Origin of the sequence: Arthrobacter psychrochitiniphilus, from assembly GCF_003185915.1 — a bacterium.
GTDB lineage: Bacteria > Actinomycetota > Actinomycetes > Actinomycetales > Micrococcaceae > Specibacter > Specibacter psychrochitiniphilus.
Genome location: NZ_QHLZ01000001.1, coordinates 402220 through 459890, shown reverse-complemented (window position 1 = coordinate 459890; position 57671 = coordinate 402220). Strand labels below are relative to the sequence as shown.

The 57671-nt window shown below is 59.2% G+C and carries 42 protein-coding genes and 1 tRNA gene (1 of these 43 running past the window's edge); 33 read left to right on the top strand and 10 right to left on the bottom strand.

The window, feature by feature from the left end:
• Positions 1-12: 12 nt before the first annotated feature.
• Positions 13-810, bottom strand: a complete 798-nt coding sequence (locus tag CVS29_RS01965; RefSeq protein WP_110104639.1) for an RDD family protein — start codon at positions 808-810, stop codon at positions 13-15.
• A 50-nt stretch (positions 811-860) separates the two neighbouring features.
• On the opposite strand from CVS29_RS01965, the gene CVS29_RS01960 reads away from it, so the two are divergent.
• The 3 genes from CVS29_RS01960 to CVS29_RS01950 all read left to right on the top strand — a co-directional run bounded on the left by CVS29_RS01960 (position 861) and on the right by CVS29_RS01950 (position 4119).
• A complete protein-coding gene (locus tag CVS29_RS01960; protein ID WP_179442371.1) occupies positions 861-1853 on the top strand; it encodes a stage II sporulation protein M in 993 nt (330 codons plus the stop codon).
• 71 nt (positions 1854-1924) lie between these two features.
• Complete coding sequence (locus CVS29_RS01955) at positions 1925-2878, top strand: SGNH/GDSL hydrolase family protein (protein WP_110104923.1); 954 nt, start codon at positions 1925-1927, stop codon at positions 2876-2878.
• A 65-nt stretch (positions 2879-2943) separates the two neighbouring features.
• Positions 2944-4119, top strand: coding sequence for a TIGR01906 family membrane protein (locus tag CVS29_RS01950; protein WP_245932004.1), 1176 nt, complete (start codon positions 2944-2946; stop codon positions 4117-4119).
• 506 nt (positions 4120-4625) lie between these two features.
• Here CVS29_RS01950 and CVS29_RS01945 read toward each other — a convergent pair.
• On the bottom strand, positions 4626-6383 hold the full coding sequence (locus CVS29_RS01945; protein WP_110104921.1) for a dolichyl-phosphate-mannose--protein mannosyltransferase: 1758 nt from the start codon (positions 6381-6383) through the stop codon (positions 4626-4628).
• A 69-nt stretch (positions 6384-6452) separates the two neighbouring features.
• Here CVS29_RS01945 and rsmI point away from each other — a divergent pair, with 69 nt between their 5' ends.
• Both rsmI and CVS29_RS01935 read left to right on the top strand, forming a co-directional pair.
• Positions 6453-7388: a 16S rRNA (cytidine(1402)-2'-O)-methyltransferase gene (rsmI, locus tag CVS29_RS01940; RefSeq protein WP_110104920.1), complete on the top strand. Its 936-nt coding sequence runs from the start codon at positions 6453-6455 to the stop codon at positions 7386-7388.
• Between the two features lie 221 nt (positions 7389-7609).
• Positions 7610-9121, top strand: a complete 1512-nt coding sequence (locus CVS29_RS01935) for an NAD-dependent succinate-semialdehyde dehydrogenase (protein WP_110104638.1) — start codon at positions 7610-7612, stop codon at positions 9119-9121.
• A 271-nt stretch (positions 9122-9392) separates the two neighbouring features.
• Here CVS29_RS01935 and CVS29_RS01930 read toward each other — a convergent pair whose 3' ends face one another.
• The 3 genes from CVS29_RS01930 to CVS29_RS01920 are packed head-to-tail and all read right to left on the bottom strand — an operon-like array spanning position 9393 to position 14209.
• Complete coding sequence (locus CVS29_RS01930; protein ID WP_110104637.1) at positions 9393-11765, bottom strand: transglutaminase TgpA family protein; 2373 nt, start codon at positions 11763-11765, stop codon at positions 9393-9395.
• Positions 11762-13195 (bottom strand): DUF58 domain-containing protein, encoded by a 1434-nt coding sequence (locus CVS29_RS01925; RefSeq protein WP_110104636.1) that lies wholly within the window; start codon positions 13193-13195, stop codon positions 11762-11764. The genes CVS29_RS01930 and CVS29_RS01925 overlap by 4 nt, the downstream gene beginning before the upstream one ends.
• A 6-nt stretch (positions 13196-13201) precedes the next feature.
• Positions 13202-14209: an AAA family ATPase gene (locus tag CVS29_RS01920; RefSeq protein ID WP_245932039.1), complete on the bottom strand. Its 1008-nt coding sequence runs from the start codon at positions 14207-14209 to the stop codon at positions 13202-13204.
• A gap of 171 nt (positions 14210-14380) precedes the next feature.
• On the opposite strand from CVS29_RS01920, the gene CVS29_RS01915 reads away from it, so the two are divergent.
• The 25 genes from CVS29_RS01915 to CVS29_RS01795 all read left to right on the top strand — a co-directional run bounded on the left by CVS29_RS01915 (position 14381) and on the right by CVS29_RS01795 (position 46519).
• Complete coding sequence (locus CVS29_RS01915) at positions 14381-15274, top strand: TatD family hydrolase (RefSeq protein ID WP_110104634.1); 894 nt, start codon at positions 14381-14383, stop codon at positions 15272-15274.
• 257 nt (positions 15275-15531) lie between these two features.
• Positions 15532-16728, top strand: a complete 1197-nt coding sequence (locus CVS29_RS01910) for a resuscitation-promoting factor (protein ID WP_110104633.1) — start codon at positions 15532-15534, stop codon at positions 16726-16728.
• Between the two features lie 156 nt (positions 16729-16884).
• Complete coding sequence (gene rsmA, locus CVS29_RS01905; RefSeq protein WP_110104632.1) at positions 16885-17763, top strand: 16S rRNA (adenine(1518)-N(6)/adenine(1519)-N(6))-dimethyltransferase RsmA; 879 nt, start codon at positions 16885-16887, stop codon at positions 17761-17763.
• A gap of 12 nt (positions 17764-17775) precedes the next feature.
• Positions 17776-18825, top strand: coding sequence for a 4-(cytidine 5'-diphospho)-2-C-methyl-D-erythritol kinase (locus CVS29_RS01900; protein WP_110104631.1), 1050 nt, complete (start codon positions 17776-17778; stop codon positions 18823-18825).
• A gap of 41 nt (positions 18826-18866) precedes the next feature.
• A complete protein-coding gene (locus tag CVS29_RS01895) occupies positions 18867-20660 on the top strand; it encodes an ABC-F family ATP-binding cassette domain-containing protein (RefSeq protein ID WP_110104630.1) in 1794 nt (597 codons plus the stop codon).
• 202 nt (positions 20661-20862) lie between these two features.
• Complete coding sequence (locus tag CVS29_RS18170; protein WP_146212966.1) at positions 20863-21699, top strand: type IV toxin-antitoxin system AbiEi family antitoxin domain-containing protein; 837 nt, start codon at positions 20863-20865, stop codon at positions 21697-21699.
• A gap of 185 nt (positions 21700-21884) precedes the next feature.
• Positions 21885-21959: transfer RNA gene (locus CVS29_RS01885), tRNA-Gln, on the top strand.
• A gap of 104 nt (positions 21960-22063) precedes the next feature.
• On the top strand, positions 22064-23545 hold the full coding sequence (gene glmU / locus CVS29_RS01880; RefSeq protein WP_281268031.1) for a bifunctional UDP-N-acetylglucosamine diphosphorylase/glucosamine-1-phosphate N-acetyltransferase GlmU: 1482 nt from the start codon (positions 22064-22066) through the stop codon (positions 23543-23545).
• A gap of 38 nt (positions 23546-23583) precedes the next feature.
• Positions 23584-24564 carry a ribose-phosphate diphosphokinase gene (locus tag CVS29_RS01875; RefSeq protein ID WP_110104628.1) on the top strand — a complete coding sequence of 327 codons (981 nt, stop codon included), beginning with the start codon at positions 23584-23586 and terminating at the stop codon, positions 24562-24564.
• A 264-nt stretch (positions 24565-24828) separates the two neighbouring features.
• Positions 24829-25395 carry a 50S ribosomal protein L25/general stress protein Ctc gene (locus CVS29_RS01870; RefSeq protein ID WP_110104627.1) on the top strand — a complete coding sequence of 189 codons (567 nt, stop codon included), beginning with the start codon at positions 24829-24831 and terminating at the stop codon, positions 25393-25395.
• A 12-nt stretch (positions 25396-25407) separates the two neighbouring features.
• Positions 25408-25980 carry an aminoacyl-tRNA hydrolase gene (gene pth / locus CVS29_RS01865; RefSeq protein ID WP_110104626.1) on the top strand — a complete coding sequence of 191 codons (573 nt, stop codon included), beginning with the start codon at positions 25408-25410 and terminating at the stop codon, positions 25978-25980.
• A gap of 65 nt (positions 25981-26045) precedes the next feature.
• Entirely contained in the window at positions 26046-28841 is a 2796-nt protein-coding gene (locus tag CVS29_RS01860; RefSeq protein WP_170120867.1) for a helix-turn-helix transcriptional regulator, read from the top strand.
• A 3-nt stretch (positions 28842-28844) separates the two neighbouring features.
• Positions 28845-31592 carry a helix-turn-helix transcriptional regulator gene (locus CVS29_RS01855; RefSeq protein WP_110104624.1) on the top strand — a complete coding sequence of 916 codons (2748 nt, stop codon included), beginning with the start codon at positions 28845-28847 and terminating at the stop codon, positions 31590-31592.
• Between the two features lie 552 nt (positions 31593-32144).
• Positions 32145-33713 carry a sugar transferase gene (locus tag CVS29_RS01850; protein ID WP_110104623.1) on the top strand — a complete coding sequence of 523 codons (1569 nt, stop codon included), beginning with the start codon at positions 32145-32147 and terminating at the stop codon, positions 33711-33713.
• Between the two features lie 50 nt (positions 33714-33763).
• The gene (locus CVS29_RS01845; RefSeq protein ID WP_110104622.1) at positions 33764-34873 is read left to right on the top strand and encodes a Gfo/Idh/MocA family protein; all 1110 of its coding nucleotides are present in this window, start codon (positions 33764-33766) and stop codon (positions 34871-34873) included.
• Positions 34870-35871: an NAD-dependent epimerase/dehydratase family protein gene (locus tag CVS29_RS01840; protein WP_110104621.1), complete on the top strand. Its 1002-nt coding sequence runs from the start codon at positions 34870-34872 to the stop codon at positions 35869-35871. Before CVS29_RS01845 ends, CVS29_RS01840 begins: the two co-directional genes overlap by 4 nt.
• Positions 35868-37040, top strand: coding sequence for a DegT/DnrJ/EryC1/StrS family aminotransferase (locus CVS29_RS01835; protein ID WP_110104620.1), 1173 nt, complete (start codon positions 35868-35870; stop codon positions 37038-37040). Before CVS29_RS01840 ends, CVS29_RS01835 begins: the two co-directional genes overlap by 4 nt.
• Position 37041: 1 nt before the next feature.
• Positions 37042-37719, top strand: a complete 678-nt coding sequence (locus tag CVS29_RS01830) for an acetyltransferase (protein WP_110104619.1) — start codon at positions 37042-37044, stop codon at positions 37717-37719.
• Between the two features lies 1 nt (position 37720).
• On the top strand, positions 37721-38833 hold the full coding sequence (locus tag CVS29_RS01825; protein ID WP_110104618.1) for a DegT/DnrJ/EryC1/StrS family aminotransferase: 1113 nt from the start codon (positions 37721-37723) through the stop codon (positions 38831-38833).
• A 7-nt stretch (positions 38834-38840) separates the two neighbouring features.
• A complete protein-coding gene (locus CVS29_RS01820; protein WP_110104617.1) occupies positions 38841-40304 on the top strand; it encodes an oligosaccharide flippase family protein in 1464 nt (487 codons plus the stop codon).
• Positions 40301-41554: a glycosyltransferase gene (locus CVS29_RS01815; protein ID WP_110104616.1), complete on the top strand. Its 1254-nt coding sequence runs from the start codon at positions 40301-40303 to the stop codon at positions 41552-41554. The genes CVS29_RS01820 and CVS29_RS01815 overlap by 4 nt, the downstream gene beginning before the upstream one ends.
• The gene (locus tag CVS29_RS01810) at positions 41551-42702 is read left to right on the top strand and encodes a glycosyltransferase (protein ID WP_110104615.1); all 1152 of its coding nucleotides are present in this window, start codon (positions 41551-41553) and stop codon (positions 42700-42702) included. The genes CVS29_RS01815 and CVS29_RS01810 overlap by 4 nt, the downstream gene beginning before the upstream one ends.
• A gap of 76 nt (positions 42703-42778) precedes the next feature.
• Complete coding sequence (locus CVS29_RS01805; protein WP_110104614.1) at positions 42779-43648, top strand: glycosyltransferase; 870 nt, start codon at positions 42779-42781, stop codon at positions 43646-43648.
• Between the two features lie 122 nt (positions 43649-43770).
• On the top strand, positions 43771-44505 hold the full coding sequence (locus CVS29_RS01800) for a hypothetical protein (RefSeq protein WP_146212965.1): 735 nt from the start codon (positions 43771-43773) through the stop codon (positions 44503-44505).
• A complete protein-coding gene (locus CVS29_RS01795) occupies positions 44492-46519 on the top strand; it encodes an O-antigen ligase family protein (RefSeq protein WP_110104612.1) in 2028 nt (675 codons plus the stop codon). Before CVS29_RS01800 ends, CVS29_RS01795 begins: the two co-directional genes overlap by 14 nt.
• Positions 46520-46594: 75 nt before the next feature.
• On the opposite strand, the gene CVS29_RS01790 is transcribed toward CVS29_RS01795, so the two are convergent.
• The 5 genes from CVS29_RS01790 to rfbB all read right to left on the bottom strand — a co-directional run bounded on the left by CVS29_RS01790 (position 46595) and on the right by rfbB (position 55408).
• Positions 46595-48475 (bottom strand): DUF4082 domain-containing protein, encoded by a 1881-nt coding sequence (locus CVS29_RS01790; RefSeq protein WP_170120866.1) that lies wholly within the window; start codon positions 48473-48475, stop codon positions 46595-46597.
• Between the two features lie 204 nt (positions 48476-48679).
• Positions 48680-51298, bottom strand: a complete 2619-nt coding sequence (locus CVS29_RS01785) for a WecB/TagA/CpsF family glycosyltransferase (RefSeq protein WP_110104610.1) — start codon at positions 51296-51298, stop codon at positions 48680-48682.
• Positions 51299-51738: 440 nt separating this feature from the next.
• Positions 51739-52923 carry an L-2-hydroxyglutarate oxidase gene (gene lhgO, locus CVS29_RS01780; RefSeq protein WP_308467724.1) on the bottom strand — a complete coding sequence of 395 codons (1185 nt, stop codon included), beginning with the start codon at positions 52921-52923 and terminating at the stop codon, positions 51739-51741.
• Between the two features lie 5 nt (positions 52924-52928).
• Complete coding sequence (locus CVS29_RS01775; protein ID WP_110104608.1) at positions 52929-54374, bottom strand: sugar nucleotide-binding protein; 1446 nt, start codon at positions 54372-54374, stop codon at positions 52929-52931.
• Positions 54371-55408 (bottom strand): dTDP-glucose 4,6-dehydratase, encoded by a 1038-nt coding sequence (gene rfbB / locus CVS29_RS01770; RefSeq protein ID WP_110104918.1) that lies wholly within the window; start codon positions 55406-55408, stop codon positions 54371-54373. The genes CVS29_RS01775 and rfbB overlap by 4 nt, the downstream gene beginning before the upstream one ends.
• A 51-nt stretch (positions 55409-55459) precedes the next feature.
• Between rfbB and rfbA the strand changes: the two genes are divergently transcribed.
• The 3 genes from rfbA to CVS29_RS01755 form a co-directional block, all read left to right on the top strand.
• Entirely contained in the window at positions 55460-56332 is an 873-nt protein-coding gene (rfbA, locus tag CVS29_RS01765; protein ID WP_110104607.1) for a glucose-1-phosphate thymidylyltransferase RfbA, read from the top strand.
• Between the two features lie 460 nt (positions 56333-56792).
• Positions 56793-57254 carry an FAD synthase family protein gene (locus CVS29_RS01760; RefSeq protein WP_110104606.1) on the top strand — a complete coding sequence of 154 codons (462 nt, stop codon included), beginning with the start codon at positions 56793-56795 and terminating at the stop codon, positions 57252-57254.
• 101 nt (positions 57255-57355) lie between these two features.
• Positions 57356-57671: the 5' end (the start) of a DUF1972 domain-containing protein gene (locus CVS29_RS01755; protein WP_170120865.1), read on the top strand. 869 nt of this gene lie beyond the right edge of the window; 316 of the gene's 1185 nt are visible here — the first part of the coding sequence; its start codon is at positions 57356-57358; the stop codon falls past the right edge of the window.

Sequence of the window (57671 nt, the reverse complement as noted above, 5' to 3'; positions counted from 1 at the left end):
CAACCCCGTGATCTAGCCCACCCCGTGGCGCCCTAGCGCACTACTGATAGCCGCTGCCCGCGCTGCTGCCGCATCCATGCGGCGGTATTCGCGGTCTCGACGCTCTGCGATGAGTGAGGCGAGGAATACTGTGGGATCGGTTCCGGGAGCCGGAAGAGGCGCCACGTGGGCACTGGCTTCACTGGCCAATTCCATGGCCAGGGCAAAGCGGGAGTTCCCGGCCATGGCGCTTCCTTGACGCAGGAACAAGGAGATGCGCCGCGCCAGAGGATCGGGAAGCCGGCCAATATCGGCCAACGCGGCCCATTGTGCCAGTGCGGGGGCCACTGAAACCTGCAGGGGCACGCTCTTGGGAGCGCGGTCTCGGATGGCGTAAGTGCCGGCAAGCATGTCACCGAGCCGCTTGGACTTGTCATTGAACAATGAAACCAGGCAGGCCACCGAACCCAGCGTGAGGTAAATTTCCAGCACCGCCAGCAGTGCCCTAACCAAGGCGTGCCGGAAGCGGATGGAACCGCCGTCGTCGCGCACCACACGCAGCCCCATAACAAGCTTTCCCAGCGACTTACCCCGGCTCAGCGTCTCCACCGTGATCGGGACAACCACAAGCAAGCCCACCACAATAGCCAAAATGATGGCACGCGCTGCGGCCGGATCCAGCATGAATGCCACCTGGCCCAGTAAAACGAACAAGCCAAACGCCACAGCCAGCGTGACTGTCAGGTCAATGGCCGTGGCCACGGAGCGGGCAGCGAAGGAAGCGGGGCGAAGTTCCAGGACAACGGCTTCACCGGTGATAATTGCGGACATGAAAACAGTCTATCCACGCCCTGGGACCTCGGCCCTATATGCTGGTGCGGATGGACATGGATGCCTTTACCTCGGTACACCGCCCGCAATGGGAGCGGCTAAATACGCTTGCCCGGAAACGGCGATTGAGCGGTGCCGAGGCGGATGAACTGCTGCATTTGTATCAAAGCGTTTCAGGACATTTGTCCCTCATCCGCTCCCTCACGGCTGAAAGTGCTCTCTCCGCCTCATTGTCAGCAACGTTGGCCAACGCCCGGACTCGGTTTACGGGCGCGCGAAGCAATATTTTTCTTGATATTGCAACGTTCTTCGTTGTAGCCCTGCCGGCAGCCTTCTACCGGCTGCGCTGGCTGACGGTTATTATTGGCGGCGTTTTTATTCTCATCGCCTCCCTCTTTGCGCTGTGGGTGGCAGGGGATCCGGCCGTACAGGCGGCTCTGGGATCTGACGCGGAACTGCAGCAGCTGGTCAATCACGACTTTGTGAACTATTACTCGGAAAATCCGGCAGCCTCCTTTGCCGGCGCCGTCTGGACCAATAACGCCTGGATTGCTGCCCAGTGCGTGGCCTTCGGGATCACCGGGGCCTTTGTGCCGTATCAAATTTTCATGAATGCCCAGAACGTTGGTGTCACCGCCGGAGCCATGTTCGCCTATGGCAAGGGTGATGTTTTCTTCAGCTATATTCTTCCGCACGGTCTCATGGAACTGACAGCCATCTTCATTGCCTCCGCCGCAGGACTGCGGATATTTTGGGCTTGGGTGAGCCCTGGGCCCCGCACACGGCTGGATTCGCTGGCCCGTGAAGGACGTTCGCTCATGACGGTGGCCGTGGGATTGGTCTTCGTCTTGTTTATCTCCGGCCTCGTGGAAGCTTATGTCACACCAAGCCCGCTTCCTGTGTGGGCCAAAATCACCATTGGCGCACTGGTTCTTGGGGCGTACTGGGCCTACACCCTGATATTGGGCCGCAAGGCGTTCCTTGCAGGGGAGTTGGGTGACCTTAACCCGGACGACGCCGGAGCCACCATCCGCTCGTCCTAGTAGTTGCGTCAGGCTAATAGATGCTTGCCGCAGGCCTCCCCAAAATCACCCCGTGGGTGCAAGATGGGGATATGGGTGATGACACTGCAGGCCAGGACAACGGACTGTTGCAGAACACGGGGTTGTTCCAGACCACGGTGCAACAGGGGAGCGCGGATCAACTCATTCCACCGCACCCGTGGCGGCGTTTTGTGGCATTGGGAGATTCCTTTACGGAAGGCCTGGATGATCCGGAACCGGGCAGTCCCGGCGGATATCGAGGATGGGCGGACCGTGCAGCGGAGGAGTTGAGTGTGGGAGTGCCAGATTTCGCCTACGCAAACCTGGCCGTCAGGGGGCAACTACTGCACGAGGTAATTGACACCCAAGTGGGTCCCGCCCTGGCGCTGACACCAGATCTGGTCTCATTTCAAGCAGGAGGCAACGATCTCTTTCACACCGGTGCGGACCCTGACAAGCTGGCCGCTCTTTTAGAGGGAGCCGTGAGCCGCCTGCGCCTGCAGGGAGTGAGCGTCCTGATCTTTGTTGGGCCGGACTCCGGGCGCTCCACCGTCATGGGCCAATTCCGTACGAAGATTGCCATCTTCAATGAAAATATGCGCAGCATCGCCGAACACCACGAGTGCCTTGTGGCCGATTTGTGGGCCATGAAGGAACTACATGATCCGCGCATGTGGAGTCAGGATCGGCTCCACCCGTCAGCCCTGGGTCACCACGCAGTGGCGGCTATGGTCCTAGAAACGCTGGGTGTGCCGAACTCCCTGAAGCCACTGACGCCCAAACCGCTTCCTGTGACAAGTTGGCGGAAAGCGAGAGTCGGTGACATCGCGTGGGCCCGGAACTATTTGATGCCCTACGTACTCCGAGGAATCCGGCACGAGTCCCCGACAGGAGGATTCGGTGCCAAACGGCCTGTGCCGGCACCCCTGCAGAGTGTCCCGCTTTCCAGCCGGGGCCGCCTCTTTGGTGAGGCTGGTCCACCAGATGCGGGAGCGGCACCCAAGCCTGAAAAAGAACCAGAGTGACAGTTTGGCATCGTCACGGGGTGGCAGTCACCGGGTGGGACCGCCTGCCGGTATCGTTTGGACTTGTGAGCGAGAATTCAAAGCCCCAGGACTCAGTGACACCCGAAGATGCTGTGACACGCCAAGATGCTGTGGCACGCCAAGAAGTTGGGGCGCAGGCCCAACAAGGCAGTCCCGCCGCCGGCAGCGCTGATACCAAGGCCGCTGATACCAAGGTTGCTGCCAGTGAGGCCGCTGCTCTTGCGGAAAAGGCCCGTGCTCGGCGCGTGGCGGCACCTGTTGGCGAGAGCTCGGTCTCACGGATCAAAATAGAGCAAGTTGCTCACCAGGAACCCATGCGGGCGGCATCGCGGATGCCGCAGTTGCCCAGTGACGAGGAAATCGCCGCAGCACTGGCTAAGAGCGCGGCCGTGGCCGAAGCCGTGGCTGGTGGCACGGGGACACCAGATGTACAGGGCGAGGACAGTGCCGTTGTGCGCCCCTCGGCTGAGGAACAGGCAAAGCGCAAGGCTGCCAGAGACAAGGCCGTCAATACAAAGCCAGTACTGACACGGGTATTTCAGGTCATCATCGCAGTTTTCTATCCCATCGTGCTGCTGGTACTAGCCATCAGGCTGGTCACCACCTCCACGTTTTTGTGGATCGAGTACCACCGCCCCGGGTTCCCGATCGACTCTTTTGGGTTCAGCACCGAGGACAGGCTCACCTACGGCTCCTACACCGTGGACTACCTGCTCAACTTTGCCCCGCCCCGGTACTTGGGTGACCTGGTCAACTCCATTGGCAACCCCTTGTTCCTGACCCGGGAAGTGGGGCATATGGCAGATGTGAAGACCGTTATTGTTATGGCCTTCCTCAGCGCCCTGCTCCTGGCGGTCATCATGGCTATTGGCGTGATATATCTTTCGCGGCGTAGCTTCGGCGGCAATCGCCGGGCTTTTTTCGCAGGCTCGATCGCCACTTTGGTCTTGATCATTGCTTTGGGTGTTTTTGCCGCAACCGGCTGGGAAGGGTTCTTTACTGACTTTCATAAGATTTTCTTCGCCCAAGGAACGTGGACGTTCTACACCGACGACACCCTCATCAGGTTGTTCCCTAGCCAATTTTGGTTGGATTCCGGCATCTTCATCGGTGCCTTTGTCCTAGTGGTCTCGTCGCTGACGTTAGCCTTCACCTGGCCAACAAGAGAGCGCCGCGTGGCCGTCATTGCGGCGCAACGTCCCGGCCGCCGCGCGGCATAGCTGTGCAGCAAGCCCGCTACGGCAGCCAATAGCGCCAAAAGTAGATACTGCCAGCGTGGCGAACGGTAGCGATAGTACCTCTTTTCATAGGAAAGCCGTCGAGGCCGTTTTGCCATCAATTGACAGCCTCCTTAGCCAGGCTCTGGCGCTGTGCCGGGCACAATGTCATTCAGTAATCATGGCCACCCACGGTTCGGGCGCTAGTAAGCCTCATGCCAGTAAGTCATATATCAGTACTGGGTTTGAAAGCGGGCAGGCCTGGGAGGGCATCAGAGAAGCCAGGCTGTGACAAAAAGCGTTTCATGGGGCCCAACATTATTTCTGAGGTAGTTCTGTGGTCCAAAAGGTTAGGGGTCTCACAATTGGTGAAGAAGTGTGATAGTCGGATCCGGAGGTATTTGGGAGACAGCCGTTAGCAGGCCACAACCCCACCCCGCTAACCTTCGCTGCTTCCCAGTCCACCCGCCGGCTGGCTCGGCCGGTGAACGTCATGAAAAAGGCGGTGGTTAGATCCAGCTGGGCAGCCACATGTGTTGACGCCATTGTTCTTGCGGGATAATCTCCGCCGCCCAAATGGGGTAAAAGAAGGCGCTCAGGGCTACTACGAGGACCAGGAAGATCCCTACGATGATGGCGCCTTGTTGACGACGCCAGGGAGGGTCGGAAACCTTGCCCAGGACCATGCCCAAAACCAGCACCAGAGCCAAGATCATGAAGGGTTCGTAGGCAATGGCGTAGAAGAAGAAGATGGTGCGCAGCGGGTAGAAGATCCACGGCAGGAAGCCGGCAGCGAATCCGGCCAGGATGGCCCCGGCACGCCAGTCGCGTTTGATGGCCCACACGCCCACCAGGAACAGGATGGCTAAGGTCCCGCCCCACCAGATCAGCGGGTTGCCCACGCTGGTGACTGCTGCAGTGCATTTTGCCACTACGCAGCCGCCGTCACCATTCTCATAGTTCTTCACATAGAAAGAGGTGGGGCGGCCCATGACCAGCCAGGACCAAGCGTTGGCCTTGTAGGGGTGATCAGAACCCAAACCGGTGTGGAAGTTATAGGCGGTGGAGTGGTAGTGCCACAAGGAACGCAGCGAATCCGGGATCCAACCCCACACCGTGGAGGGATTCTCGCCAGCCCAATTCCTGTCATACGCATCCTTGGACATGAACCAGCCGGTCCAGCTAGCCAAATACGTTGCAGCCGCCACGGGAACCATGCTGACAAAGGCAACAATGCCGTCCTTCCAGATAGCACCCATCACCCAATACTTAATGCCGGCGATGCGGCGGGCATTCATATCCCAAATAACGCTCATCAAGCCAAAAGCAGCCAGGAAAAACAAACCTGACCATTTGGTGCCAATGCACAGGCCCAGAGCTACGCCGGCGGCCAGCCGCCACCAGCGGATGCCCAGCCACGGCCCATAGAGGAGCTCCTTGGCCGGGACCAAGCCGCCGGGGCCGGCGAGGATGGAAAGCTTCGCAGCCAGCCGCCGTCGTCCATCATCACGGTCCATGATGATGGCGCCAAAGGCGGCGAGGGCAAAGAACATCACAAAGATGTCCAGCAATGATGTTCGGGACTGGACAATGGCATGCCCGTCAACCGCGAACAGTAGCCCGGCCGTGGCGCCCAGAATGGTGGAACGGAACATCTTCTGAGCAATCAATGCCAGCAGGAAGATGGATACGGTACCCACCAAGGCTGCAGAGAACCGCCAACCGAACGTGCTTTCCGGGCCGAAGAGCCACATACCAAAGGCAATCATCCACTTGCCCACGGGAGGGTGCACCACATATTCGGGGGTGGTCTCTAGGCTGGTAAAAATGCCTTGGTTGAAGAGGTCGTTGGCCTTCTCCGCCCAATTTCGCTCGTAGCCGCTTTGTAAGTAGCTGTAGGCGTCCTTGACGTAGTAGGTCTCGTCAAAAACTAACGACGGAGGCTGGCCCAGACGTAGGAAGCGCAGCAGTCCACCTACCAAGGCGGTCAAGGCAGGCGCCAGCCAAAACCAAAGCCGCAGGCTCGCCGGGGTAGTGGAAAAAGAATAGCGTGCACCAAGCAGCCGTGCGCCAAGAGCCGAGCGGGTAAAAGCTTGCGCAGGGTCTCGCAGCCACCGCAGCGAAGAAACTCCCGTGCCCGCCGCGGGCACCGGAGCCTCCACTGCCGGATCAGCCGTGACCGAGTCAGCGCTTACCGGGAGAGCAGAGCTGTCCGCCTGGGGATCAAAGGTGGTGGGGTTCTCCGGGGCCGCCGGGGCGGTATCCATAGCTTGGGGTTGCACGGAGTCAATGCTACCCAAGTGGGCCCAGAAGCTGGGGCGCACTACGCTGGTGTCATGGAAGATGACTTTGGCACAAATCCGGCACCCGCACATGACGACTCGGAAACAACCGAAGAAACCCTCGATTCAAGCCTTGCGCCTCCTGCGCTCCCCGGGGAGGGGTACATTATTCTGGCCGCAACACCCATTGGAAACATGGGTGACGCCTCAGCTCGGCTGATTGCCTGGTTGGGTGCTGCAGATATTGTTGCCGCCGAGGACACCCGCCGGCTGCACCGGCTGGTGACCAGCCTGGGCGTCAAGGTGGGCGGGCAGATCATCAGTTACCACGAACACAATGAGGCCGTGAAGACCGCCGAGCTGCTGGCTCAGGTACAAAGCGGCAAGACACTTCTCATGGTCACCGATGCAGGGATGCCGTCAGTGTCCGATCCTGGCTTCCGGCTAGTGAGCGCGGCAGTTGCCGCAGGTGTAAAGGTGACAGCTGCTCCGGGACCGTCAGCTGTTTTGACGGCACTGGCCCTCTCAGGTCTACCCACGGATAGGTTCTGTTTTGAAGGATTCCTGCCGCGTAAGTCAGGGGAGCGGGCGGCGCGCCTGCACGAACTTGCGCTGGAAAAGCGCACCATGGTGTTTTTTGAGGCCCCGCACAGGCTCGAAGCCATGTTGCGTGCCCTGCACACAGCTTTTGGGCCTTCCCGCCCCGGCGCCGTATGCCGGGAACTGACCAAGACCTATGAAGAAGTAATACGCAAACCCCTCTCGGGACTGCTGGAATGGGCTGAAGAAAACCAGATTCGCGGCGAGATCGCCATTGTTGTTGGCGGTGCTTTGGAAGGTGACCTGGGTACCACTGAAGACCATGTGGCTGCTGTCAACGAGCTCATGTCACAGGGGATGCGCATGAAGGAAGCCGTTGCGGTGATTGCCCATGACGTGCATGTCAGCAAGCGTGAACTCTACAGCGCCGTGCTGGCAGCCCGCGGGTAGCCACAGCTGCCAGTCTGGTACCCACCGCAGATGTTGTTGTGCAGATGTTGTTGTGCAGATGCACAGCGATTCCTGCATGGGCAGTGCGTCCATGCGTAGACACTGTTGTTCGCCCGGAACTACCGTGAACTACAGCACTATTTTCCATGCACTGCCCCGGTAAACTCTGGCGCCCTCCCTGGCCCCGCCTGAGGTGCGGGCACCAGATAAAAGGAGTCACCATGACAGTGAGCCCAACCGCCGAACTCTCCGGCGCCAAACTGACCGAACGCGAACGCGCCTTGCTGGCAAGTGTTCCCACCGGCTTGTTGATCAACGGCGAATGGCGGCCTGCGGCTTCCGGGAAAACCTTTGTTGTGGAGGACCCCTCAACAGGTCAGGCCTTGGTAGAGGTGGCTGACGCTGGCGCCGAGGATGGTGCTGCAGCCTTGGATGCGGCTGTGGCTGTCCAAGAAGAATGGGCAGCAACCCCGGCACGCGTCCGTGCTGAAATTCTGCGCCGCGCCTTTGATATGGTCACCGCCCGGGCTGATGACCTGGCTCTGCTGATGACCCTTGAAATGGGTAAGCCGCTTGCTGAAGCCCGCGGCGAAGTCAGCTACGGTTCCGAGTTCCTGCGCTGGTTCTCAGAGGAAGCAACCCGTTCCTTTGGCCGCTACTCCTCCAACCCCGAGGGCACGCAGCAAATCATGGTGCAAAAGAAGCCGGTTGGTCCCTGCCTGCTGATCACTCCCTGGAACTTCCCCCTGGCCATGGCAACCCGCAAGATTGCCCCGGCCATTGCTGCCGGTTGCACCATGGTGCTCAAGCCGGCCAACCTGACACCACTGACCAGCCACCTCTTCGCCCAAATCATGATGGAGGCGGGCCTGCCGGCCGGCGTCCTGAACGTGGTCTCCACCAGCGATGCCGGCGGAGTGACGGCTCCGCTCATCCAGGACTCGCGGCTGCGCAAGCTCTCCTTCACCGGATCCACCCCCGTAGGCAAGCGCCTGTTGGCTGACGCGTCCGCGAATGTGCTGCGCACGTCCATGGAACTGGGCGGCAACGCACCATTTTTGGTCTTTGACGATGCAGACCTGGACGCAGCCGTGGAAGGCGCCATGGCCGCGAAGCTGCGGAACATGGGCGAAGCCTGCACGGCAGCTAACCGATTCCTCGTGCACGAATCCGTGGCCGAAGAATTTGCCACCCGCTTTGCTGCCCGCATGAGCGCCATGACCACCGGCCGCGGAACTGACCCGGCCACCAAGGTGGGGCCGCTGATCGACGCCAAGAGCCGTGACAAGGTGCACTCACTCGTGAGCGAGGCCGTAGCCGGCGGCGCCACCGCAATCACAGGTGGCAGTGCCGTGGAGGGTGCCGGATACTTCTACCAGCCCACCGTACTCACGGGTGTGGAACCGGGAGCCCGCATCCTCACGGAAGAGATCTTCGGCCCAGTCGCCCCCATTGTCACGTTCAAGAATGAGGACGAGGCCGTAGCGCTGGCCAACAATACCGAGTACGGCCTGGTGGCCTACGTCTTCACCAAGGACCACAACCGCGGCCTGCGTATGGCCAACCGGATTGAAACCGGCATGATGGGCCTAAACGCGGGTGTCATCTCCAACGCCGCAGCCCCCTTCGGCGGCGTCAAGCAGTCCGGTTTGGGCCGTGAAGGCAGCATCGAAGGTATCGAGGAATACCTGTACACCCAGTACATCGGCTTCCCCAACCCGAACAACGCCTAGTCCCCACCTGCCGGCCCGGTATATCGCTGCGCGATCTGCCGGGAACCTGGCATGTGTGGCCCCACCCACCTGCCGGCCCGGTATATCGCTGCGCGATCTGCCGGGAACCTGGCATGTGTGGCCCCACCCACCTGCCGGCCCGCCCACCTGCCGGCCCGGTATATCGCTGCGCGATCTGCCGGGAACCTGGCATGTGTGGCCCCACCCACCTGCCGGCCCGGTATATCGCTGCGCGATCTGCCGGGAACCTGGCATGTGTGTCGCCGGCTCTCTAGCTTGCGTTGGTGTCGGTACGGCGGATGAGCGAGGCCGGCATCAACAAGGCGCGCATCCGTCCCATTAGTGTGGATTGTGTCCGTAACCGCGCGGTCACGCTCTGTACAGCATCCGCCAAATCATCCCGGCGTGTCTTGGAAAGTCCCGCACCGTAGATGGCTTCTTCATAGGCATGGAGCAGCAAGGTCAAACCGGACGGTGTTGTTGGCCCCAGCATTGCCGCGAACTGTTGTGCCGCCAACGCAGGGGTGTGGGCAGGATCTTGGCGATAACCAAAATCTGTGGCCGAATCCTGAAGTTCTCGCCAAGCCCGCACCTCTGGGGAAACAGTGTCGCGAGGATCGTGGATCTTAGCCAGGCGCCGGCGTCGAATAGCACTGCGTAGCAGAGCCGGAGACGCCAGAGCAGCCAGAATTAGCAGCACCCACCCCATCCCTGCCAGCCACCGGCCACTGTTATCAACCGCTGTCCCAGTACCGGATAGAGCGGTGGCACTGACGCTAGTAGTGGCAGTGGAAGCAGCGGTTGAAGGCTGTTCCGTGGTAGCAGCTTGGCTTTGGGGCGCTGGCGTTGGGACGGAGTCTTCCTGGGCGTACGCCGGCACGTCACCGCGGGATGGAGTGGGTTCAAAAGGTACCCAACCCAGGCCCTCAAAGTAAAGTTCGGGCCATGCGTGAGCATCGCGGCCGGCAACTTCAAAGCCGCGCATCTGAAGATTCTCTTCTTGCTTGTCCAAGCCCGGCGTCCGGGTTCCAGCCGTATAACCTACGGCGATGCGGGAGGGGATCCCCACCTCACGCGCCATGACTGCCATAGCCGCGGAGAAGTGGACACAATAGCCTTTTTTGTTCACCAGAAAATCTGCCAGCACGCCCATTCCGGAGCCGTCATACCCGTCCGCCACAGGTGCGCTCAAGCTGTAGCTGAATTCATCCGACTGGAAATAGTTCTGTATGGCTATTGCCTTGGCATAGGGGCTGACTGCCGTACTGGTGAGATCCGTGACGGTCCTGTTCACAATTGAGGGAACATCGGAGGGTAGCGCCAAAAAGACCGGGTCAAGTTCTTTCCTCGGCGCTGCCGTTGCCTGATTCAACAGATCCGGCGTCAGGACCGGCATTTCACTGCGCACTACATAAGACTGCCCAGCCGTGGTCGAGGTCTGAGAGACGATGGTGGCTGTGGAGGGGTTCCATAGCCACACTCCAGGCAACTGCTGGACATCCGTGACCGTGAGCGGAGCGGGCAACCACTCATCACCCACACCCGGGACAGTAATACGAGTAACTGTTTTTGCCTTGGGTAGTCCTGAAGACGGCCCGATAGCGGGAGAAAGACGTGAGAGCTTCGCTTGCAGGTTTGAAGGCAGTGCCGAGGGACCCCAGACCTTGCCCTTGAAGTTCTCCAACGTGGTCAGCCGCAAATACTCCGGCTCCTCTGCACTGGTGGTGTACCGCAGCACCACGCGCTCTGACTGGGAGCGCAAGTCATCACCGAGGGTCACCATAGCGTCCAGTGAACCGCCTTCGCCTGTTGCGTTCAAAGCAGAACCTTGCGGATACCGGCCCTCTGTAAACCCGGGGAGGGCAGCTGTGACAAACTGCATCAGCAGGACCACAGAGGCGCCCATGACCAGTGCCTTCGTGAGGGTGCCGCTGGGCGCCTTGGGCATGTCTGTTCGAAATTTTCCATCCGGTACATACCACCGGCAACATGCCAGAATCAGCAGAAACCCGGACGCCGTCCCCACCAGTCCGGGAGTGCTGATCCCTGTCCTGGTGGTCAGCGCAGCTGGTAGCAGGATGAGTAAGAGACCCATGAAACTTGCGGCAGGGAGAGCTACCGTGATGGCGAGTGCGTCTATCAGTAAGGCGGCAAAACCCAGCCCGGCGCAGAACAGAAAGTGCATGGGGGAGGCTGAAGGGACGGGTGCCAAATTTGTCATGATGAGATTTGATGCATCAGAGGCAAGATCCAAGGCGGAGCTCAGAGTTCCAGGAGTCGGGATCACCCCTAGCACAGCGGTGCCAGGGAAGAACATCAGCGTCAGAACCATGAACCAGCCAACAAGAGCACCCAACGGAGCCGCTGGGCTCAGTGCCGAGTAGCGGCGCATCAAGGCTGGGAACAGCAACGTTCCGGCAACCACTACGGCAGCTTGGGGCAGCCACGCCATGTCCTGGAGCACTCCTGCCAAACCAAGCGAGGCGCCCATAACGGCGGAAAAGATGACCAAAGCCAGCACCCAGCGTGCCGGGCCCGTTGCTTGGGTACCCAAATAGCTGTGCAACGAACGGGACTCGGGCCTCCCGCCGTCGCCGTTTTTCTGGTGGGAGGGGTTCGGGCTCGCCAGAACATTATTCGTCATGAACGCCCCTTCCCGCCCCCGTGGTGGGCGTCCAGGTTAGCCCAGGCCTGCCACAGGGTAGTGGCTGGAGTTACCGGTGCAGCATGCCAGCCGGCGCGGCGCAGGATTTGTGCCGCGGGTTCGGCGTCAGTGGCGGTGGCGCACACGAGGAGGGCGTAGGAGCTTTGTGTGCCTTCGGCGTTACCGGCCAGCAAGGTGGCCTCGGCCTCACTGAGGGCTCCCATGACAGCAATCACCGGGCCGCGGCGCTCGCGGTCATGAAGCCGGTGGGCCAGGATAGCGGCCAGCGTTGTTTCACCAGGTCCGGCGAGTTCCACAGCTGCCAGGCCAGCAGCCACGGCGTAGCTTCCTTCGCCGCCGCTGTATTCAGCACGGGACGGCTCCGCCGCGGAGGCTGATGTCAACAGTGCCGGGGCGCCCAGATGGTCCAGCAGTGTCAGCGTGAACGCGCGTTCCAGCAGATGCGCGGCAATGGAGGCGGTGGCAACAATGGCCTCTTCAAAGGCCGCCGTGGTGGTCAGTTCTGGCAGATCCTGGGCGGCTCGTGTGGCGGTGCGCAAGGACTTGTTGGTTGGCGGGGCAGGCGCTGTTGGCGCGGCAGGCGGGGCAGGCGCTGTTGGCGCGGCAGGCGGGGCAGGCGCTGTTGGCGCGGCAGGCGGGGCAGGCGCTGATGGTACAGATGGCCCGAACGCCAGGGCGCGCCGGTCCAGAATAAGGATAGCTTCGGGAGTTGTTACGGGTTCCTCCCCCCTGACCATGAGCCGGCCTTGCCGAGCAGTGAGCGCCCAATGAACCCGTCGCAGCGGATCCCCGTAGCGGTAATCACGAGTCATGAGGTCATCCTGATGTGAACGGGCCAGCTCCGAGGTGCTCTGTGAGCCGTCTTGGCCGTGGCCTTCGCTCACGGAAATTGCCGGCAGTTCGAGAGCTGCAGGGGCAATGGTGAGGCGGTCGCCGTGGTCTATTCCGCGCCGTAGAGATGCCACACCAAAAGGATCGGTGAACGTGCACAGCAAGGGGCCAATGGTAAACACGCCGCGATGGCGCGGAAGTAAGGAGTAATGATAGTTACTGCTGGAAGCGCGTGGTATTCCGGCTTGGGGATGGCTGAAGGTGGGTACCTGAGCGAAAGTTGTGGGGAGAGCCTCCACCAGCTGGCTTTGTGAACCCCCAGGATTGTGCCCACGGACCTCAAGGCTCACTTCAACGGGTTCGCCAACACGGCCCAGAAGGGGAGAGATGTGTCGGTGCAGGCTGAAGCCGGATTTGAAGAAATGCAGGGACGCATAGGCTGTGGCTGGCAGCATAAAGCAAAATACGGCAAGGGTCAGAACATCACGCCTACCCAAAATTGAGGCCAAGATGAGGGAAAGAACCGCGCAGGCAAACAATAACCAGCCCCGTGGACGAAGAAGCTGAAAAAGGGACATGGGCGGCTACCTGCTGCGAGCGTCCTGTCCGGCACGCCCGTCCTGCTCGCCAGGAACAGCAACCTCCGCCAGGATCTTTGTAATGACGCTAGCAGGCGTGGATCCTTGGCTGGCGGCGCTTCGCTCCACCAGCAAACGGTGTGCCAGTACCGGTTCGGCCAGGGCACGGATGTCATCGGGCAGAACAAAGCCGCGGCTGGCAAGGGCAGCTGCAGACTTTCCCGCCCGCAGCAATTGCAGCAACGCCCGGGGACTGGCGCCCAGACGCAGCTCCGGACTGGAACGGGTGGCTTGTCCCAGAGCAACAATGTAGGCGCGCACGGCAGGGGACACGTAAATCGCTGCCACCGTGGCCGTCATGGCGCCAACTTGGGCAGCCGTAGCCACGGGGCGCACAGCATCAAGCGGGTTGAACGATTGATGGGTCTCAAGCATTGCCATTTCTGCGCCGGGATGCGGATAGCCCAAGGAGATGCGTGCCATGAAACGGTCACGCTGGGCTTCTGGCAGCGGATAAGTGCCGGCCATTTCAATGGGGTTTTGTGTGGCGACAACCATGAATGGGCCGCTCAAAGGGTAGGTGGTTCCATCCACGCTCACCTGGCGTTCGGCCATGGATTCCAACAGTGCCGACTGTGTTTTTGCGGAGGCGCGGTTGATTTCATCCCCAATGACAATGTTGGCAAAAATGGGGCCCGGACGGAATTCAAAGGCCTGTGAGGACTGGTTGAAGATCGACACCCCGGTGATATCGCTAGGGAGCAGATCCGGGGTGAACTGAATCCTGTTAACCGAACAGTCAAGGGTGCGGGCCAGCGTCTTGGCCAGCAGCGTTTTGCCCACGCCGGGTACATCCTCCAAGAGGAGGTGCCCACCCGCCAGTAACACTGTCAGGGCAAGCCGGACGGCGTCTTCCTTACCATCCACAACAGTGTTCATGACGGCCATAATGTTTTGGCTTAGCTCAGAAAAATGTTCCGGAGCCATGGCCAGTTCGGATGCCTGCGGGTTCATAGCCCCTGCAACGTCTGCTGCCAGTAAAGTTTCCTGGAGGTGCATGCCTCACCTTTCGAAAAAAACCCAACAACACACCATGAGCTGCCTCGTGTGATCCACGCTACTAGTGTGGCGTGATTTTGTGGTCATTGGGACAAAGAAATTAAGCAAACGGTAAAGTTGGCAACCATGTGCACCCATGACGTTCCGCGCCCTTATCGCCCTGAAGAATTGACGGACATTGGCGGAGCCCGCCCGGGTGCCTTTGCCGGTGCCCCCGCACCGCTCCCCGTCCCCGTGTATGACAATCACACGCACTTTGACTTTGGTGACTCTCCAGTTGAGCTGCGTGCGGCCTTGGATGCGGCAGAGGCTGTGGGTGTTGCCGGTGCCGTTCAGGTTGGCTGTGACCTGGCGTCCTCCCGGTTTACAGTTGCCGCGGTCGATGCGGACCCACGTCTGCTGGGCGCGGTTGCCATCCATCCCAACGACGCCCCCGAACTGGCTCTGGCGGGCACTCTGGATGATGCTCTGGCTGAAATTGATGCCATGGCCGCCCATCCCCGCATTAGGGCCATCGGTGAAACAGGCCTGGACTATTTCAGGACGGGCGAAGCGGGCTTGGCGGCGCAGCACCATTCTTTCCGTGCGCACCTGGACATGGCCAAGCAGCGTGAGCTCGCGCTGCAAATTCACTGCCGTGACGCGCACACCGATGTCCTCGCAACGCTGGATGAGGTGGGGGCACCCTCAAGGTTAGTTTTTCACTGCTTCTCAGGGGACGCCGAATTGGCAAAAATTTGTAACGAAAAGGGATGGTTCATGTCCTTTTCTGGGACCTTGACTTTTAAAAATGCCCATAATTTGCGTGCGGCCCTTGCGGTGGCTGACCCGGCGCTGATTCTGGTAGAGACTGACGCGCCATTTCTGACACCTCATCCATTCAGAGGGCGCCCTAATGCCAGCTATATGCTGCCTTACACGGTGCAATGCATGGCACAATTGATGGGCTTGGACTTGAGTGAAATGGGCCACCTGCTGCGCACAAATACTGGCTCTGTTTACGGCTCCTGGTCCGATTGATCCTGTACTTTCGATCACTTTTCCGTGACCAAACCTTGTCCGTTTGGTCACGATTGGGTTACGCTGGGGAACTATTAGCCGTGGTCGGGGAAGGCCAACGGATGAAATGCCATAGGACATAGCGTAAAAAAATGATCCGTGGCAACCGTTCGCAAGAACAATTCTGGCAGGACCGTCCGCAGTATCTTGCGGCCACTATCCACCAGTGTTGCTCCGTACTTTCCCGTGCCCGGGTGCTCTAGTAGTAACGAGAACTCGTGTCTTCTTTCCTTACCGTCAATGGCAAATTGAGTTATTTGAAGCTTGCCTGCCAAGGCGCAGTGCTCATAGCACTCGTCGCGGCGCTCATGGCATTCATCACGGCCACTAAAACCGTCACTCTCGTGGTGGATGGCCAAGCCAGCTCAATTCAGGCTTATGGTTCCTCCGTCAGTGACGTGCTCAAGCATGCAGACGTGAGTGTGAACTCTGGTGACCACATCACACCGGCTCTGGATACCAGCGTCGAGAGTGGTTCAACCATCACCGTCAATACGGCCAAGGACATCAAGGTGAGCTTGGATGGGGCGGAACACACTGTTACCACCACCTCCACAAAGATCAGCGGATTGATGAGCCAACTAGGCATCGCCGCCAACGCCAGGCTCTCACTGCCGGCAGATACTCTGCTCGCCAATTCGGCTGACCTGAGCATCATTACCCCTAAACAAATCACGCTCGTGGCTGACGGCAAGAAGCAGGTCAAGACCACCACGGCCCAGAATGTTGGCGATTTCCTGGCTGAGACTGGAGTGACGCTGGCTAAGAGCGATCTCGTCTCCACTCCCGGCGTGGCAACAGTTGTTGAGAACATGGTGGTCAAGGTGACCCGGGTCAACACCTCTGGAACAGCCAAAGAAACAGCAGATGTGCCGTTTGAGACCGAACAAAGCGTGGATCCTGCTCTCTTCAAGGATCAGAAGAAGATCATCAGCGAAGGTGCCGCCGGCACGCTGCAAAAGACCTTCCGTACGGTAACTGTTGACGGTGTGGTTGTCAGCCGCACCGAAACCGGGTCCACGGTTGTCAAGGAACCCGTTGCCGCGAAAATCAGCTTCGGTGGCAAAGAACGCCCCGCCCCGAAGGATGAAACCAGCAGTAAGGCTGCCAACACCGAAGCCAAAGCTGGAGCCAACACCGAAGCTAACACCGGGGCCAAGGCGCCGACCATGTCCAACGAAGCCATGTGGGATGCCATTGCGCAGTGTGAAGCTACCGGAAACTGGTCCATCAATACCGGCAACGGCTACTACGGCGGCTTGCAGTTTGACATTGGTACCTGGCTGAGCAACGGCGGCGGAGCCTACGCCCCCAACGCCAGCCTGGCCACTAAAGCCCAGCAGATTGACATTGCCAACCGTGTTTACGCCCAGCGCGGCCTGCAGCCGTGGGGCTGTGGACATGTGGTGCAGTAGCAGCCACCCTGATCTAGCTCTCTCCCTGAGTGAGTGGCCGCACTGAGCGGCGGAGCCTGTGTGACGTTGCACAAGTGATAGTCAGTAGATACTCCCCGGAGCGGTTTCAACACCGATGCGGGGAGTATCTTCGTTAATAGCGGCTACCATTATTGCGTGACCTCCCCGCATCCCACCCCAGCCACCCAGCCACTGCTGGGCGCCACCGAAATTCGCCGCTTGGCAGAAGAAATAGGTGTGCGCCCCACCAAGACACTGGGACAAAACTTTGTCATTGACGGCAACACCATCCGCCGCATTGTGGCCGCAGCCGGTGTGGACCCCAGCGAAACCGTGCTCGAAGTGGGCCCCGGACTTGGCTCTTTGACACTGGGGCTACTCGATGTCGCCGCCCGCGTGGTCGCCGTGGAAATAGACCCCGTGCTGGCGGCGAAGCTCCCAGATACCATCGCGGCGTTCCGTCCGTTACTCACGGGAAATATTGATGTGGTGCTCTCGGACGCCATGCGCATCACCGAGCTTCCCGCTGAACCCACAGCCCTGGTGGCTAATCTGCCCTACAACGTGGCAGTCCCCGTGGTACTGCATCTACTGGAGCATTTTCCTTCGCTGCGCCACGGCCTGGTCATGGTCCAGGATGAGGTGGCAGACAGGATGGTTGCCGGCCCCGGTTCCAAGACGTACGGGGTGCCTTCCGTCAAGGGCGCCTGGTACTCGCAGATGCGCAAGGCCGGCGTCATTGGTACGAATGTTTTTTGGCCAGCCCCGAAGATCAATTCCGGGCTGGTGGCCTTCACCCGGCGCGAACCTCCCGTCACCCAGGCTTCGAGGGAGCAAGTGTTTGCTGTCATCGACGCTGCTTTTGCTCAACGCCGCAAGACCCTCCGGGCAGCCTTGGCAGGCTGGGCCGGCGGTGCTGCCGAGGCTGAAGTCTTCTTGCGTCAAGCTGGAATAGACCCCACCGCCCGTGGCGAAGTTATTGATGTGGCCGCTTACGCCCGTATCGCCGAAGCAAAGCTCATGGCAACGGCCTAGCCCATGGACCCTATGAACAAGCGCGGAAGAGGCGGGGCCGCCACACCAGGCGGGGCCGCCACACCAAGCAGTGGAGCCCCAGGTTCCGCTGATCAGTTCGTCACAGATCCCACGTGGGCCCCCGCCGCCCGCCGGGTCAAAGTGCGTGCCCCGGGGAAAATCAACGCCTATTTTCAGGTGGGTCCGCTACGTGCGGACGGCTACCACGCCGTTGCCAGCAGTTATGTTGCGGTCTCGCTGTACGAGGAAGTGGCTGCCACATCCCGCCCCGGTACGCCCGCCACGGAGATCACAGTCTCACTCAGCCCGGAAAGCTCCCTTGAGCCGGAACTGCTGGCAACCATACCGCTGGATGCCAGCAACTTGGTGGTCAGAGCTGCACTTCTGGTAGCTGGGATTGCTGAGGACCCCAGCGGGGTTCATCTTGAAATTACCAAACATGTGCCCATTGCTGGTGGCATGGGCGGCGGCTCGGCGGACGCCGCAGCGACCCTCGTGGCCTGCGACGCGCTCTGGCATACCGGCCTCTCCCGTGAAGAGCTGGCCCAACTGGGGTCCGAACTTGGCTCAGACGTGCCGTTCGCACTCATGGGGGGTGCCGCCGTCGGGCTGGGCATTGGGGATGAGCTCAGCCCTGCTCTGGCACCCACGCCACTGCATTGGGTGCTGGTTCCGGCAGACTTTGGGCTGTCCACCCCGGTGGTCTATGACAGGCTTGATGCGCTGCGCCTGGCTGCCGGGATCACCGCTTCGGAACCCAGCCAGATCAAGGCTGGTGTCTTGGCGGCGTTGCGGGCCGGGGATGCGCAGGCACTGGCCCCCTGGTTACACAACGATTTGCAGGCCTCGGCAGTGTCGCTGGCACCGTCGCTGACCCAGACCCTGGCCGAGGGGAAGTCGCTGGGTGCGCTGGCAGCGTTGGTGTCCGGATCTGGGCCCACCATCGCGTTTCTGGCCGAGGACGCAGACCATGCGCAGTCGTTGTCGGCGGCTCTGGCCGGTCTGGGCCATGAGGCCTGGGCTGTGCAGGGACCTGTTCACGGCGCCCACATAGTCGCCTAGAAAAATTTTTATATCCAAAATCTGAAGGAAAGTGGTACCACGTGGCTCATTTGCTGGGCGGAGAAAATCTAAGCATTGCCTTCGCCACCCGAACCGTGCTCGACGGCGTCAGTGTCGGGCTTGAAGAAGGGGACCGCATTGGCATTGTGGGACGTAATGGCGACGGCAAGTCCACGCTGATGCGCCTGCTGGCCGGGCGCCAAACTGCGGACTCCGGCCGTGTCACCGTGCGCGGCGGGGTCCAGGTCAGTTACCTGGACCAGACGGACGTGCTGGACGGCGAACATACGGTGGGCTTCGCGATTGTGGGGGAGGCGGCGGACCATGAATGGGCGTCCAACCCCAAGATCCGTGAAATCATGGGTGCGCTGGTGGGAGAGGTGGACTGGCATGCCAACATCCATTCGCTCTCCGGTGGACAGAAACGCCGCGTTGCCCTGGCCAAACTGCTGATCGGTGATGACGATGTCATCATGCTCGATGAGCCCACCAACCACCTGGATGTGGAGGGCGTGGCCTGGTTGGCCAAGCACCTGAACCAGCGCTGGCGGGCCAACGAGGGCGCCTTTGTAGTGGTCACCCACGATCGCTGGTTCCTGGATGAAGTGTGCACCCGCACCTGGGAAGTCCATGACGGGATCATTGACCCGTTCGACGGCGGTTACGCCGCCTACGTGCTGGCCCGGGCCGAGCGGGACCGGATGAACTCAGTGGTTGAGTCCAAGCGCGTCCAGCTGGTCAAGAAGGAACTTGCCTGGCTGCGTCGCGGCGCCCCGGCGCGTACGGCCAAGCCCAAGTTCCGTATTGAGGCTGCCAACGAGCTCATCGCGGACGTACCAGAACCCCGTGACTCGGTGGCGCTGTCGAAGATGGCAACCGCCCGCCTGGGCAAGGACGTCATTGACCTTGAGAACATCTCCCTGAGCTATGGGGAGGGTGAGAACGCCAAGGAGATCTTCAAGAACATCACGCTGCGTCTTGCCCCGGGCGAGCGGCTCGGCCTGGTCGGTGTCAACGGTGCCGGAAAGACCACCCTGTTGCAGTTGCTCAACGGTGAGGTTGAACCGACCTCCGGCAAGGTCAAATGCGGCAGCACCGTCAAGACCGCCGTGCTCACACAGGAAGTCAAAGAGCTCGATGACGTGCTGAACATGCGCGTCATTGAGGTTATTGAGCGTGAAAAGCGTTCCTTTGACGTGGGCGGCAAGGAAATGAGCGCCGGGACGCTCGTGGAGCAGCTCGGGTTCACCAAGGACAAGCAGTGGACCATGGTCAAGGATCTCTCCGGTGGTGAGCGCAGGCGTTTGCAGTTGCTGCGCCTGCTGGTGGGGGAGCCGAACGTGCTCATGCTCGATGAGCCTACGAATGACTTGGATACGGACACCCTTGCGGCAGTGGAAGATGTGCTCGATGGCTGGCCCGGCACGCTCGTGGTGGTCTCGCATGATAGGTACTTGCTGGAGCGCGTCACCGATCACCAGATGGCGCTGCTGGGCGACGGAAAGCTGCGAGGGTTGGTGCGGGGCGTGGACGAGTACTTGGAGCTGCGCGCCAATGCTGGCGTGGGGCCCTCAGCGTCCAGCCCGGCCGCTGCCACTGCGGCCCCGTCCGGCCCCACGGAGGGGCAGAAGCGCGACGCCCGGAAGGTGCTGAACCGGCTGGAGCGTCAGCTGGGCAAGAACTCCGCTGCCGATGCCAAGGTCCATGCTCAGATGGCAACCAGTGTGGGAGACTATGACGCCCTGGCTGATCTGCAAGCGAAGCTGGCCAAGCTCGCCTCCGAGCGCGAGGGCCTGGAGCTTGAATGGCTTGAGGCCTCGGGCGTGCTCGAGTAACACGTTTGGGGCTGCGCACCGTTGTTCCTGCAATGGTGTGCAGCCCCAAGAGTTGCGCACCATTGTTCCTGCAACGGTGCGCAGCTTCAGAGGGCTCTATACGCAGCCGCGTTCCTCCACAGCCCTAGCTGGGCGCCGGCTTGTTCACATTCACGACGCCGGGGCTGTCGCCGGCTGAGGCGCTTGGCTCACTATGGGTGCTATGGACGTACAAGGCAGCAGTACTCGCAGACCCATTGAAAGCGTCATTGCCGCAAGCGGTGGCGCGGTTCGCCGTGTAGCGCTCCTGGACAAAGGCTTCTCCGACTGGCATATTAGGCGGGCTCTTGGATCAGGGGCCATCCGGCGTATTTCTCGCGGCGTTTATGCCACTTCGGGCTCGCTGCCCTTGGCCGAACACCTGGCTAAGAACCAGGCACAGCTGACGTGTTTTGGCCGCGCACAGCAGGAGGGCCTCTGGGTCCTTCATGATCAGGACATACCTCACGTTGGGATAGCCCACGGGCGGCCCGTATCAGGCTGTGTGAGCCACAGATTCAAGGGCACGTTAACGCTTAGGGACATCCTTCGCCATTGCGCGCAATGCGGCACTGAGCTGGAGATCCTGTGTGTGTTGGAATCGGCCGTAGTCAAGCACAAGGTGACCTTGGCGCAGCTTCGAACGTTATTCAATCGCCGCAATGACGGCCGTGTTCGCACAATCATTGATTCCATTGACCCCCAATCAATGTCCATTGCAGAAACCTGTGCCAGGTACCACTTGAAAAAGGCTGGATACAACGTCCAGGGCCAGGCGCATATCCGGGGTATGGGTCACCTGGACGCACTGGTGGATGGCCAACTAGGGCTTGAAATTGACGGCCGGGAATACCATAACAATGAAAAGGCTTGGGAAGAGGATCTTCGTCGCGGCAACGTTCTGGTGATTGAAGACGTGCCTGTTCTGCACTTTAGGGCAGCCGTGGCCATGTACTACCCGGAAGAGATGCTGCGGTGGGTGCGCCAGGCACTGGAGAGCATTGCAGCCACGCGCCATTAGCCCCGAACCGTGCTCAGCTCCATAAGTTGCGCACCATTTGGCGCCAAACGGTGCGCAGAATTTGTGAGCTTCGCCACCCTGGGGCAAAAAAAGCTCCGCCACGGGAGGGCTCAAGTCGCGCAACAGCCACTCGTCATGGCACACTATATTCTCGTGAGCTTCCAGCGGAAGCAAGATGCTCATGGTCCGCCCTGGTGTAACGGCAGCACCCCAGCCTTTGGAGCTGTGGAGTACAGGTTCGAATCCTGTGGGCGGAACCACTTTTAGGAAGAGATCAGGCCGCTCGGCCAAGCAGGTACCATGGAATTGTTTCCCATTGCGTACGTTTGAAATCGGACCGAGGTCCGGGCAGGAGCGCCACTTAGTGAGCCGCCAAGAGATCATCAGTAACAACCCGGCAGCTGTCATTGTCCTCGCTGCGGGCGCAGGCACCCGGATGAAGTCACGCACACCCAAGATCTTGCACACCATTGGCGGGATCTCCATGGTGGGCCACGCCATGGCAGCCGCACAAGGCTTGAACCCTGACACACTGGCAGTGGTTGTCCGCCACGAGCGCGATCTTGTTGCAGCGCACATTGCGGCTCTCGATGAACGCGCCCGCATTGTTGATCAGGATGAGATTCCCGGAACCGGCCGCGCTGTTCAGCAGGCACTCGAAGCCCTAGACGCCCAGGCCGGCGCCCAGACCGCCGTGGAGGGCACCGTTGTTGTCACTTACGGTGACGTGCCGCTGCTGACCACAACATTGCTGGCCGAGTTGGTGGACACGCACAACAAGGACGCCAACGCCGTCACCGTACTGACTGCGGTTCTGGATGACGCCACCGGCTACGGACGCATCCTGCGCGATGGCACTGACGGCACGGTCTTGGGTATCCGTGAGCATAAGGACGCTACTGAATCTGAGCGTGAAATCCGCGAAATCAACTCCGGCATCTACGCCTTCAACGCTGCCGTCCTGCGGGAAGCGCTCAAGAGTGTCACCACAGATAACAATCAGGGCGAGATGTACCTGACGGATGTGCTGTCCCTGGCCAGGAACAGCGGTGGCCGGGTGGCCGCAGTCTCCACCACTGACCGCTGGCAGGTGGAAGGCGCCAATGACCGCGTTCAGCTAGCGGCGCTTGGTACCGAGCACAACCACCGCATTGTTGCGAGCTGGATGCGCGCGGGTGTGAGTGTCATTGACCCCGCCACCACCTGGATAGATTCCACTGTGCAGCTGGCCGAAGATGTCACCATCTTGCCCGGCACCCAACTCCACGGTAAAACCACTGTGGCGAGGGACGCCGTCGTGGGTCCAGATTCAACGCTGACCGATGTCCAGATTGGCGAAGGTGCCGAAGTCACGCGCACCCACGGCTCCGGTGCCATCATTGGCGAGGGCGCCCATGTGGGTCCGTTCACCTACCTGCGTCCGGGGACCGTTCTGGGTGCCGACGGCAAGATCGGCGCGTTCTATGAAACGAAGAACGTCACCATTGGCCGCGGCTCCAAGCTCAGCCACCTAGGCTACGCCGGAGACACCGAAATTGGTGAGGACACCAACATTGGCTGCGGCAACATCACGGCCAACTTCGACGGCGTGAACAAGCACCGCACGGTCATCGGCTCCGGTGTGCGAACCGGATCCAACACAGTCTTCGTAGCTCCTGTCACGGTGGGAGACGGCGCCTTCACGGGAGCCGGAGCCATTGTCCGCAAGGACGTTCCGGCAGGTGCACTGACTCTGACCGTGGCCCCACAGCGCAACCTCGAAGGCTGGACCGCGGCGAACCGTCCGGGGAGCATCTCTGCCCAGGCTGCCGAAAATGCCCGCGCCTCAGATGATTCAGCCAACTAAAACTTCTCACCGACCCCACCACTGCGAGAAAGAAAATCATGAGCGAACTAGTCCATAACGTCGACAAAAAGCTGGTGCTGGCCTCCGGCCGCGCCCACCCTGAACTGGCCGAGGAAGTGGCCAAGTGTCTGGGGACCGAGCTGCTGCCGATGTCTGCCTACGACTTCGCCAATGGTGAGATTTACGTCCGCTCCGGCGAAAGCGTGCGCGGCAAGGAAGTCTTCATCATCCAGGCTCACCCCGCCCCGATGAATAACTGGCTGATGGAGCAGCTGATCATGGTTGACTCCATGAAGCGCGCTTCTGCCCGCCGCATCACCGTGGTGGCCCCGTTCTACCCGTATTCACGTCAGGACAAGAAGGGCCGCGGCCGCGAACCCATCTCGGCTCGCTTGGTGGCAGATCTGTACAAGACCGCTGGCGCAGACCGCATCATGAGCGTTGATTTGCACACCGCACAGATCCAGGGCTTCTTCGACGGCCCCGTGGACCACCTCTTCGGCATCCCGCTGCTGGCGGACCACATCCGCAAGGTCATCGGGGACGACGCCGTCACCGTAGTTTCCCCGGACACCGGCCGTGTGCGCGTGGCTGAGCAGTGGGCCGAGCGCTTGGGCGGTGCCCCCTTGGCGTTCGTGCACAAGTCACGAGATCTGACAGTGCCGAACCAGGCTGTCTCCAAGACCGTGGTGGGTCAGGTTGAAGGACGCACCTGCGTTCTGATCGATGACATGATCGACACCGGTGGAACCATTGCTGGTGCGGTACGTGTCCTCAAGGATGCTGGCGCAAAGGATGTCATCATCGCCGCCACGCACGCCATCCTTTCTGACCCAGCGTCCGAACGCCTGGCCAACTGTGGTGCCCGTGAAGTGGTCGTTACCAACACGCTGCCCATCCCGGAGGAGAAGCGCTTCCCCACGCTGACAGTGCTCTCTATCGCACCCCTGCTGGCACGGGCCATCAAGGAAGTCTTCGAGGACGGCTCAGTCACCAGCTTGTTCGACGGCGATGCCTAGTCCCACGCCCTCCCACTGTCCAGCCGCTGACGCGTCTGAACACTGAGGGCCCAGCACCACTGACGGCCGCTTCCCCTCTCCGGGAAGCGGCCGTTGGCGTTTGCTACCCTCGCGTTCTGCTAAACTTGTGCAGTAAACCTTGGCGAGGGACACCCATAGTGTGGGTGTCCGTGATCGACTGGGTCTCGCAGCTCCTGACGAATGTGTTGTGGATTGTGTTGACCTGTTTAGTCCACGCCCACCCATCAAGAAGGAGCATTTTTTATGTCTGATCTGACTCTCAACGGCGAACTGCGCAACGAATTCGGCAAGGGCGCGGCACGCCGCATCCGCCGTGCCAAGCAGATCCCTGCTGTTATCTACGGCCACGGCGCAGCCCCCCTGCACTTGGTCCTGCCGGAGCGCGAGACGGTTCGCGCCATCCGCGCCTCCAACGCTCTGCTGACCATCACCATCGACGGCGAAGCTCACCTGGCCTTGGTCAAGGACATCCAGCGCGATCCCGTTCTGCAGATCGTAGAGCACATTGACCTGCTGACCGTTAAGAAGGGTGAGAAGGTCATTGTTGACGTTCCCGTCCACCTCGTTGGCGAGCCTGCCCCGGCCACCGTTGTTAACCAGGAAGAAGTTGTTGTCAGCCTGTCAGCCGACGCAACCGACCTGCCTGCCTTCATTGAGGTCAGCATTGAGGGCTTGGCCGCCGGCCAGCACGTCCTCGCCGGCGATCTGGTACTGCCTGCCGGCGTCGTGCTGGTCAACGAGCCTGACCTGCTGATCGTTCACTTCGCTGAGCCGGTTGTTGTCGCTGAAGCTGAAGAAGCAGCAGAGTAATACCTCATACTTATGAGTGATACTTGGCTTGTAGTCGGGCTCGGGAACCCCGGGCCCGGCTACAGCCGTAACAGACACAACATTGGCTACATGGTGGTTGAGGAACTAGCCTCCCGCCTAGGAGCCACTTTTAAGACCCACAAAGCCAAGGCCCTGGTTGCTACCGGGCGCCTAGCTGTGGGCGGGCACAAGTTGATCCTTGCCAAGCCCACCGTCTTCATGAATCTTAATGGAGGCCCCACGGCGGCACTGGCCAAGTTCTATAACCTCCCCGCCGCCAATGTCATCGCCGTGCATGACGAAATTGAGATCCCCTTTGACACCGTGAAGCTCAAACTTGGTGGTGGCGAAGGCGGGCACAACGGTCTTCGGGATATTTCCCGAACCCTTGGCACCAAGGATTATTACCGTGTGCGTGCGGGTGTAGGCCGGCCTCCGGGCCGCGCTGACGCTGCCAGCCATGTGCTGCGTGATTTCTCCACTGCCGAAAACAAGGCGCTGCCGTTTCTGATAGATAACAGTGCCGATGCTGTTGAACTCCTTGTTGCAGAGGGATTGCTGGCCGCCCAAGCCAAGTTTAACTAATAAGCCACCCCGCACGCTGTGCTACACGTCACGGTATGCTGTTCTGTTTGTCGGACCACCCTGTTATGATCGCAAATATGCGGCACGGCGGCTCTGAGGGACGCTGGCTGTTGGACAAACGGGGTCTCGACATGGCAATTTTCAATGATGTCGCTGCTCCCAAATGGTCGAGGCCCTTAAAATCGGGGACTTTTGAAGCCATGGGGGCGGCTGATAGGAAGTTCTGGTCTTCTTTCGTCAGGCAGACGGAAATCGACAGGACTGTCCTTGCACTAAATGACCCTAAAACTTATGGGGTCGCTGTTTTGGGGCCATGGGGAGTTGGTAAAACCACCTTGGCCCGTGCCGTCGAAGAAGCTTTGGCCCCCACTACACACATTGAACGGCTCTTCGGCTCGTCCGCTGAAACGCTCGTCCCCTACGGCCCTCTGTCCATGCTCATGGCCCGGCTGCCTGCCACCGCCTTGGAAACACCTACCGGGGTGATCCGTGGGATCGATGAACTCATTCGCTCCGATGCGGGCGGGCGCAAGGTGCTTTTGGTAGTTGATGACCTGCCGGGGCTGGACTTTATGAGCGTCGGTGTGCTGATGCACCTGCTCATGGGTGGAACTGCGAAAGTTCTGGTCATGGCGCGCGATTCCACCGACATGCCCGAGGACCTGGTATGGCTTGCCAAGGACGGACAACTGGGTGAAATCAGGCTGGAGCACTTCAGCCGGGCCGAGGTCGGGGAATTGATTGGGAAGGCCACTGGAACCTTCGTTTCCGAAACTGCGGTAACTGCGCTCCACCAGGCGAGCAACGGCATCCCACTGGTATTACAGGCACTGTTTCGCGAGCAAGTGGCCAAGGGTGGCATCAGGAAACACTTGGGCGGCTGGGTAGTCAAGGATTCCATCAATATTGACGCCGATAGTGCGCTGGCGGAAATTGTTCGGGCCAGGCTCTCCCGTGAGGATCCAGCCGTGCGTCTGGGGGTGGAGAGAATGGCTCTTCTGGGCAATGCGCCGCTTCAGCTTGCCATGTCCGCCTTGGGGCAGGAGGTGCTCTGGCAACTTGAAGAGCGCGGATTTGTTGAGATTTCCGTGGAAGGACGGCACCGCGCATCCCTTGCCGAACGCTACATCGGTGACATTGTGCGTAGCGGCCTCAGTTCCACAAGAATGTCTGAAATTTTTGCGGACATTGCGCTGAGCCTCAACCAGGAGCTGGAATCGCTTGACGAGCGGGAGATCATGTCCCTGGCGGCCTGGACCCTGGACGCCGGCATGGTCCTGGAACCGCCACTTGCATTGGCTGCCGCGTCCAGTGCACTGCGGCACTTTGACCCGGAGTTGGCGCTGCGCTGCACTGCCCAAATTCCCTCCGCCAACCCGCTTCGGGCCAAGGCGGTTCAAGCACGCAGCGCCGCTTTCCGGCTGCTGGCAGATTATGGCACCGCGGTAGCTGAACTTGATGCCTTGCCAGAAGAGGTCATTTCCCGGCTGTCTCTTGAAGAGTACGGTTCCTGGGTCCTGGCCATGGCCGGGGCACTATTATGGGTGCCCGGTGGCGAACGCCGAATCGTGGCGTTGTTGGCACAGGCAGAGCAGCGTCTGGCCTCGGCAGAGGGCCCTGCAACCATGGAAGCTAGCCGCGCGGCCGGAACGCTGATCAATCTGGCCAGGTTCGAGTTCCAAGTTCATCTGGGTGAATTCGCCGCTGTCATTCCGGCGTTGGAAGCTGCGCTCCATGGTGAGGACACGGAATACAGCCTCAATTGTGCCTGCTTGCTGGTGACTGCGCTGGCTGTGGTTGGCCGCGAGCTTGAGGCCATCACCTTGGCCCGGAGTATTGAAAATGATACTACTGCGCTGGGAATGACACCCCTTTTCAGCGACCACTACCGCAACGGCCTGGCGGTTGCCCAAATCTGGAGCGGCCAGTGGACGGACTGTGTTGAGCTGCTTCGTGAGGAAATCGAGGATGGCCAACGGCCAGTTCCTTACCGCGGCGGCTTGATTGAGCTCAACCTCGGCCTGGCCCACGCCTATGCCGGACGCGGTGCCGAGGCGGTGCAAGTGCTGATGTCGGCAGCCGCCCAACTTGAAGCCCGCAACAGCGACAACGCCTTGAGCTTGGCTTATGCGGCGCTGGCCTTTTGCCATGCCCAGGTCAATAACGAACAAGAGGCTATGGCATGCCTGGCACTTGCTGATTCAGTTCAAGGACCCACACTGTGGACCAATCAAGCCATGTTTGAATTCTTCAGGCTGCTGGCCATGCGCTGGCTCGATGATCCCCGGGCTGCGGATAGCTTGCGGGGCTCTGCCTTGATCGACATTGAAAAGAGCCGCGTTACTACTGCGTCTATTTCACTTTTCGCCGCAAGCGTCCAAGCGAGCGAGAAGGATCATGCCCTGTTGGAGGAAGTTTCGCTGCTCCGCCAAGGTCCCATGGCAACTGTCAGCGTATTGCTGGCCCGCAGCTACCTGACCCGGAGTGCCGAGCTGGCACTTGAGGCCGCACATATTGCCCAGTCTTTAAAGCTCGACGCCGTGGAGTCCCGCTGCGCTGTCATCGCCTTGGACTTCGCGCGAGATGCAGGACGAAATACGCTCGTTAAACTGGCCACACAGCGTTTGGAGCGGCTCAACAAGAACTTGCCCAAATTGCCCCACATGCCGGTGCGGGCCGGAGTGAAACTCACCCAACGGGAAATCCAAGTGGCCAAATTAGCTAAACGAGGGCTCGGCAACCGGGCTATCGCAGATCGCATCGGTGTTTCGGTGCGGACAGTCGAAGGCCACCTGTACCAGCTGTACAGCAAGCTGGGCATCACAACGCGGCATGAACTTGCACAAGAGCAGGAATTTTAGGATATGCCGGGGACTCAAAATCAAGCCCGCACCGCTGGCACCGTGCCGCTGTCCACGTATTTCTGCCGGCAGGTGGAACTCGATGAACTCTACGCCCAATTGCAGCGTCCGGACTGTAGCGCCATTTTCCTTAGCAGTGAAACGGGAATGGGTGCAACGTCTCTGCTGCGTGAGCTGGCCACCATTGCGTCCAAGCGCGTGGCCGTCATATCACTGCAGGGCACCCCGTCGCTGGCAGCTATACCCTTTGGAATTCTCGCACCTTTTTTACGACGCACCTCCTGTGCCTTTGTTGAATCGCATGTGGATGCAATCCGGAAGACGTTGGCACTCTTGGATGACAAGGAAGCCCATCTGCGGGCCACACTGGGGGAGGGCTTAGATCTTGGGCGTCCGCTGATCATCATTGACGAAGCGGACTACATTGACACGGCAACTGCCACGGTGGTTGTCAGCCTTGCACAGGCAGAGAAAATCAAGGTTGTGGTTGCGCACCGCGCAGCTAATGACCCTGTCAGCCCGCTGCCCCAACTCTGGCAAGCGGGAGTTGCTGAAAGATTCCACCTGCGCCCCCTGAACCGAGAGGACGGGCACGAATTTTGTGTGGGCCTTCTGGGCGGGCCAACCACCGCCAACAGCAGCTGGTACTTTTGGAACACTGCCGGCGGGAACCCACTGCTTATGCGGCTGGTCATGGAGGACGCGCTGGCCAGCGGCAGGCTGCGGCTCAGAGGCGATCTGTGGATCATGGATGTCCAGTCCGTTTCAGTGGGGCACCAATTGCAGTCCGTGGTTCGGGAACAATTGCGTGGTCTGTCCTCAGATGCACGTAAAACCCTGGATTTGGTGGCCCTTTCTGAACCGGTTTCTGCCGAAATAGTCAGCCAACAGCTAGGCGCAGAGGCGTTGAAAGAACTGTTCGAACGGGACTTAGTGCAGGAAAGTTTTGATTCCATCAGGCTGTTAAGGCTGATAAACCCCATCTATGGTGAAGTCATTCGGGAGATGGTGCCCCGATCCCAGAGCCGGATGCTGCACAGCCGGCTCATCAACGTGCTCAAATTGGAATCCAGCACTCCGGAGTCGGCGTTGAGAATGGTTATTTGGACCTTGGAAAGCGGGCTGCCAGTCCCGGACTCTGAAGTGTTATCTGCAGCCATTTTTGCCGGCAAACTCTATGAATCTGGTGTGGCGTTGCGGCTTGCCGAAGAGATTAGAGACCCCCACAACCAAGGCAGGGCGCGTGCTGTCAAAGCCCGTGCACACTTCAACATGGGGGAGTACGCGCAGGCTGCTGCACTGCTGGAACATCACGATGAGAACGCCGCGAGCATCAGCGAACTTTTATTTGGTGGATTGCTGAGGGCCGCTTTGCAGTCCGCACTGGCCCTGCCACCGCAGGCCATTCATGATGCGGCCACCGCGTTGCGCCAGCATGGTGAGAGGCTGGCCCGCAAGGATCCGGAGAACGCTGCGGATATTTTGCTGCGATCTGGGGAGCGGGCCCACATTATTGACTTGATGGCCCACTCTAGGGCAGGAAACTACAACCAGATGAGCGGGCACATCCAGGAAGTGCTCAATCGAAGTGACGGGCATAACGATCCCGATCACGTGTGCAACCGATCCCTTGCGTTGGCGTTCGAGGCGGAAAAACTTAGTGCCTTAGGTTTTCCGCTGGCCGGTATGGCACAAGCAGCGGCAGCCTTTGCCATTGTCCAGGCGGAGGACCACGACGTATTCTTCGTGCCGGAGTGGATCATTAGCCGCGCGCAAGTAGCAATTCTGACGGCAGGCCAGTGGGAAGAAGCTGAACAAAGTCTAAATGTTCTCGCAGTCGATGTTGGAAAAGGCACCATTTCATTCGGTGGCAGTGTGGGCGTAGCCCGCGGAATGATGAGGCTGCAGCAGGGGCATCCGGCCGCAGCACTTGAGGTGCTCTTGGAGGGACTGGACGTGTTGCGGCACAGCGATCCGCAGCAGCTCATGGGCTACTGCATCTCGATGGCCGCCTATGCCGCAGCCAAGCTGGGACGCCATGACACCGCTCGGGAACTCATTGAACAGTACGGCGAAGACACCAGTATGTATATTGTGCTCGCTCACGAGAGGGCTTTCATCGCGGCAGCACGCGAGTACCTGAACGGCGACGGAGCAGGCGTTGGTGAACTCCTTGGTGTGATCGAAGACTCTGCTGAGCGAGGCCTGCTCTCGGCAGAGCTGAACGCGCTCTCGCTACTGATGGATTTTGCGCCCGGCAACGCCAGAGCACGGATTCTTTCCGTCGCCGGCAAGGTGGAGGGAAGATGGGCTGCGGGGCTGTACGCGTACGCTAGTGCACTAGAACAACGGCAAGCTTCCATCATGGTGGATGCTGCCGAACAACTCTTAGAAGCACAGATGTACCAACATGCTGGCAGGTTGTTGCGGCTGGCAGATTCAACAGCGGCTAAAGAACGTGACAGCCTGATCAACCGGCGGATCCGTCACGGCCTGGAACAGATTGAGCAGACATTGGGGGCGCAGGGTGAACCCGGAGGAAAAAAATCCGGTGGCCATCAACGGATGAGGGAACGGCTGACAGCCAGAGAACTAGAAATTGCGCTCATGGCCGCGCAGGGGCTCACTGATAAGGTCATTGGTGCGCAACTGCACGTCTCAGTACGGACCGTTGAAGGTCACCTCTACCGGGCGTATGCCAAGCTTGAAATAACCGATCGAAACGACCTTGCGTTAATCCTTTCAGACTAAGAAATACGGTATTCAAAGCTACTCGCTAGCGTCGAAAAAAACCAAAAAAACCACTGTCTTGTACCGTCCTTTAGGGCGTATTAGACGGTGGTTTTTTATGTATAGACCTGGCAAACCAAGTAGTGAACTCAGCTATGCAAGTACCGCTCTAGGTAATTCCAGAGAAGCTACTTGGGCAAGCTGTGACTAATCACGTAGTGCCCACTCGGGTAACTCGCGCCGAAAAGCCGTTAGCTGGAGTTATTCCACCGAACGTTAGTGCAGGAAGGTCTCAATGTCTCAGCCAATGCACGCGGTGGTGCACCTTGCCGGGGGAGTTACAGCCTGTCACGAAGCGCACCTACGCTATCCAGTTGCCCCTGCTTCGAACTCACCCGTCAAAAAACAGCCCTGTGCCTGCCACAGGGCTCCAAGATCGGAGTCGACGGCGGATAAGCCTTCTGAGACCAAGGCTTTCCCCCAGCCGTCGTCGGCTCCCCCTTACTTTTGGCCTCAGGATCGGGCTTTTACAGGGCTCCCCCCGCTCACAGCAACCCTCGGAAAGAGGTTGTCATGAGCATCTTGAAAAACCATTCCTTGTTCTCATCAGCTGGCACAGCACCTGCACCGGGTCGCCGTCAGCGGTTGAAGTCGGCACGGAGCAGGCATTCCGTTTGGGATGCAGTGGTTCGGCCCGCGGCCACGGACAACCCCGTGATGGGCGTCAACTGGTCCACCACTTACGCTCGAAATATCCGCCTGACCGATTTCCTAGTCACCTGCTTGGTTGTGACCGTGGCATTTCTGGGCCGGTTTACGTTGGACCAGCCCACCCAGTTGCACGGGGAGCCCAAACAGTACATTCTGTTGAGTCTTCTTCTGCTGGTGTTGTGGAATGCGGACCTTGAAATGTTCCGCACCCGTGAGCGGCAAATTTTTGGCTCCGGTGCCACCGAATACAAACGCATCATTCACTCAACTTTGCGCGCCTTTGGTTTTCTGGCCATCCTCTTGGTTGTTGTCAAACTCGAAGTGGTCCGCGGCTTCTTCGCCACTGCGCTGCCGTTGGGGATTTTCCTGCTGCTGATGAGCCGCTTGCTGTGGCGCCGGTGGTTGGCTCGGCAGCGGGCCGGAGGGAGTTACTTCTCCAACGCCGTGATCATGGGCGGTACCGAGGACGCCGGCTATGTGATCTCCCAACTGCGTGCCAACCCCGGCACGGGGTACAAGGTGGCAGGGGTGGCCTTGACCTCTTTGGCCGTGGGCAGGGAGCTGAACCGGCCGTGGTATCGGGTCCCGGTTTTTTCCAGTGAGGCCAAGATTGAGAAGATTCTTGCGGTAACAGGTGCTGACACCGTAATTGTTGCCGGAAATCTGCCTGGCGGTCCCGGTGCCATCCAGCAGCTGGGCTGGGACTTGGGTGAGTTGAAAACCGAGTTGGTGCTCGCTTCAAGCCTCACTAACGTGGCCGGACCCCGGGTGCATTTTCGCCCTGTGGAGGGGCTGCCGTTGATGCACGTGGAGCTGCCACAGTATTCAGGTGGAAAACACGTTTACAAGCGAGCTATGGATGTTGGACTCTCAGCCATGGCACTGCTGGTCCTTTCTCCGCTGTTGCTGATTTTGGCACTCATTGTCCGGTTGGACAGTTCCGGGCCGGCACTGTTCCACCAAGAACGTGTGGGCCGGGATGGGCGCACTTTCAAAATGCTCAAGTTCAGGTCCATGGTCATGGATGCGGAGAAGTTACTTGCCGATCTTGCCAACAAAAATGAGGGGGCAGGGCTGCTGTTCAAGATGGCCTGTGACCCGCGCATTACCCGTTGTGGGCGTTGGATGCGCAAGTACTCCCTCGATGAACTGCCACAGTTCTGGAATGTCTTGGTAGGGAACATGAGCTTGGTGGGGCCCCGCCCTCCGCTTCCCACGGAAGTAGCCAAGTATCAGGCACCTGTAGGACGCCGGCTGCTGATCAAGCCTGGCATCACCGGTCTGTGGCAGGTCAGCGGACGCTCGGAATTGCCGTGGGATGAAGCCGTGCGGCTGGATCTTTACTACGTGGAGAACTGGTCACTAACAGGGGACTTCATCATTTTGTGGAGAACAGCTAAAGCTGTCTATTCTCCGGCGGGCGCCTCCTGAGCATCCGCTGGCGGAAAACACCACAACTTCAAACAGAAATGGAATGTATCATGGTCTCAAATTCAGGTCCTCTCCATCAGGAAACACCGGCTGACGCCGGTGCGCCTTTGAGAGTTGCAGTGATAGGTGCGGGTTACTGGGGGCCCAACCTGGCTCGGAATTTCAAGGCAAGCCCGGATTGTGAGCTGTCCGCGATAGTGGACCAAGACACTGCCAGAGCTCTGAAGGTTGCTGGGCCTTTGGGGGACGTGCCGGTCTTTGAATCACTAGAGCGTCTCTTCGCAGAGATCGAAGTTGACGCCGTCGCCATCGCCACACCCGCCCGCACCCACCATCTGCTTGCTTTGCAAGCACTTGAAGCCGGCAAACACGTCCTGGTTGAGAAGCCGCTGGCTGCCAGCCGGGAACTCGGTATGCAAATGGTAGAAGCGGCCGCCAGCCGCGGGCTGATCCTGATGGCTGACCACACCTATTGCTACACACCTGCGGCACTGAAAATTCGCGAACTCATCCAAGAGGGTGAGCTGGGCGAGATCTTGTTTATCGATTCGGTGCGGATCAACTTGGGCCTGGTCCAGCCGGACGTGGACGTGTTTTGGGACCTGGCACCTCATGACCTGTCAGTCATTGACTTCATCCTCCCTGGCGGACTGCGGCCCGAATCTGTGGCAGCCCATGGCGCCGACCCGTTGGGGACCGGCAAAGCCTGTGTAGGTCACCTGAGCTTTGACTTGCCCAACAATGCCATGGCCCACATTAACGTCAACTGGCTCAGTCCCACCAAGATCCGCCAGATGATCATTGGTGGTACCAAGCGCACTCTGGTCTGGGATGACCTGGTACCGCAGCAGCGGATCAGTGTTTATGACAGGGGCATCAATTTCCAGAAGGCCTCCACTTCTGCGGCTCAACGCAAAGCCCAAGCCATTTCCTACCGCATGGGAGACACCTGGTCCCCGGCATTGCCCGAGACGGAAGCCCTGGGACTCATGGTGACCGAATTCGCGGCCAGCATTTTGCAAGGACGCCCCTCACGTACCAGTGGCATGGCGGGGATACGGGTACTCAATGTTTTAGAGGCGGCCAGCCGGAGCCTGGAACTGGGCGGGGAAAGAAGCTTCGTGGCAAGCAATGACGTTCAACTGGAGGGAACACGATGAGCAATCTTCACGGTGCAAATGTTCTGGTAACCGGCGGTGCTGGAACCATTGGCTCCACCATTGTGGACCAGCTATTGGACGCGGGGGTTGCCCACATTGATGTGTTGGACAATTTGGTGCGTGGACGCAGATCAAATCTGGCCGGCGCGCTTGCCACCGGAAAAGTAGAGCTGATTGAAGCGGATCTGCGGGACCGAGACAGTGTCCACGATCTGACCCTGGGCAAAGACCTCGTCTTCCACCAGGCAGCCATCCGCATCACCCAATGCGCTGAGGAACCCCGGCTGGCTTTGGAGGTACTGGTTGATGGAACCTTCAACGTCATAGAAGCTGCTGCCGAACATAAGGTGGGTAAGCTGATCGCCGCCTCGAGCGCCTCCGTCTATGGCATGGCGGAGGAGTTCCCCACCACAGAACGGCACCACCACCACAACAATGACACCTTCTACGGGGCGGCCAAGTCCTTCAATGAGGGCATGGTTCGCAGCTTTAGGGCCATGACCGGCCTGGACTATGTGCTGCTGCGCTACTTCAACGTCTACGGACCCCGCATGGATGTTCACGGCTTGTACACGGAAGTGCTGGTGCGTTGGATGGAACGGATCGTTGACGGTCAGCCCCCGCTGATCTTCGGTGACGGACGTCAGACCATGGATTTTGCCTATACGGTGGACATTGCCCGCTCCAATATTTTGGCCGCCGAAAGCAAAGTCAACGAAGGCGTCTATAACATTGCCAGTGGGCAGGAGACCTCCCTGCTGGAGCTGGCGCAGGCGCTGCTGCGGGCCATGGGTTCCAGCCTGCACGTAGAACATGGTCCCGAGCGTGCCGTCAACGGTGTGGTTCGGCGCTTGGCTGATATTTCTGCGGCGCAGCGTGATCTGGGATTCGCAGCTTCAACACAGCTTGAGGACGGACTGCGCGAACTCGTTGAGTGGTGGCGTCCGCTGCGTGAGGAAATCGCTGCCGGGCGCACCGTGGGGGCGGGTACCCGATGACCATCTCAACGTCATCGGATGTGACGGCCCTGCCGCGCATCAACGTCATGAAGCCGTGGCTGGGCACCGAGGAAGCCGAGGCGCTGGCGGGCGTCATCGCCTCAGGCTGGGTGGCGCAGGGTCCCAAAGTGGCAGAGTTCGAGGCGGCCTTCGCGGCCGTGCAACAGGCCGGATTCGCCGTGGCCACCTCAAATTGCACCACGGCACTGCACCTGGCTTTGGTGGTGGCCGGGATCAAAGCTGGGGATGACGTGGTTGTGCCCTCCTTCTCCTTTATCGCCACCGCCAACGCGCCCACCTACGTGGGTGCCCGGCCGGTCTTTTGCGATGTTGAGCCGGCCACCGGCAACGTGAGCGCAACCACCATCGCCGCGGCCCTGACAGATAAAACACGGGCTGTCATTGTGGCGGACCAAGGCGGCATGCCCGTAGACCTGGATGCGATCCGGGAACTGTGCGATCCGCTGGGCATCACAGTGATTGAGGACGCCGCCTGCGGCGCCGGGTCCACCTACAAGGGCCGCCCTGTTGGGGCCGGGGCCGAGCTGGCGGCGTGGTCCTTCCACCCGCGCAAGATCCTGACCACGGGGGAGGGCGGCATGCTCACCAGTTCCCGAGCTGATTGGGCGCAGCGAGCCGCCAAACTACGCGAACATGCCATGAGTGCCTCTGCCGCGAGCCGGCACGCCTCCGTACTTGCACCGCCTGAGGAGTATACGGAAATTGGCTACAACTTCCGTATGACTGACATGCAAGCGGCCGTGGGAATTGTCCAATTGGGGCGCCTTGCACAGGCTGTAGAGCAGCGCCGCCGGATTGTGGCACGCTACACGGAAGCCCTCACGGGGGTACATGGGCTTCGGCTCTGCGGTGACCCCGAGCATGGGAGCAGCAACTTTCAATCCTTTTGGATTGAGGTACTGCCGGGCTTCGGGACAAGCCGCGAAAGGTTGCTGGAACACCTTGCGGTGCAGGGTATTTCGGCACGGCGGGGCATCATGGCCTCCCACCGTCAACCGGCTTATGCCGGGCGGGATACAGGCGACGCCGAGCTGGCAGTGACCAACAGGCTCACCGACAACACTCTCATTCTGCCCGTCTACCACCAGCTCACAGACGGCGAGCAGGACCGCGTGATTGACGCCGTGAGAAACACGGGGCGGCACTGACATGGGGCAACTGATCCTCGTAGCGGCCAGTGGCCTGGCACGCGAAGTCCTCGCCTCACTCCGGGCTGCTGGGAAGGACCAAGTGGTTGGTTTCCTCGATGACGATCCTGCGCTCGCAGGCACCCTGCAAGGTGGTGTGCCCGTGCTTGGGCCCCTATCCGAGGCAGGAAAGTATCCGGATGTGCGCTTTGTGATTTGTGCCGGGAAGGGTGCCATCAGGGAACGGATTGCCTACCAACTGGCGGATCTCGGGGTGGGCGCCGGTCGCTTTGCCACCGTCATTGCCGCCACCGCAACCGTTCCCGATGGCACCGCAGTGGGCGAGGGGAGCATCCTGCTGGCCAACGTGGTCCTCACGGCAGATGTCCGGGTTGGGCGGCACGTTGTGATCATGCCGCAAGTGACTTTGACGCACGACTGCGAGCTTGAGGACTTTGCCACACTGACGGCAGGCGTGTCCCTCGGTGGGGGAGTGCGGATTGGCCGCGGCGCCTACCTGGGCATGAATTCCAGCGTGCGGGAACGGCGCACCATTGGTGCCGGTGCCACGGTGGGGATGGGGGCCGCCGTCGTCCATGACGTACCTAGCGGGGAAACCTGGGTTGGGGTACCTGCCCGGCCGCTGGCAACTATGGGCAGGGAAGCAGATAGAAGAGTTGAATTGGGGAGGCTTGGCTGAGATGAAACACATTCCTTTGGTTGACCTGCAGGTGCAGCAGGCGGAAATTTATGACGATATTTCTGAGGAAATAGAGGACGTGTTGCGGTCGGCAGCGTTCATTGGCGGCCCAGCCGTGCGCCGATTTGAAAACGCTTATGCGGACTTCGCCGGGACATCGCATTGTGTTGGCGTGGCCAATGGGACCGATGCCCTGGAGCTGGCGCTGAGAGCCTGCGGGGTGATGGCCGGTGCCGAGGTGATCCTGCCAGCGAACTCCTTTATTGCAACGGCGGAGGCTGTGGCGGGCATGGGAGCAACGCCGGTGTTGGTAGACGTGGATCCGGTGCACTTGCTGATTGATCCGCAGTTGGCCGCGGAGGCTGTCACGGCCAAGACACGGGCAATTCTGCCCGTCCATCTCTTTGGACAGCTGGCGCCCATGGCGGAAATCCTTGATGTTGCCGCGTCCTGCGGTGCCGTAGTGATTGAGGATGCGGCTCAGTCTCAGGGTGCCAGTTACAACGGCAAATTCTCAGGGTCCTTCGGCCTCGCTGGTGCAACAAGTTTTTATCCCGGGAAAAACCTGGGGGCCGCCGGAGATGCCGGTGCCGTCACCACTGATGATGCCAAGGTTGCCGAGTATGTTCGAATGCTCGGTGCACACGGCAGCCCCAGTAAGTATGTGCACGAGGTTGTGGGCATGAACTCCCGGCTGGACACCATCCAGGCGGTGGTATTGGATGCCAAACTTAAGCGGCTACCACGTTGGAATGGTATGCGGGGTAAGGCTGCCGCGTTGTATAGCGAACTGTTGAATGATGTGCCTGGGGTCAGCCTTCCTGTGGGCCGGCCCGGTTACGAGGACGCGTGGCACTTGTATGTGGTGCAGGTGCACAATCGCGATGCTATCCTGGCCCAGCTCAACGCTGCTGGTATTGGGGCAGGCATTCACTATCCAACCCCGATCCACATGACCAAGGCCTTCTCCTATTTGGGGCAGGGCGCAGGCGACTTCCCTGTCACCGAAGCTGCGGCTGGCCGGATTCTCTCACTGCCCCTGTTCCCACACATCTCCGCGGAACAGCAGGAACGGGTGGTTGGCACTCTTCGCCAGGCGCTGCGGACAGGGTGAATTATTAATGGCCACTCCACTTCAGGAATCTGAGCAGGCAAAACCCACTGCTGCACGGGCCTTTGCTCTGAGCCTGCTCAATACCGTTATATCCAGATTCGGCACCATTGGGATTGGCATAGCTCTGGCACGCCTGTTGGGGCCGGAACAATTTGGCACGTACGCCATTGCCTTTGTGGCGCTCATTGCCATTTTGAGTTTCAATGAACTGGGCGTCAGCCTGGCCATAGTGCGGTGGCCTGGTGATCCAAAGGAAATTGCCGGAACCGTCACCACTATTTCTATTATCAGCAGTACCCTCATTTTTGCGGGTGCTTTTCTGGGCGCTCCCTATTTTGCTGCTGCCATGGGGGATCCAGAAGCTACTGCCGTTGTCCGAGTTATTGCCAGCTGTGTCATTATCAACGGAGCCGTTGCCACCCCGGCGGCGCTGATGCAGCGGGACTTCTTGCAGGGCCGGCGCATGATCATTGATCAGGTCAATGTATGGCTTGGAGCAATTGTCTCCGTGGTTTTGGTTGTTGTGGGGCTGGGCGCAATGTCCCTGGCCATTGGGCGGGTAGCGGCCAGTCTTGTGGCAGCAATAATGTTCATAAAATATTCGCCGTTACCGGTGAGGTTCGGTTTCAATAAGCTCAAGCTGCGAGCATTGCTTGTGTTTGGCCTGCCACTGGCAGGTTCCAGCATTGTTGTTTTTGCTGTTGGGTACGCGGACCAGATCATTGCTGGCAAAGTCCTTGGTGCTGTTGCGTTGGGCTTCTATGTACTGGCCTTTAACCTTTCAAGCTGGCCCACAAGTATCTTTTCCCAGCCATTGCGGGGCGTGGCACCACCCGTTTTTGCAAAGTTACAACACGATCCCCCTGCCATGCGCTCGGCAATGTTGTCCCTCACCGGGGTTGTTACGGCGGCGGTCCTTCCTGTGGTTGCCGTCATGGCCGGTGTGGCCGTCCCGCTGGTGACGTTTGTTTACGGGACACAATGGGCACCTGCGGCTGTGCCGCTGGTGTGGCTGGCCGCATTTGCTGTTTTCCGGATCCTCTTTGAACTGGTCTATGACTATCTGGTTGTTTTGGGAAGTTCCGGACCAATATTCAAAGTACAGATCCTTTGGCTGGTGGTTCTTATACCCGCCTTGTTTGCTGGCGCGCACTGGGCAGGCCTGGCAGGTTTAGCTGCGGCACCCGTTGGCGTTGCCGCGTTGGTGGTGCTGCCGATCTACCTGCGAATGCTAACGGCGCGAGGATTTCGCCTGGTCGAATTTCTTGGCAAGATGTGGCCGGCCATTGTAGTGGCGATCCCCGTAGCAGTAGGTAGCCACGTCCTCTCCCTCACTATTGCCACTGACTGGCTGGCAGTTATTGCTGCCACCGGGTTGGGCACAGCTGCCATGGCCGCATTGTTGTTCATCCGCAGAAAGGACCTGGCAGCCATCCGCAGCTGGGGCCGGGAACAGGAGCTTGTGACATGAAAATACTTGTCTATCCTCATGATCTGGCCATTGGCGGCAGCCAGCTCAATGCCATCGAACTGGCTTCGGCAGTCAAAGCACTGGGCCATGATGTGGCAGTTTACGGGCAACCGGGCCCCTTGGTGGACCGGGTGCATGAACTGGGGTTGGAGTTCATCCCGTCCCCGGCGGTGCATCGGCGTCCAACTCCGGGTGTTGTCAGGCACTTGCGCCGGACAGTGAAGCAACGCGGAGTTGACGTTGTTCACGCTTATGAATGGCCGCCGGCGCTCGAATCTGCCCTTGCCTGTGCTGGACGTGGAGGGGCAGCGGCAACGGCAACGGTCATGTCCATGTCGGTTGCCCCTTTTATCCCGAACAATATGCCTTTACTGGTAGGCACGGAACAGATTCTTGCCGCAGAAAAGGCCAGGGGCCGTGGACGGGCAGCACTGTTGGAGCCGCCCGTGGACACAGTTCTCAACGCGGTCTCAGATGATTCCCGCCCTGATGCCTTCTTGGCAGGGCTCGGTACCAGCAAGGACGTCTTCACTGTCTCGATAGTTTCGAGATTGGCCCACCAGATGAAGCTGGAAGGCATCCTGTGCGCCATCACGGCTGTAGAAAGGCTCAATGCAACGCTTCCCGTTCAGCTCATCATTGCCGGCGATGGGCCAGCCCGTGCGGAGGTTGAGCAGGCGGCACGTGCCGCCAACCACGCGTTGGGAACCACTCGGATCATTCTTGCGGGCGAGCTGGATGACCCCCGGCCGGCCTACGCCTGTGCCGATGTCAGTATTGGCATGGGTGGCTCGGCCCTGCGAGCCATGGCTTTTGAACTTCCACTCATTGTCCAGGGAGAGAGTGGCTACTGGCAGCTTTTGGATAAGTCATCGGTGCAGACATTCCTGTGGCAGGGCTGGTACGGGGTGGGCTCCGGGAGCGAAGGCGCCGTGGACAGGCTCATGATCATTCTTGAACGGTTGGCTACGTCCCCCCGCCTGTGCGCCCAGTTGGGGCAGTTTTCTCGGACTCTTGTGTGCGAACGTTTTTCTCTAGAGGTTGCTGCGCATAAGCAACTCGAGTTCTACAAGGAAGCCCTCGAATTCGCCCCGGCTGGGCCACTTGATGAACTGCGCCATGCAACGCTGGCGGCAGGAAGGTTCCTTAACTACAAGGCCACCCAATTCAAGGCCAAACTGGTGGGACGGTATTCGCTTGATGATTTCAATGCAACGCCTGTTGCTGTGGCTGAGCAGGTGAAACGATGAGCGCAGACGCCCCCAGGCTGGTGGTCATGATCGCTGGGAGTCGATGGGAAAATACTAGGGGCACCGATCACCGCTTAGCTGAGGCCCTGGCCAAACGGGCTTCCGTATTGTGGGTGGATCCGCCCACACCAATTTTTGGGCCCGCAGCCTCGGGAAGGCCACCGTTACGGCCCGGCTATGCGCTGGATGGGATCAAGCCAGGCATGCTGCGCCTGCGTGTTGCGGCTCCGCCCGGGTTTACCAAGCCGGTACTGCGTGATGTTGTCAAGGCTCTTGTGGGCCGGGCCATTAGGGCCACACTCCGAGAGCTGCCTTTTGAGCACTGTGCAACTATTCTCCTGTCACCGCGGGAGGTGTTCCCTGTGGGGATTGGCGGGCGGAAGATTCTTCATGTCACGGATGACTGGGTGGCAGGTTCGGCCATGATGGGGCTCTCGCAGCAAGCGGTCTCCAGCACTTTGCATAGCAACATTGATGAGGCGGACACTGTGTGCATTGTGTCTCCTTCACTTGGTGCGCTGATCACTGACCGGAATCCTGGCTGTGTCCCTGTCATCCTCCCTAACGGCTGCCTCAGTAGTAGCGGCAGTGGCCAACGCAGCAACAGCGGCGCCGCGCCTGAACGCCGTGCCGTGGCCGCACTTGTGGGCCAGCTCAATGAACGTCTTGACTTGGACCTGCTTGATCAGCTGGTGGCTAGCGGTGTGGAAATAGAAGTCATTGGCCCGCGGAGGGAACGGGATCCGCAGGTCCGCCGCCGTCTTGATACTTTTCTGGCTTCAGAGGGTGTCTCGTGGCTGGGGGAAATTGATGAAGGTGATGCTTTTGCGCGGATGCAAACCGCGGCCGTCGGCATCACGCCCTACGCGGATACTGTTTTCAACCGCGCCAGCTTCCCCATTAAGACCCTGGATTATCTTGCAGCTGGGATGCAAGTGGTCAGTACCGACCTGCCCTCAGCGAGGTGGCTCAACAGTGAATGGGTGAACATTGCGGACTCGGCAACGAACTTTGTCCACATGGTCCGGCAGGCGTTGGCAGCCCAGGAACCAGATCAGTTCGTTGCTGCCCGGCGCTCTTTTGCCAGCCAACATACCTGGGACGCGCGGGCCAGGCAGCTGATGGCAATGATTGATAAGGGGGATTGATCTTGGATACTTACGGCCCAGACAGGCGTTCCGAGTCACAAGCACGCCGGAATCTTGACTACAGAGGAGCTGCCAGATGCGTATTGACCATGTTCTCCTGACCAGATTCAACCTCCCATCCGTCGGTGTGGAGAGTCTGGTCCGGGCCCAGGAAGGGTGGCTTGTGGACCGTATTGCCCTCTTTGAGCGCTACTGTCTCCCCGCTGTCGCGCAGCAATCTGAACAGGGATTTCATTGGATCATTTACCTGGACACGCAAAGTCCGCAGTGGTTACGGGAGCGGATAGGCGAGCTCGGCAACTGCGGCCTCTTCACAGCCATCTACCGTGACGAGGTGCCCCACGATGTCCTCGTTGCAGACATTCGCGGGGTAACTGGCGCAGGCGGGGACGTCCTCCTGACTACCAACTTGGACAACGACGACGGCCTGGCGGTGGACTTTGTTTCTCGCCTGCAATCAGCGGTCAAGTCTCAGAGCCGGGTGGCGGTGTATGTGGTCAATGGGCTGATTCAGCAAAGCGGGAGGCTCTATTTGCGTAGGGACCGCGTGAATGCTTTTTGTTCAGTCTCAGAAAGCTGGGAGGCTCCACTGACGTGCTGGACCGATTGGCACACCAAGCTGGGGGAGTTGATGCCAGTCATTGAAATCCTCGGGCATCCGGGCTGGCTGCAAATGATCCACACCGGAAATGTCAGCAACCGCGTCAGGGGCACCCGAGTGGCTCCGGGCAAGTATCGGGAAATTTTTAAGGTGGGACTGGATGAGGCGGGAGATCCTGCCGCTTTTGAACTGATCCTCGATAGTTGTGTGTTTTCACCGCTGCGGGCGGGAAAAGACGCGCTGCGCGGTACAGCCAAGGCGCTGATCTTGGGCGTCGCTGGAAAAAAAGGGTTGAACGCCTTCAAATCCTTCCTCGCTGGGGGTGCGCCTACACGTGCAAATTGAAACAAATGTTGATACAGACAACAGGTATATGGTTGGCGTCACACGTCAAATCGAGCTAGGGGGCGCTTTCATTGTTGGTTAGGGACATACTGATTAGTTGTCTAAGACGCTGGTATTTTGTGGTGGCTGGTTTGCTCATTACCGGTGTCTTAACGTATTTCGCGTTCACCATGGTCCCGCCCAGTTACGAGGCGAAAGCCAGCATTGTTCTCCTTCCCCCAGCTGTGGCCGTGACCGTTGGGGATAACCCATACCTTTACTTGGGCGGTCTGGACCAGGCACTTGGCGTGTTGCAGGTCAAAGCGGCATCTCCGGAAGTGTCCGGACCGCTGCTAGAGAAGTTCCCTGGCTCCTCCATTGCCATGTCCAAGGATGGCACCACCTCGGGCCCCATCATGGCGGTAACGGTTGCAGGGGAGAACGCGGATGAAACCATGGAGCTGCTGCGGGCTTCGCTGGATCTCATACCGGCCACTTTGGCATCATTACAGCAGGACATGTTGGTGCCAGCACCGTCAGTCATTACGGCCTTGGCGTTGTCAGTGGACACAAAACCAACCAAGATTGCCAAGAAACAAATCCAGATGACTGCCATGGCGGCCCTAGGCGGGCTAGCAGTGACTCTGATAGCCACCGGATTTATTGATCGGATCATGTCCAGGGAAAAGGGGGCACGGAGAAAGAAAAGCCTGGATACTGCCCCTGACCAGCCGATGGGCCCACGAGCTATTGTCACTGGCAAGCAGGCGGACCCAGCCATGCCCGGCGCAGATACCGGCCTTCGTCGGCAAAAGTACCGGGACGGGGTAGAGAAGGGCCGCGCTGAGAGCAGCGAATCAGCAGATGTTGGCACCTGAGACCCGCGCGGCAGAACCCCTGCCAGCAAGGCAAGCAAAGAGCAGGAAGCTGCCGCCGCCACGGAAACTGCAATCACCAGATGCGGTGACGGTGCTCTCTATCTATTTGTTTCTTCTGGTGGCAGTCCCCTCCGACCGCGGTATTGCGCCATTGGGAGGAGCCGGCTCGCTCTCAACCATTTTTGGACTTGGCATTCTGCTCTGGTGGATTTGGCATCAGGTTCGTCATCAGCGGCCCGATGAATTTCGTCGGGTGCAACCGGTGCGAATCGCGTTCGTGATCTTTGCCCTGGCTGTTTTGGCCAGCTACACGGTAGCGGCGCTTTCCTCGTTGCCGTTCATTGACCAGAACGCCTCCAACCTGGTCTTGGTGAACGTGGCCTCCTATGCAGGAGTGGTCCTGCTTGCTAATGACGGAATCGAGAGCCGCGAACGGTTCTTGGTGTTGTTGCGGCGCATCGCACTGGCTGGGGGACTCTATGCGGCGTTGGGTCTCATGCAGTTCTTTACGGGACTGAACTTTGTGGATTCTCTCCAGATCCCGGGCTTGGCCTCGGGCGGGACCGGAGGCGTGGATACTCGAGGTGACTTCGTTAGGCCGGAATCAACGGCCAGGCATGCCCTGGAATACGCCGCTGTGCTTTCGATGATCCTGCCGATTGCTTTGACAATGGCCATCGGTGAATCCCGGAAGCGAATGTTCATTCGTTGGTTTCCTACAGCCGCGATCCTGATGGCGGCGTTCCTGTCAGTCACCCGGTCTGCACTGCTGGGGATTATTGCCGTGCTCCTGGTGCTCATTCCAACGTGGGAACCAGCAGTGAAGAAGATGGCAATCTGGGCTGCTTGCGGCGGGGCGGTGGTCATGTACGCTCTGGTGCCAGGGCTGAGCGGGACTATTTTAGGCATGTTTTCCGGTAATGACCCCAGCGTGGATTCACGTACCGAGAGCTACTCGGTTGTTGGAGACTACCTTAGTATTTCACCCTTGTTTGGCCGTGGATTAGGCACCATGGGACCTCAGTACCGCATCTTTGACAACCAGTACATTGGCTTCATCATTGAGACGGGTGTGATTGGTACGGTGGCGTTTTCCCTGCTTGTGCTGACCGCCATGGTGACAACTTTTCTGCGGCGGCGCGCACCCGATCCGCTCATTGGTGCCCTTGGCCCTGCACTTAGCGCAGCTGTAATGGCCGGTGCCCTGCTGAGCGCTTTTTTTGACTCGTTCCATTTTCCGCAGGCAGTCGGCATGCTCTTTCTCATGATTGGCCTCAGCGGAGGGCATTGGAACATCAGGCAGACTGTACCTGCTGAGTTGGACGCGCCCGGCGCGCATGGTGGTGATCCCCAAGAGAACACCGGAGCCAGACGTTTGAGTGGATCCTTGCGTCGACGCTGGTATGTGGGTCTGGCAGTACTGCTGATTTTTATCCCCATGGCCATGGTGGCGCGTAGTGCGCCGGGGGTCTATTATGCGAAGTTCAATATAGAGCTCCAGGCGCCGGCGGGGGCAACAAAGGGTAATGCCTTGCGCACGGAAGCGTCATCGGTGGTGCACTTTGCGGCCGTGGTGCAGAGGCTGTATGCGGATGGACATGTAAATGCTCCAGTGGTGCCAACCTCGGCCCCGCTCTATGGCTCGGGCCTGAGGAATGCTGTGGCTGTCTACCTTCCCAGTGCCGGAGGGCAATGGCAGACCAACTTCAACAGTCCCGCGATAGCGGTGGAGATCGTGAAATCCAACCCGCAAGATGTGATCTTGACAGCCGAGAAAATCACTGCCGATATTGAGAAACTTGTGGTGCTGCCACAGGCGCAAATGGGCATCTGGGAAAAGTCCCGGATCACCAGCGAGAGGCAACCGGCACAAGTCACTGTGGAGTACATACCCGTCCGCTCAAAATATGCTCTGCTGGCCATTGCTGCGCTGGGCGTTGCCACCGCTATGAGTTCGGCCATTGTGGTGGACCGGGGAATCCGCCAGCTTCGAAGGATCAGGAAAAGAAACTAGCTCGCGGCAAATGCCAACGGGGTGCCGCCCGAACGAATGGTCCGGACCGCACCCCGTCGAAAAGGCTGGTGAAGGCTAGCCGATCTTGTAAATGTGGTAACTGTATTCATTGGCAAAATTGTCAGTGAACTTTCCATCAGCGCCGACGCTGATGGTGCGGTTTTCATCCACAACCTCAACGGAACTGGCCTTGATGTCCTTAGGGAGTTGGAAAACACGGCTACCTGGCTTAGAGCTGCCGTCGATCATGGCAAAGATATAGGCAGAGCCGTTCGAGGTCTTCAACATGGTGTCCAGTCCCGCGCCAAAGGAGTACTCGTAAGACTGGGTATTTAGAACAGGTGCCAGCTTGTGAATCTGGTTGTTGACCTTGGCAGCTGCATCAACCTGAGGCTTACCGCAGAAATTGTTGCTCACCTGTGACTGACGCAGCAGGCTGCCACCTTGGCACGGTCCGGACAAGCTCTGATTGAAGTACACCAAACCGCGCGCCTCATTGATGATGGAGCTCATCACGGCACCTTGCAACTGTCCCGGGGTGATGTTGTCCGTGAACGGTCCGCCGCCCGGGCCGCCATTGAGCAGTTCAATGAACTGCCACGGTGCCTGCAGTTTGCCGTCAGCGGCATCCTGCTGGCGAAGGGACTTCATGGTCTTGCCGTAGCTTGAGGCGGTTCGGCAGTTTTCCTGGTAAACGGGCGTGATGTAGTTCTGGCGGTAGGGGGTCCAACTGCAGAACGGAACTGTGTACCAGTACATGTCCAAGGAAACCGCGTCGGTGTAGTTATTGACGTAGGCCTGAGAATCGGAGGCCTTCATGTCATTGCTAATGACCATCTGGGTGAAATTGGAGTAATTGAAACGGCCGTTTCCGGCGTATTCGTCCTTCATCGATTGCATCCACTTGCGGCCTGCTTCAGGGGTGAAACGGCCGTCAACCTCGTCGTCAAGGAAGTTACCCACCCAGTTGGTGCTGTCATCGGTGAAGGTGTTGTTGAGTTTTCCGCCGATCCAGTAAACATCGTTGTCCTTGAAGAGGCTGTAGGGCGTGTTGGCGTCCATGCCGATGTAGGTGTTGAAACCCGCCTTCTTGTCATACTGGGCTTCAGCGTTGCTGCTGATGCCGTTGTACCAGACCGTGATGGGGAAGAACGAAGGATCTGACCACCCGGCATCATTGGCGTGCTTGAACTGCTTCCAATAGCTTGCCCCGCCTTCCCAGGGAATCCGGGGAAGGTTCAAGTCCCCGGCGACAGGAGGATTGGCGGGCGGTGCTGTCGTAGGCGGTGCCGTGGTCGGCGGTGCCGTTGTCGGAGGTGCCGTTGTGGGTGGTGCTGTGGTGGGCGGTGCTGTGGTCGGCGGAGCTGTCGTGGGGGGTGCGGTGGTCGGTGGTGCCGTCGGCTCGGTGGTTGAAGCCGGGTTGAAGACTACGTCAACGTAGTAGTTGGAGTTGTTGTAGCTACTGCTCGGGTAAGTGCCACCCTTGCCGTAGGCGTAAACGCCTCCGCCAGCCAGAATGGTCAGTGGTCCCTTGCTCTTTGCTTCCCTCAAGCCCTGCTCATCAGCTGAGTACCGACCGTTCGGAGCGATGTAGGAAGCCAGATACTTCTGCCCCGCGGCAATCTTGATTGGCTCCGGCAAGGTCACCGTCTGCCATCCTGATGCCGTTTCAGATGTTGAGGGCAAAGTAGCGGTAGCCAGGATACGTCCCTGCGGAGACCATAAATTCGCTACGTGAGGCCCTGTATTCTCGGCAGTCTTGTAGAACCGGATGGCAGAAACGGAGCCATCTTGCGACGTTGTGAATTTGGCTCCCAGTTCAACAGAAACGGTATCCGGGTCCACAAGGACCCCGGGCGCAGAAGCGTCGAGAACTGAAACTGCTGATGCGTAACTGGGCGAATTTCCTGAAGTTGTCGCCACAAAAAGTGGAACTAGCAGAGCTAGGGTCGCCATTCCGGCAATTGTTGATTTTCGACGGCTTTTGAAGTCCCAGCGGGTTGAACCCCGCTCAGACTGATTGCGATCAGTGATGTTTTGCATGATTGGGATAGTCCTGAAGGATTGTCGTTTAGACCTAGGCAATCTCCCCCCGAGATGAAATCGTAACATACTACCTCGGCGAGTCGGCTGGCCTGGCAAGCTCCGCTCCTGTCTGAACTAGGCCAAGCGGCTGCTTTCATCCCGGTCCCATCCGCCGCCCACAGTCAGTGAATTGCCTCTGCGCAACTTGCCAGCGAACGCCAACGATGCATAAACCCCAGCATCCACAAGTTCCAGAGGGCCGGTAATGCTCGCAGCAAGATTCGCCAATCCGGAGCTCATGGCGGTGCCGGGAGCAAGTTCGTGATTACCGCGATAAATCCGGCGCAGGGTGTGGTGTAGTTCGCGGGTGGAGCGCGGTGTCCGCACCAAAAGCGGTGGCGTATCTAAAATGACCTTTTCGCCATGCATAAACAACGAATCTACGTAGGCGTCATCCGCTGTAGCCTCGGGAAAGGTGGGAAAACGGGCGTGCCCGGCCGCGCTCACAGCGTACGCTCCAGCACCCCAAAGATGCTGTTGCATTCCGCGGATCCGAGTCCTGGCCCTGTAGTAGGAGCGCACCCGCAGATCGGCTCCGGAGGTGTCATACCGGAAGGTGGGGCGGGCAGCCAAAGCCCCAGGCTGGGCCAGATGGGCGAAGACCTCGGCAAGTGCTCCGGCAGTGATCTCGATGTCCGCGTCAAGGTAGATCCGGGGCCAGCGTGTGGCGATGGCGTCAGCGGCATTCAGCGCTGAAGTTTTGCCCGGCTCTTGCAGGTCAAGAACCACTACTCCCGGGAATGTTGAGGCGACTGCAGCGCTCCCATCTGAACAACCATTGCAGGCCACAATGACTTCAATGGCCCCGGACGCGGCCAGATTCGCCAACGGACGAAGAGTCCTCGCCAAGACCCCAGCTTCGTTATAGGCCGGGATGATCACGGTCCCGGAAGGAAACGCCCCCTCTGCTCTATGCAGAGCCCGTGCACCAGGTGAAGCCTTGGGCAGGTTCTCCCAGGACCGCATGCCCAACAGCATCCCCGCCGCCATTCGGTGCCCGGGCTGGGTGGCACGTGCCACCGAAGCGGCTGCCACAATGCCGCGCATGGCCAGTGAGTAGAGCCGGGAATGGTGAGCTTGGGCGTAGCGGACCTTATTGACGGCCATGAGAGCCGTGAGGCCGGCTGAGCTACCGGAACCGCCGCGTTCATGGTTCATGACAGCGAGAGGTTCAAACCAGATGGTCCCGCCAGCGTTTCGAATCTTGCGGAAGTAATCGGTTTCCTCGGAATACAGGAAGAACCGTTCGTCCCACGGGCCTAGTTTCGCGGCCAGTTCGCTGCGGATAAGGATCGCGGCTCCTGTGGCCCATGAGACCTGCCTGGCATAAACGTAACTTTCTGCATCTGTTTCTATTTCCGAAAGCCACGCCGGGCGGTCCGGGAAACGGCTACCAACCACCGCATCGCCAATACTTCTGGACAGCGAAGGTTCCCGGCGCAGTGAATGATAAATTTGGCCGTCGTCATCGAGCAAGCGCGGCACAACAGCCCCAGCACCCGAATGGCGCATACGGGCCAACATTGCCTTGATGGCACCCCGGCTCACAGATAGATCGGGGTTCAGGACCAAGAGGTGCTCGGCTGTGCCGGCAAGCTTGGCAGCAACATTGATGCCACCGGAATAGCCAAGGTTACCTCCGGTGCTGACGGTGATGACGTCAGGATGGGCGGCTAGCGTCTCCAGTGTTGCATCAGAGGAGGAATTATCCGCAACAATCACCCGGAGGCAATGATCCGCCGTTTCTTCCCGCAACGACTTCAGTAGCTTGGGTATATCGTCGGCATTGTTGTAGGTGACAACCAGAACTGCCACATCCGCCGTGTCCTCCGGCCCGGCGAAGCTTCCGGCAACGGGGACGGCTCGGGCACTTTTGATCCGGTACGGCTCCCTGGAGGTATGGCCCTTCGGCGCAGTTTTCACGCCCGTGCTGGCACGCAGTGCCACGTACGACGACGGCCCGTCCACTAGGTAGCGCCGGCTCAGTCGCCGTGGCTCGCGGGAGAGACGCCACGCCCATTCAAGACCGTTGTCCGAGGCCCACCGCGGGGCGCGGGCAACTTTTCCGGCCATGAAATCCACGGCAGCACCGAATCCGAGCAGCACCTTGGCACCAGTGTGGGCGGCGTATTCTGCCATCCACAACTCTTGACGGGGTTTTCCCAGCCCCACAACCAGCACATCGGTTTGGGCGGCACGGATTTCCGCCGCCAATTCTTTGGACAGTCCGTGGTTGGATAATTGACTCCGCTCGGGTGACCACCACCCGGAAATAGCCATGTCAGGGCGTTCGGCAGCAAAACGGGTTTGCAGAGCCTGCTGAGTCTCGAGCGAGCCGCCTAGAAACCCAATACGAGATCCGTGCCTGATCGCCTTTTCCAGGATTGGTTCAATAAGGTCGCTGCCAGCAAGCCTCGGCCACACCCGGCCCGTTGAACGCCTGGCCTGTGCCGCAATAGGTGCGCCGTCAATCAAATTCAGGAACTCCGAAGGGCCCGCATGTTCCAAAGCGCCATTCCAGCGGCCTGAGGTGCCGAAATGGTGAATGTGATCGAGATTGACGGACACAACGCAAAGGGGTATCTGGGCGGCTTCAACCAGCCGATGAGAGATAATTGACATGGTGCGTTCAAAATCAACCAGATGGACTGGAATGCCTGCTGAGTACATGGATTCGGGAGCATCAATGGCCACGGTGAAGACCTGCCTTCTGCGGTGAGAGGCGGGCCAAACTGCCGGTCAGCGTGCGGGAAATTCCGCAGGTGGATCGGCCAACCTCTTCAAGGAATGTTTGTGGGAAACACATTCGGCAGACGTTGGGGCATGGGTTAGCACTCTCACGTTGCCCACGGATCTCCGCGCACGTAGACATGCAGATGTACATTTGCCCCCCGGCCGTTTGAGTGTGAACCCGCTATGTTCGCAATGGGTGAGAACACAGCCGGACACGTCCTAGATGGCACCGCACGCTGAGGTTCGGCATGCCAGAAAAAGACGTATCGATGCCGACTTTATGGGCACGCAGAAGCGGCCGCCAGAGTAGCTTGGTACTTGCAAGTAGCAGTGCTCATGCTGGCGTGTACTTGGTTTGTGGCGCAGGGGGCAGGTAATTTTTGGGTCGCTGGAGGGCGGATTTAGCCCGTGATCTCGCGGACTATGTGCTCGGCAATTGCCATGGATGATGTGGCTCCGGGGGAGGGGGCATTGCGTACGTGGACCATCCTCGCCGAACCTGTAATGACGAAGTCATCCACAAGGCTGCCATCACCATTCATGGCCTGCGCGCGTATGCCGCGGCTGCCGGGGCGAACATCGCCAAGGGTGAGGTCCGGGACGTAATCACGGGCCGCGCCAATAAAGGAGCGTTTACTAAGAACAGTGCGTCCTTCACGGATTGCTGCCGGGATATTGCCTGCGGCAAAGCGCCAAAACCCTGGCATCGAGAGAGTTTGCGCCAAATCCTTGGGCGAGAGCTGCCACGGCGCATAGGCTTCCCGGCCACCTGCGAGGAAAGCATTGGGACCCACCATAATTTCGCCGTCGATCCGCTTGGTCAGATGCACCCCCAGGAAAGGGTAGCGGGGGTCCGGGACGGGGTAAATGAGTCCGTTCACAAGATGGCGGCTGGTGTCCTTGAGCAGGAAATAGGACCCAAAGAAAGGCACGACGCGCGGGAAATTCTCATCCCCGGCGGTTCTGGCTACCCTGTCGGATTGCAGCCCGGCACAGTTGACCACTAGCTCGTAATTCTCTGAACCGGAACTGGTGCCAACGCCCACTCCAGAGCCCTTATCCGCCAACGCCGTGACGGGCAGGCCAAGGCGAACCTCGCCGCCGAGCTCTTCAAACTCACGGGCCAAGCCCAGTGTTACTGCCTTGTAATCGGTGATGGCCGTGGTGGGTGAGTACAGTGCCGCAATGCCGCGGGCATGAGGTTCAATCCGGGCCAGCTCCCCGCCGTCGATCATCCGGACGCCGGGAACACCGTTGGCACGGGCCCGTTCCAGAATGGTGGCAAGGCGTCCAAGCTCACTGCCGTCCCGTGCCACCACCACCTTCCCGCATTCATCGAAAGGCAGATTTTGCCGCTGAGCCAAATCCTGTAGCAAGCTGACACCGCGCCTGCACAGCCGCGCTTTGAGGCTGCCTGGTTCGTAATAGAGGCCGGCATGGACCACGCCACTATTGTGCCCGGTCTGGTGTTGGGCCAGTTCGTTTTCCTTCTCGTACAGGACCACCTCGGTGGCAGATCCTGACTGCAGCAGTTCCCGGGCCACCGCAACACCAATAATGCCCCCACCAACCACTGCGGCCCGCACCCCGCTCACCTCTCCCGCCGTGACTGCAGATACTCGCCAAGCCGTTGAGCTGCCGGTGGCGGAGAGTTCCCTGCTGCTTGGAGCTTGGCGAGGTTCAGCGTTGAGTGGACAGGGCGGGGAGCAATGTTTTCCTTATCTGCAAAGTAGTCTGCCGTACTAATTCCTGTCACGAAGTCACGGGGGTACCCGAGGTGTTCATAGACGTCCGCAGCAATCTGAGCCCAGCTTTGAGAGGGTCCGGTGTTGCTGACGTTATAGGCGCCGTACGGTGGGCGGGTGTCTAAAAGATGCTTCACGGCGTGGACAATATCCTCGGTAAAGGTGAGGCGCCCAAATTGATCGTTGACCACACTTGGTTTCACACCCTTGGCAGCGAGTGTGGCCATGGTGGCAACAAAGTTGCTGCCGTCCCCTATCACCCAGCTGGTGCGGATGATGTAGTGCTTGGGTGTGGTGGCAGCAGCCACGTCACCTGCAGCTTTTGACTGGCCATAGACACCCAGGGGGGACAAGGGTTCCTCTTCACCGTGCACTTCCAGGCTGCCATCAAAGACGTAGTCGCTGGAGATGTGCACCAACGTGATGTTGTGTTGTGTGCAGGCGCTCGCCAGCGCAGCAACAGCTGTGGCGTTGACTGCCCACGCGGCGGCTCGCCCGGCCTGTGTCTGCGCCCCATCCACAGCCGTATAGGCGGCTGCGTTGATGATGGTGTCATAGGCAGTGAAGTCAAAGCCGGAGAAGGGTGCCGGGCCGGCCAGCTCAAGGTCGCTGCGTGTTGCGTAATCCACGTGGGGGTCTGCGCCGTGAAATGCCTTGATGGCGCGGCCCAACTGCCCGTTGGAGCCCAGTACCAGCGTTTTTTTGCCCTTCATGGGTACCACCTCGGAGAGGAACGGATGGTTTTTGTCCTTCTCCGATAATTCCGCCTGGGCTAGGGGGATAGGCCAGGGGATGTTCACTGTAGTATCACCAAGATTGAGGAATGTGTACAGGTGTTGAGCTGCCGCTGACCAGTGATCGTTGACCAGGTAGGAATAAGCCGTGTCATCTACCAAGGTTTGGAAGGCATTACCCACCCCGGCAGGTACGTAGATAGCGCAGGAGGGGTCCAGCACTGTGGTGAAAACGGTGCCAAAGGATGCTCCTTCGCGCAGGTCAACCCAGGCACCGAACACTGCGCCCGTGGCCACTGAAATGAATTTGTCCCAAGGCTCGGCATGGATGCCACGGGTGGTGCCAGCTGTTTCATTGAAGGAAATGTTGTTTTGCACGGGAGTGAAATCAGCCAGCCCCGCTGCCGCCATTTTCTCGCGCTGCCAGTTTTCCTTGAACCAGCCACGGTTATCGCCATGGACTGGCAGATCAAAAAGGAGAACACCCGGAATGGGGGTATCCCGCGTGCCAAGAGACTTTCCAAAGACCGGGCCGTGAGGTGACGCTGTTGGATTCATCGTTTGGCCGCCGTCTTTACTTGTGCTTCCACAACCCGCTCGCCCGCGGCTGCATATTTACTTTCCGTGGCGTCTTTTTGCGGACGCCACCAGGACTCGTTGGATTTGTACCATTGGATGGTTGTTGCCAGCCCGGCGGAAAAATCGGCGTGAGCGGGGCGCCAGCCAAGTTCTGTGCGTAACCGTGTGGGGTCAATGGCGTACCTCAGATCATGTCCGGGACGGTCGCTGACCTGATCGTAGGCGTGCGAATCCTGTCCCATCTCGGTCAATATTGCCTCGATCACGGCCTTGTTATTGTGTTCGCCGTCAGCACCGATCAGGTATGTTTCTCCCGGAGTGCCTTTTTCCAAAATGGTCAGAACAGCAGAGGAATGGTCATCCGCGTGAATCCAATCGCGGACGTTTTCTCCGGAACCGTAGAGCTTGGGCCGCACACCGTCAATCACGTTGGTGATCTGGCGGGGGATGAATTTTTCTACATGCTGGTACGGGCCGTAATTATTTGAACAATTGCTGATGGTAGCCGCAATCCCGAACGATCTCACCCAAGCCCGGACCAGCAGATCTGATCCTGCTTTTGTTGAGGAATAGGGGCTTGATGGGTTGTACGGGGTGTGCTCAGTGAAACGGTTCGGGTCATCGAGGGCAAGATCGCCGTACACCTCGTCCGTTGAAATGTGGTGGAAGCGTTTCCTGTGCCTGCGCACAGCCTCCAACAGGGTGTAGGTACCCATGATGTTGGTGGCCAAAAATGGTGCTGGGTCTGCAAGGGAGTTGTCATTGTGCGATTCCGCCGCGTAATGGACCACTGCATCAACGCCGGACACCAGCTCATCCATCAGTTCCGCATCGCAAATATCGCCCTCTATGAAGCGGAAGCGGGACTGGTCCAGGCCCGCAAGCGAGGCCAGATTCCCGGCATACGTCAATTTGTCCACCACCATCACCTCAAAGTTGGTGTGAGCCATGACATAGTGGACAAAGTTGGACCCAATAAAACCGGCACCGCCGGTCACCAGTATTTGCATCATGGCAACAGCGTAGCTGTAGGTGCCATGCAAACAAGGTACAGGACGGTAATAATGCGTGGCATCATTCTTGCAGGTGGAACCGGCTCGCGGCTTCACCCAATTACTCTGGGCATTAGTAAGCAACTTGTTCCGGTTTATGACAAGCCCATGATCTACTATCCGCTCTCTACCCTGATATTGGCCGGGATCCGTGACATCCTGATTATCACCACGCCCCACGATGCCGAACAATTTCAGCGGCTTCTAGGTGACGGCTCCCAATTCGGTATCAACCTCAGCTATAAAGTCCAGCCGGAACCTGAGGGCCTGGCGCAAGCGTTTATTTTAGGACGCGAACACATAGGTAATGACACCGTTTCACTGGTTCTCGGAGATAATATCTTCTATGGTCCCGGCTTGGGTGGCCAGTTGCAAAAGCATGAATATGTTTCCGGGGGCTCCATATTTGGTTACTGGGTCAAGGACCCCCGGGCCTACGGTGTCGTGGATTTTGACGCCGACGGGCGAGTTCTCTCACTGGAAGAAAAGCCGGAGAAGCCGCGCAGCAATTACGCTGTGCCTGGGCTGTATTTCTATGACAATGATGTCATCGAAATCGCCGCAGATCTAAAGCCTTCCCCGCGCGGAGAGCTGGAAATTACGGATATCAACCGCACCTATCTAGAGCGTGGGGAACTCCATGTGGAAATCCTGCCCAGAGGAACAGCTTGGCTGGACACAGGTACCTTTGCCGATCTCAATGATGCCTCCACCTTTGTGCGCACTGTAGAAAGCCGTCAGGGATTAAAAATAGGCGCCCCGGAAGAGGTTGCCTGGCGCCAAGGATTCCTCAGTGACCAGGAACTACGCCAGAGCGCCGAGTCCATGCTCAAGAGCGGCTACGGAAGCTATCTGCTGCAGCTTCTGGAACAAGAACTGCTCTAACAACAACAAGAACTGCTCTAAAAAGTAGCAAACACCAACCCCGCTTGACCCGCGCGATTTGCGCTGACATGTGCCCGAAACTCCCGGGCCTATCAGCTGCGCCCAAAACGTGCCAGCAACTTCTAGGACACAGCTGGGACACGACTGTGCAAACCAAGTAGTCCCCACAAATATGCAAGTACTACACAAGTACACGGCCCCTTTTGTGCTGCCCGAATCGGGTAGTGGCGTGTAGTGCTTTCGGGCTGAGTTGATTCTTTAATGGGACTAACAAGGACTAACCACTTGACGCAAGGTCTATTACAAGAAGGTCTCACATGTTTTGCCAGGGGTACCCGGGGGTACGCTGCATTTCGTTAATTACCGGAGCAGTAGTGACACCCCATGTGTGGCTGCGAAATTCTTCATTGCGCCATTTTGAAAGTCCTCCCAGTGCAAAGCACACTACGCGGAGAATGACATGGCAATGAGAATCGGATACGCAGCCGGGGCCTTTGACCTCTTTCATGTTGGCCACCTAAACCTGTTGCGCCAAGCCCGCTCGCGCTGCGACTTTCTCATCGCCGGGGTGGTCTCCGATCAGTTGCTGATTGCCCGTAAGGGCCGAACACCTGTCATCCCCCTGTGTGAACGCCTTGAAATAGTCCGCAACGTTGGATTCGTTGATGAGGCAATAGCAGAAACCTTGGCGAGCAAGGTGGATATGTGGCGCCAAACCACGTTTGACGTTCTCTTCAAAGGCGATGACTGGAAAGGCACAGCCAAGGGATTAGAACTCGAACAGGAATTTGCGCCGTTAGGCGTTGAAATTATCTATTTTCCCTATACCGTCCACACATCCAGCACCATCTTGAGGCGAACGCTTGAGCTTCTGGAGCGAGAGAGCGAGGAGGCAAAAAAGATTCATCGACTAGTGCGGTGAACCTCATCAACGCAGCCGCGAAGACGGTCTGCAGGTCTCATTATTACAAAAAAAGATGTCTGGGGGCAATTATGGTTCGGTCAGATGATCGGGAGCAAGCAATGCGCATCGCACTAATCGGTACACGGGGAGTGCCTGCGCGTTATGGCGGATTTGAAACGTGTGTAGAAGAAGTGGGCCGAAGGCTTGCTGAACGCGGGCATGAAGTTACTGTCTACTGCCGGCAAACTAACGCAAGTTCACCTCCGCCAACAACGTACTTGGGAATGAACCTGGTGACGCTGCCGGCGCCCCGGCGCCGCTCCTTGGAAACCTTGGTGCACACGGGGCTTTCCACTGGCCATCTTCTGGCCCATCGGGTGGACGCGGCAGTGGTTTTCAACGCCGCCAATGCGCCGTGGTTGCCGGTTCTGCGAG

Excerpts from the sequence above, each read along its gene's own strand:
- CVS29_RS01965 (WP_110104639.1), bottom strand. The coding sequence starts at position 810 with ATGTCCGCAATTATCACCGGTGAAGCCGTTGTCCTGGAACTTCGCCCC.
- CVS29_RS01960 (WP_179442371.1), top strand. The coding sequence starts at position 861 with ATGGACATGGATGCCTTTACCTCGGTACACCGCCCGCAATGGGAGCGG.
- CVS29_RS01955 (WP_110104923.1), top strand. The coding sequence starts at position 1,925 with ATGGGTGATGACACTGCAGGCCAGGACAACGGACTGTTGCAGAACACG.
- CVS29_RS01945 (WP_110104921.1), bottom strand. The coding sequence starts at position 6,383 with ATGGATACCGCCCCGGCGGCCCCGGAGAACCCCACCACCTTTGATCCC.
- rsmI (WP_110104920.1), top strand. The coding sequence starts at position 6,453 with ATGGAAGATGACTTTGGCACAAATCCGGCACCCGCACATGACGACTCG.
- CVS29_RS01935 (WP_110104638.1), top strand. The coding sequence starts at position 7,610 with ATGACAGTGAGCCCAACCGCCGAACTCTCCGGCGCCAAACTGACCGAA.
- CVS29_RS01930 (WP_110104637.1), bottom strand. The coding sequence starts at position 11,765 with ATGACGAATAATGTTCTGGCGAGCCCGAACCCCTCCCACCAGAAAAAC.
- CVS29_RS01925 (WP_110104636.1), bottom strand. The coding sequence starts at position 13,195 with ATGTCCCTTTTTCAGCTTCTTCGTCCACGGGGCTGGTTATTGTTTGCC.
- CVS29_RS01920 (WP_245932039.1), bottom strand. The coding sequence starts at position 14,209 with ATGAACCCGCAGGCATCCGAACTGGCCATGGCTCCGGAACATTTTTCT.
- CVS29_RS01915 (WP_110104634.1), top strand. The coding sequence starts at position 14,381 with ATGTGCACCCATGACGTTCCGCGCCCTTATCGCCCTGAAGAATTGACG.
- CVS29_RS01900 (WP_110104631.1), top strand. The coding sequence starts at position 17,776 with ATGAACAAGCGCGGAAGAGGCGGGGCCGCCACACCAGGCGGGGCCGCC.
- CVS29_RS18170 (WP_146212966.1), top strand. The coding sequence starts at position 20,863 with ATGGACGTACAAGGCAGCAGTACTCGCAGACCCATTGAAAGCGTCATT.
- CVS29_RS01875 (WP_110104628.1), top strand. The coding sequence starts at position 23,584 with ATGAGCGAACTAGTCCATAACGTCGACAAAAAGCTGGTGCTGGCCTCC.
- CVS29_RS01870 (WP_110104627.1), top strand. The coding sequence starts at position 24,829 with ATGTCTGATCTGACTCTCAACGGCGAACTGCGCAACGAATTCGGCAAG.
- pth (WP_110104626.1), top strand. The coding sequence starts at position 25,408 with ATGAGTGATACTTGGCTTGTAGTCGGGCTCGGGAACCCCGGGCCCGGC.
- CVS29_RS01860 (WP_170120867.1), top strand. The coding sequence starts at position 26,046 with ATGATCGCAAATATGCGGCACGGCGGCTCTGAGGGACGCTGGCTGTTG.
- CVS29_RS01855 (WP_110104624.1), top strand. The coding sequence starts at position 28,845 with ATGCCGGGGACTCAAAATCAAGCCCGCACCGCTGGCACCGTGCCGCTG.
- CVS29_RS01850 (WP_110104623.1), top strand. The coding sequence starts at position 32,145 with ATGAGCATCTTGAAAAACCATTCCTTGTTCTCATCAGCTGGCACAGCA.
- CVS29_RS01845 (WP_110104622.1), top strand. The coding sequence starts at position 33,764 with ATGGTCTCAAATTCAGGTCCTCTCCATCAGGAAACACCGGCTGACGCC.
- CVS29_RS01840 (WP_110104621.1), top strand. The coding sequence starts at position 34,870 with ATGAGCAATCTTCACGGTGCAAATGTTCTGGTAACCGGCGGTGCTGGA.
- CVS29_RS01835 (WP_110104620.1), top strand. The coding sequence starts at position 35,868 with ATGACCATCTCAACGTCATCGGATGTGACGGCCCTGCCGCGCATCAAC.
- CVS29_RS01830 (WP_110104619.1), top strand. The coding sequence starts at position 37,042 with ATGGGGCAACTGATCCTCGTAGCGGCCAGTGGCCTGGCACGCGAAGTC.
- CVS29_RS01825 (WP_110104618.1), top strand. The coding sequence starts at position 37,721 with ATGAAACACATTCCTTTGGTTGACCTGCAGGTGCAGCAGGCGGAAATT.
- CVS29_RS01820 (WP_110104617.1), top strand. The coding sequence starts at position 38,841 with ATGGCCACTCCACTTCAGGAATCTGAGCAGGCAAAACCCACTGCTGCA.
- CVS29_RS01815 (WP_110104616.1), top strand. The coding sequence starts at position 40,301 with ATGAAAATACTTGTCTATCCTCATGATCTGGCCATTGGCGGCAGCCAG.
- CVS29_RS01810 (WP_110104615.1), top strand. The coding sequence starts at position 41,551 with ATGAGCGCAGACGCCCCCAGGCTGGTGGTCATGATCGCTGGGAGTCGA.
- CVS29_RS01805 (WP_110104614.1), top strand. The coding sequence starts at position 42,779 with ATGCGTATTGACCATGTTCTCCTGACCAGATTCAACCTCCCATCCGTC.
- CVS29_RS01795 (WP_110104612.1), top strand. The coding sequence starts at position 44,492 with ATGTTGGCACCTGAGACCCGCGCGGCAGAACCCCTGCCAGCAAGGCAA.
- CVS29_RS01790 (WP_170120866.1), bottom strand. The coding sequence starts at position 48,475 with ATGGCGACCCTAGCTCTGCTAGTTCCACTTTTTGTGGCGACAACTTCA.
- CVS29_RS01775 (WP_110104608.1), bottom strand. The coding sequence starts at position 54,374 with ATGAATCCAACAGCGTCACCTCACGGCCCGGTCTTTGGAAAGTCTCTT.
- rfbB (WP_110104918.1), bottom strand. The coding sequence starts at position 55,408 with ATGATGCAAATACTGGTGACCGGCGGTGCCGGTTTTATTGGGTCCAAC.
- rfbA (WP_110104607.1), top strand. The coding sequence starts at position 55,460 with ATGCGTGGCATCATTCTTGCAGGTGGAACCGGCTCGCGGCTTCACCCA.
- CVS29_RS01760 (WP_110104606.1), top strand. The coding sequence starts at position 56,793 with ATGGCAATGAGAATCGGATACGCAGCCGGGGCCTTTGACCTCTTTCAT.